The sequence below is a fragment of the Streptomyces sp. NPDC093260 genome (assembly GCF_040683715.1).
Classification (GTDB): Bacteria; Actinomycetota; Actinomycetes; order Streptomycetales; family Streptomycetaceae; genus Streptomyces; species Streptomyces sennicomposti.
Map to the genome: position 1 here is coordinate 75,146 of NZ_JBFBEK010000013.1, position 56,261 is coordinate 131,406.

The following is a 56,261-nucleotide window of genomic DNA, read 5'->3' on the forward strand; positions in this document are numbered from 1 at the left end:
GTGCAGCCGCATGGCGAGCTTGAGGCCGAACGCGTCGACCCGTGTGGTGTTGCCGTTGAACACGTTGCCGCCGACGGTGAACTCGATGAAGTCGTAGTAGGGGCCGTCGGGTGAGCCGAGGTGGAAGTACATCCGGCCGGCGGAGTTGGCCGGCATGTCGAGGTAGGGCTGTTCGGCGATGGAGTGGGTCTGGCCGTTGAAGGTCCAGTAGACCTGGCTGTCGGGGTACTTGCCGTTGGTGCGGTTGAGGATCTTCACCTCGACGGCGTTGTGCGCGGCGGGGATGTCGGAGGTGGAGCCCCAGAAGTCGTCCGGCGGCTGGGTGGCGCCGCCGGAGCCGTAGACCTCGAACTCCCACAGGGAGTAGCCGTACTGGGTGGCGCGGGCGGTGCCGTAGAGGCGCACGTAGCGGCCACTGCCGCCGATGGTCGGGTTCTCGGTGCCGCCGGTGGCGTTGGCGGTGGAGTAGGCGGTGGTCCAGTTCTGGGCGTCGGTGGAGGTCTCGATGCGGTAGGCCTTGGCGTAGGCGGCCTCCCAGCGCAGGGTGACGCGGCTGAGCTGCCGCACCGAGCCGAGGTCGATCTGGAGCCACTGGGGGTCGGCGAACGCCGATGACCAGCGGGTGCCCTGGTCGCCGTCGACGGCGGCGCCGGCCGGGAAGGCGGCGTTCTCCACCGAGGAGGCCGTCGCGGGCCGGCCGCGCGAGAGCAACTGGTCCTCGGCGTGGGCCCGGGCGGGGACGAGGGCGACGAGGCAGGCGGCGAGCAGGGCGACGACGAGGGCGGTGACGCGGGAGCGGGGGGCGGTGTCCGGTGGTCTGCGCCGGAGCGCGTGGGCGGAGATGGGCATGGGGGGCTCCGTTTCACCGTGAGCGTGTGGGGGGGTGGGGTGGGCCGGTGTGCCGGGAGGCCCGGCCGGAACACATCTGCGCACCGGCCGGGTCGTGGGGGGACGGGGTCAGCCGGTGTAGGCGGCGAACACCCGGGTGTAGTCCCAGTTCTGCTGGCTGACGCCGGAGCAGCTGTCGGCGGGACCGCCGGTGCAGGGCCGGTCGCGGTTGGCGGACCAGAAGGTGAGCCGGGCCAGGTGGTGCTGCTGGGCGTAGGCGAGGATGGTGCGGAAGTCGGCGACGGTGACGGTCTCGTTGTTGTCGGTCACGCCGTTCATCGAGGAGATGCCCATGTCGCGGTAGGCCTGGTCGTCGCTGTAGTGGTAGGCGTTCTTCAGCGCGGTCTTGAGGCCCTCGGCGGCGCGCTGGGTGAGGGTGCCCATGTTCTGTCCGGCGCCGCCGAAGTCGAACGGCATGATGGTCCAGGCGTCGACGGTGAGGCCGGCGGAGGCCGCGCGGTTGATCAGGGAGGTGTCGGGGCCGCTCTGGCCGGTGCCGATGGTGACGTACACCTTCAGCCCCGGGTTGCTGTTCTTTACGGTCTTCAGGGCGTCCACGGTGCGCTGCTGGACGGTGGGGTTGCTGTAGGCGTCGGCCTCGATGTCGATGTCGATGGCCTTGAGCCCGTAGGCGTTGATCACCTTCTGGTAGGCGGTGGCCAGTTCGCCGGCGCTGGAGCAGGAGCTCTCCAGCTTGTTGCCGCTGTAGCCGCCGAAGGACGGGATGACGTCGCCGCCGTTCGCGCGGACCGTGTTGACGGTCTGCTGGTCTACTCCGCCGGTGAGCGGGCGGCTGCCGTCCCACTGCGGGTTGCAGTAGCCGTTGCTGAGGACGAAGGCGAGGGTGAACCACTTCACGCCGGTGGCGCTGGTGATGGTGCCGGGGCTGGGCGGGCTGCCCCAGCCGTTGTAGAGGTAGGGGGCGACGGCCATCGGGGCGGCCGGGGTGCTGCCGCCGCCGTCCGCCGCGGGCGCGTTCCACTTCTGGTTGGCGGCGCCGGTGCAGCTCCAGATCTGGGCGCGCGAGCCGTTGGCCGGGTTGTTGTCGGTGACGTCCAGGCACTTGTCCGCCTGGGGGTTGACGATGTCGTGGGCGGCGGTGACGGTCCACTTCTGGTTGGCGCCGCCGGTGCAGGTCCACAGTTGGACCTTGGCGCCGTCGGCGGTGGAGTTGCCGGTGACGTCGAGACACTTGCCGAGGGCACGGATCGTGCCGTCCGCGCCGACGGTCCACTGCTGGGCGGCGGTGCCGTTGCAGTCGTAGATCTGGACGGCGGTGCCGTCGGCGGAGTTCGCCCCGGCCACGTCCAGGCACTTGCCGGCCAGACCGGTGACGGTTCCGGTGGCCGCGGCGGCCGGGGAGGCGGTGAGCAGACCGGCGGAGAGGGTGAGCGCGGCGACGGAGACGGTGGTGGCGACGGTGCGCGCGGAGCGTGTGGCAGGGCGGGATCTGGCCATGCGGAGGCCTTTCACGTGGGGGGTGGCCGACCTCCAGTGCCGCCCAACGCCGTTCAACCCACGGAACGTTATGCGACGCCATCGGTCTTTGATTAAGCCGTGAAGTTAAAGGTCCGGACCAGTGGGCGTCAAGAGGGTTGACAGCGAGCACCGTTGATCGCCCCCAACGGCCACACGGCTCCTACCGCCGCCCGTGCGCGCGCCCTTGACGCCCGGTAAGTCCGTACCTATGGTCACCGGCCAGCACTCCAGTTCAACACCCCACACAACGTTCACGTACAAGAACGGATGGCCGCATGACTGCCTCTCCCCCACACCTCCGCAGCGGAACCCGGGCCGTACTCCTGCTCGCCCTGGTCGCCGCCCTCACCGGCGCCCTGCTGCTGCCCCGCGCCACCCGCGCCGAGGCCGCGTCGGCCACCTTCGCCCACCCCGGAGTCACCGTCTCCCGGGCCCAACTGGACTTCACCCGCGACAAGGTGCTGGCCGGCGCGCAGCCGTGGAAGGGCGCCTACGACCAGATGATGGCGAGCGGCTACGCCAGTCTCAGCCGCACGCCCAGGCCGCGGGCGACGGTGGAGTGCGGTTCGTACTCGAACCCGGACTACGGCTGCACCGACGAGCGTCAGGACGCCATCGCCGCCTACAGCGACGCCCTCGCCTGGTACATCACCCGCGACACGCGCTACGCGCAGAAGGCCATCGAGATCATGGACGCCTGGTCGGCCGTGATCCGCAGCCACACCAACAGCAACGCCCCGCTGCAGACGGGCTGGGCCGGGTCCTCGTGGCCCAAGGCCGCCGAGATCATCAAGTACACGTACACCGGCTCCTGGCCGAACGCCGGCCGGTTCGCCGGCATGCTGCGCGACGTCTACCTGCCGGTGGTGATCAAGGGCTCCAACTCCAACGGCAACTGGGAACTGTCGATGATGGAGGCCGCCGTCGGCATCTCCGTCTTCCTGGAGGACAAGGCCTCCTACGACACCGCCATGGCCAAGTTCCGCACCCGCACGGCCGCCTACGTGTATCTGGAGTCCGACGGCGCCCTGCCGAAGACCGTGCCGAGCCAGAACCTGAACACCCGCGACAAGATCGTCTCGTACTGGCAGGGGCAGTCCACCTTCGTCACCGGCCTCACCCAGGAGACCTGCCGCGACTTCACGCACACCGGGTACGGCATCTCCGCCATCTCGCACATCGCCGAGACAAGCCGCATCCAGGGCCAGGACCTGTACGGCACCGATGTCGGGGAACGGCTGCGCCAGGCCCTCGGCTTCCAGGCCAAGTACGAGCTGGGGACGGCCGTGCCGAGCTGGCTGTGCGGCGGCACGGTCAACCGGGGCCTCGGCCCGGTCACCGAGGTCGGCTACAACGCGCTGCACAACCGGCTGGGCATCGCCATGACCAACACCCAGGCGCTGACCCAGCAGAACCGCCCGGCCGGCACCAACGCCCTGTTCGTCGCCTGGGAGACCCTGACCCACGGGGACAACCCGGCGTGACGCACACCGTGTGACACACCCGCGTCACGCACAGCGTGCCGGACGCGGGCCTCCGGACGCGCGGCGGGTCCCGGCCCCCGGGGCGGGCCGGGCTCCGTGACCCGACGATGCCCGAGGACGGACCTCGGACGAGCAGGTCGACATGGCCCAGCGAGGCCGGCCTCACCGGGCTGCGCAACCGCGACGCCGTGGACGGCCGCCCCCGCGGTCATCTGCGTGCCTCCGGCCTGTCCCGGTTCCGGTTCCGCGAGATGGCCCGCGCGGGCGAGCCGCCCGGGGTGACCGAGAGCAGTTGGTGAGGGGTGTCGCCGGGAGGCGGCTGGTGAGGGACGTCGCCGACAGGGGGCTGGTTGGTGCACGTGGCGGCGGGTTCGCCGCCACGTTCGTCATCCGGTCCGGTGCCGTGGAGGCCGCCGCCGGCGCCACGCCTCGACTGCCCCGCGATCCGGTGACCCGGCACGTCGCCGCCCGGCTCCTTGGGCCGGCGGGTTCGTGGCGGGGCGGTTCGTGACCTGGCGGTTCGTGGCCCGGCGGGCTCGTGGCATGGCGCGTCGCCGTCCGGCTCCGTGGGCCGGCGGATTCGACACCTGGCGGTTCGTGGCCCGGCGGGTTCGCAGCCCGCCACCGTCGGGCTCCGCGCCTGGCACTCCGGTACTCTGCCCGCGGTCCGGACGCGCCGTAGGCCGGCCTGCGGCGTGCGGCGGGCCACTTCGCTTGCCTTGTCGGAACTTCGGTCCCTTCGATCCCTTGAGTCCCTTGTCCGTCCGCCCTCTTGATATCCCCGAGCGACCCGCCGGGGAGCCCGATCGTCGCCGACCTGGACGGCGTCCCGTACCGGTGCTGCGGCGGTCGGCAGCGGCCGGAGGCCGTCGCGCTCACGCGCCCGGGCGGAAACCCGCGCGGAAATCGGGTGCACCGCCCCCGGGCACCTCGTAGCATCGGCGCCGCACCCCCGTCGAGCATAAGGATTCTGTGAACCCCTCCGATCTCCCGGCCAGGGCCGCCGCGCTGGCGGCCGGTATGGCCGCCGCCGCGCACAGCCCCGGCGTCCAGCTGACCCAGACCCGTCACCGTGCCGTGCTCGTGGCGGGCTGGGGCATCGCCCGCGGCTCGACCGTGCTCGAACTCGGCTGCGGACAGGGCGACATGACCGCCGTGCTCGCCGAAGCGGTCGGACCGCGGGGGCGGGTGACGGCCGTGGACGTGGCCGATCCCTCCTACGGGGCGCCGGTCACCCTCGGCGAGTCGACCGCGCGGCTCACGGCGGGCCCCCTCGGGCCGCGCATCGACTTCCGCCTCGGCACGGACGTGCTCGATCCGTCCATCGACTTCCCCGAGGGCGCCTTCGACCATGTGGTGCTCGCGCACTGCTCCTGGTACTTCGCCTCGCTCGAACAGGTGCGCGAAACCCTCGCCCGGGTGCGGCCCTGGGCGCGGCGACTGTGGTTCACCGAGTGGGACCTGACGCCCGTCTCCGGTGACCAACTGGCGCACCTGCTGGCCGTGTTGGTCCAGGGTCAGTTCGAGGCGGCCGGCTCGCGCGGCGACGGCAACGTGCGTACGCCCTTCTCCCGCGCGCGGTTGCTGCGGCTGCTGGCCGAGGCCGGCTGGACGGTGGACGGCGGCGGACCGGTGGACACCGAGGGGCTCCAGGACGGCGACTGGGAGGTGGCGGCCTGTCTGCGTCTGGCCGCCACGCCCGACCGTCTGGCCGCCCTGCCCGAGCCGGTACGCGAGCTCGTCCTGAGTCAGACGGACACCCTCCGTTCGATCGCCGCGCCGCGCGGCAACCGGGCGCTGCCCGCTTACTCGGTCACCGCGCACTGACCGTCCGCCGCCCGGCTTCCGCCGGGCGCCCGGGCCGGGTCCGCCGTCGCCCGACGCCGCCGCCGGCCACCGTGACCGTCCCACCGGGTACCCGGGCGGGGTCCGGGCTCGGCCGCACGGCCCGGCGGACGGCACAGGTCTCACCTGCGGGAACCGGGGTATGCGCGGGGTGAACGCACTGTCGCCGAGGAGTGGGAGTCGCTGTGCCGGCAACTGACGTCGTCGAACTCATCCTGAAGGACCACCGGAAGATGGAGGACCTCTTCCGCACCCTGCGCAATGTCGAGGCCGACCGCGGCGCGGCCCTGCAGGACTTCGCGCACCTTCTGATCGCGCACGCCTCGGCCGAGGAGGACGAGGTCTACCCGGCGCTGCGCCGCTACAAGAACGTGGACGACGGCGACGTGGACCACGGCGTGCACGAGCACCATGAGGCCAACGAGGCGCTGCTCGCCCTGCTGGAGGTCGGGGACACCGGCTCCGAGGAGTGGGACGAGAAGCTGGAGGAGCTGGTCACGGCCGTCAACCATCACGCGGACGAGGAGGAGCGGACCCTGCTCAACGACGCCCGGGAGAACGTGGCCGAGGACCGCCGTTCCCAGCTGGGCGAGGCGTTCCGCGAGGCCCGTGCGAAGTATCTGGCCGAGGGCTGCGGGAGCATCGAGAACGTGCGCAAGCTGGTCGCCGCCGCGGACGAGTGACCTGGGGCCCGGCTCCCACACCGACGGCCAGGGACGGTGCCCCCGGAGGTCAGGGGTGACACGGAGGCCAGGGCGAGGTCAGGGGCCGGGCGGCAGGTCGTCGAAGAGGGCGATCGTGGCGGTGAGGCACTTGCCGGTCGGCTCGCGCCGCGCCTCGAAGGCCAGCGCGACGGCCTTGACGATCTCCAGTCCGTGCTGGCCGACCCGCTGGGCGTCGGCGTCCCTGGCGACGGGGAGGACGGGATCGGTGTCCCGCACCGCCACGACCACCGCGTTCCGCGCGAGCCGCAGCTCCAGGGAGACGGGGCCGGGGGCGTACTTGCGGGCGTTGGTGACCAGCTCGCTGACCACCAGCTGGGCGTCGCCGAGGGCGCGCACCGAGACGGGTATCCCCAGCTCGGTGCGTATCCGGCCACCGAGGAAGTCGGCGACGAGATCGCGGGCCTCGGCGATGCACAGGTCCTCGCCGCCCAGCGTGGCCGTGACCTCGGTGGGACGCAGAGGAGCAAGGCGGCCGTCGCCGCCGGTGACCGACTCCATAGACCCTCGTCCTCCACTAGCGCTGCGCCCGTCGCGTGACACGGGGAAGACAGGCCGCCCCCGATCCGCCTGCTCAGCGTAAGGCAGAGTTCACGCCGACAGCCCTCGACGGCGAAGGCCGAGGGAACTGTGGCAGCCGCGGGCGGGCCGTGACCGCGCTCGACGATGTCGACGTCCGCCCCACAGATCCCCGCGAGTCGTCCCTCCACCAGCAGCGCACCCTGCCCGCTCCGCGGGCTCGGGGACCTCCTCGACCCGTACGCGGGCCGGGTCCGCCGGGCACGACCGTGATCGCCTTCGTCCGCACCGCCTCCTGCGCAGTCGGCCTCCGGGTACACGTCCGCCGCGGGGTACGGGTCCACTCCCCGCGGGGACGGGCCCGTGCCTGGTGCCCGGGTCCGGGGACAGACCGGGCTCTCCGCTGCGGAATCGGCCCGCAACCGGACGGACGGCAGTCCGGACCGCCGAGCCGATGACCGGACGGTCCGGCAGGCCGAACACCGGACGGTCGGACGGGCCGGCAGGCCGAGGACAGGACAGGAGGGCCGGCAGGCCGGAGACCGGCGGGCAGGCAGGCAGGGGAACCGGAGGGGCCGCCGGGCCGGAAAAACCAGAGGCCGACGGCGCCGCGCGTCACTAGCATCGACCGCATGACCACGGCCCACCCCGCAGTAGTCGACGTCCTCGCCCACTACGCACCCGCGACCCCGGCGGAACGCGCCGACGCGGACCGGGCGAGGGCTCTGCTCGCGGCGGCGGGCGACCCGTGGGACCGGTCCCGCCCGCTGCACATCACAGCGACGGCGGTCATCGTGCATCCGGACAGCGGCCGGGTCCTGCTGCGCCGGCATCCCCGGCACCGCTCGTGGCTGCTGGTCGGCGGGCACGGCGACCCCGGCGAGGACGCTCCGCTGGCCGTGGCCCTCCGGGAAGCGCGCGAGGAGACCGGGCTGCCCGACCTGACCCCTTGGCCGGACGCCGACGTGCGGCACCTGGTGATCGTGCCGGTCCCGGCAGGCCGCCACGAGCCTGCCCACGAGCACGCCGACCTGCGCTACGTCCTGGCCACCGACGTCCCGGAGGCGGTACGGCCGGAGAACCCGGACGCCCCGCTGCGCTGGCTGACACCGCAGGCGGCACGGGAGACGGTCACCGAGCCCAACATCCTGGCCACGCTGGCGCGGGTGGCGCCCCTGCTGGAGCGGTGACACGCCTCTCCGGGCCGCCCCGCGGGACGCGATGATGGGGCCATGCGCGCCGCCCGTCTGATCCGTATGGCCCTCCTCCTCCAGTCGACCCCCGGACTGACCGCCGCCGCCCTCGCCCGTGAGCTGGACGTCTCCGAGCGCACCGTGATCCGTGACGTGCAGGCGCTCCAGGAGGCGGGCGTGCCCGTGCGGTCCGAGCGTGGCCGGGCAGGCGGTTACCGGCTGGCGTCGGGCTACCGGACCCGGCTCACCACGCTCCGCCCCACCGAGGCGGAGACGCTGTACCTCTCGGGCCTGCCCACCGCCCTGCGCGACCTCGGGCTGTCGGACGCGGCGGACACCGCCCGGCTGAAGCTGGCGGCCACTCTGCTGCCGTCGCTGCGCACGGCGGCCGAGTCGTCGGCGCGCCGTTTCCACCTCGACGCACCGGCCTGGTTCCGCGAGCCGTCGTCGCCCGAGCTGCTGCCGGAACTGGCCCGTGCCGTCTGGTCCGACCGCACCGTCGAACTGAAGTACGCCCGTCCGGGCCGAGACGGCGCCCCGCCGCGCCCGGTCACCCGCCGGCTCGAACCGTACGGCCTCGTCCTGAAGGCGGGGATCTGGTACGTCGTGGGCCGCGTCCCGGAGGATCGGGACGAGGGGGCGGGCGGACGCGGGGGCGGTACCGATACCGGTAGCGGTGGTGTCTGGCGTACCTATCGCGTCGACCGCGTCACGGGGCTCTCCCCCGCCCCCGGCGCCGACGCGCCCTTCCGCCGTGACCTGTCCTTCGACCTGGCCGAGCACTGGCGGGCGCACTCCGAGGCGTTCGCCCGGGGGATGCTGCGCACCACCGTCACACTGCGGCTCACCGAGGACGGGCTGCGCCGCCTGCCCGCCGTGCTCGACCCGGCCGCGGCGGGAGCGTTGCCGGTCTCCGCCCCGCCGTCGGACGCCGCCGGGCGGATCACGCTCGACGTGCCGGTGGAGTCGGAGGATGTGGCCTTCGAGCAGCTCACCGCACTGGGCGCGGACGCGGAGGTACTGGCCCCGGCGAGCCTGCGCGTCCGCTTCCGCGCGTACGCCCGCTCCCTCGCCGCACGCTACGACGCGGAGCCGGACACGCCCGCGCCGCACGACCGGGACCTGCACGCCCCGGCGGCGGCCGACACCGCGCCGAACGGTCCCGAGCCGACCCCCGCGGGGCCGGAGTGCGCGGGACCGGAGTGCGCGGGACCGGAAGCCCCTGAGCCTGACGGCCCGCGGCCGCGGTCTCAGCGGTAGTCGTCCGCCGAGCCCGGCTTCCCTCCGAAGACGACGTCCTCGAAGTACGCCATGGCGTCCGGCCGGCTGCCGTCCACGTCCGTCACGCCGTAGACCTTGGCGAGTTCACCGCTGGAGGTGGACCTGCCGTTCCAGCGGGCGGCCCGGTCCGGGTCAGCGGCGAGCGCGGCCACCGCGCGGCCCAGGTAGGACGGCGACTCCGCGACGGCGAAGTGCGGATCGCGGGCGATCGCGTCGCGCCAGGTCTCCTCGGTGACGCCGAAGTGGCCGAGCATCTGCTCCGACCGGAGGTAGCCCGGTGTGACGGCGACCGCCGTGCCCCCGTACTCCGCGAGCTCCTCGCCCAGCCCGAACGCGATCCGGATCGGGGCGCTCTTGGCGAGGTCGTAGTACAGGTTCTCGCGGTAGCGGCGGTTGAAGACGGCCGTGCCGTCGGTGACCTCCACCAGCAGCGGGGCCCGGCCGCGGACCAGCAGCGGGAGGGCGAGCGCCGCGGTGATCACATGGGACCGCACGCCGAGTTCCAGGATGCGCAGCCCGTCGGCGAGCGGCGTCTCCCAGCTCTTCTTGCCGAAGACGGAACCGGCGAGGAGGTGTTCGCCGCCCCACAGGTCGTTGACCAGGATGTCGAGCCGTCCCTGCTCCCGGTCGACGCGCTCGACGAGGGCGCGTACCCGGTCCTGGTCGAGGTGGTCGGTGGGGACGGCGACGCCGGTGCCGCCGGCCGCGGTGACCAGCTCGGCGGTCTGCTCGATGGTCTCCGTGGTCCGGCCGACCTCGCTGGTGTGCTCGCGGGTGGTGCGGCCGGTGACGTAGACGGTGGCGCCGGCCCGGCCGAGTTCGACGGCGAGGGCGCGGCCGGCACCACGGGTGGCTCCGGCGACGAGCGCGATCCGGCCGGTGAGGGGACCGCCGCGCCGGTCCGCGCCCGCGTCCTTCTCCCTCTTCGCGGGGCCGGGGCCCGCTGCCCCGGCCTCTGCGGGCTTCTTCTCCATCCGGTCCACAGGGTCCTTGCCGTGCATCCGGTCCTTGCTGTCCTTGCTGTTCTCGCGGTCCTTGCTGTTCTCGCGGTCCTCGCGCTCCTCGCGGCTCCGGCTGCTCCGGCTGTTCTCGGGGTCCTTCTTCGCGGCGTTCTTCTGCATGGGTCCACCGTGCCCGCCAAAGGTGACAAAGTACGTCACCTTTTCCGGGAGCAGGTGCGCCGCGCCGTGCCCGCGGCCCCGTTTCGCCGGTCGCGGGGCGGGAAGTCGGTTCGCCGCACCCGCCGCACCTCGCCTCTCGCACCCCGGAGGTTCCCCATGTCGCAGTCGGTCAGGGTCGGGCCCAGGCCTACCGGAGGACGGCCGGTCCGGTGAGCGGCCACGATGTGCGCCTGTACCCGCTGCGGCTGACCGTCACGGCCAAGCCGCTGGTCTTCGGCGGTCACGCCCTCGCCCGCCGCCTCGGCAAGACCGGCATCCCGGACTGGAGCGTCGCGGAGACCTGGGAGTGCAGCGACGTGGCCGGACTGAGCGGCGTGCTGACCGAGGGCCCGCTGGCCGGCCGGTCCCTGCGCCAGGTGGTCGCCGACCACCCCCGGGAGCTGATGGGCGCCGGCTGGTCCGGACGGTGCTTCCCGGTGCTGACGAAGTTCATCGACGCCACCGGCTCCCTGCCCGTCCATCTGCACGCGGACGACGAGGCCGCCCGGCGGCTCGAGGGACAGCGCAACGGCAAGACGGAGGCCTGGCACATCCTCGACGCCGCGCCCGGCGCGACCGCCCTGTGCGGCGTCAGGGAAGGGGTGACGCCGGGCCGGCTGCGCGCCGCGCTCCAGGCGCAGGACTTCGACGCCGTACTGCGCCGCCTGCCGGTGCGTGCGGGCGAGACGATCTACGTCCCCGGCGGCACCCCGCACAGTTTCGGCCCCGACACCCTGGTCTACGAGATCGAGCAGACCTCCGACATCCAGCAGCACGCGATGCGCTGGCGGATGGAGGACGGCTCTCCCGTGAGCGACGCGGAGTTCGACGCCAACCTCGACATGCTGATGCGGCAGGTGCGCCCGGAGAGCCGGCCGGACTTCACCCCCGGACTGCGGATCGCCCTCGGTGACGGGGCCGAGCGGGTCTTCCTGTGCGCGAGCCCCTACTTCGCCCTGGAGCGCTGGACCTCCGCCGAGCCGTTGCGGCGGTCCTTCGCCACCGCGCAGATCCTGTCCAACGTCGGCGCCCCGGTGCGGGTGCGGTCCGGCGGCTGGGAGGGGGGACTCGGCCGGGCGCAGACGCTTCTGCTGCCCGCGTCCTGCGGGGAGGTCGGGATCACGGGGCCGGCCGACGTCCTGTTCGGCTGTCTGCCGGACCTGGACCGCGACGTGCGCGCTCCGCTGCTGGAGGCCGGTTACTCGCGGCGGCATATCGCCGCCCTGGGCGCGGAGATCTGACCCGCGTCCCCGCCGCCCGTCTACTGCGGCCCCCCTGCCAGAATCGCCGCATGGCTGAGCACGACGCGGACACAGGAGCAGGGGCGGGGGCGGACCCAGAGGTGACGGCGCGGGCCGAACGCGGATACCTGCTGGACAACCGGCAGTCCGAGGCGGGCACCCGGTTCGAGGCCCTGGGCGAGCTGTTCGACCCGGTGACCTTCCGGCACATCGACCAGTTCGGGCTCCGTGCCGGTATGCGCTGCTGGGAGGTCGGCGCCGGCGGCCCGTCGGTGCCGCTCGGGCTGGCCGAGCGGGTCGGCCCCACCGGCGCGGTGCTCGCCACGGACATCGACACCTCCTGGCTCGCGGACCTCACCGATCTCGGCGGCGGCGTGATCGGGACGCGCCGCCACGACGTGGCCGCCGACCCGCCGCCGGCCGGCGGTTTCGACCTGGTGCACGCCCGGCTGGTGCTGGTGCACGTCACCGACCGGGCCGAGGCGCTGCGTCGCATGATCCAGGCGCTGCGGCCGGGCGGTGTGCTGTTCCTGGAGGACGCCGACCCGGCGTTGCAGCCGCTGCTGTGCCCGGACGAGTCGGGACCCGAGCAGCGGCTCGCCAACCGGCTCCGGTCCGGCTTCCGCGCGTTGATGGCGGAGCGCGGCGCGGACCTCGCCTACGGGCGGACCCTGCCCCGGCTGCTGCGCGAGGCCGGCCTCACCGATGTGCGGGCGGACGCCTGCTTCCCGATCACCTCACCCGCGTGCGCCGTTCTGGAGGCCGCGACCGTGCGGCAGATCCGCGGCCGGCTGGTGGCCAAGGGGCTCGCCACCGACGAGGAGATCGAGCGGCATCTGGCGAACGTCGCCACCGGACGCCTGGATCTCGCCACCGCCCCGATGGTGTCCGCCTGGGGCCGCCGCCCGTAGCCGCCGGCCCCGCCGGGATTCCCGCCCTGCATGCGCCCCACGCGGTTCGACGCGTCCGCGCGGTTCGACGAGAACACACCTGTCCGGACGTCACTGGGAGTTCGTTGTCACTGGGAAGGCGACCGCACACTCGACGGCCGCAGTCCGAAGCGCGGACCGCGGCCTCAGGCGCCGGGCCTCGGCCTCAGTGGCACTCCCGCTCCGCGTCACCACCTTGACGGGTGACGCGAGCGGTGCGACGCTCGGTGCATGGGAACGGGCCCGGAGCGATTCGCCCCGGCCAGACGGAGGTTGGACCGTGGAAAGCAACAGCACTCCGGACGTCGCCGCACAGCTCCGCCACGCGCGGTTCGGAAAACTGCCCGAGCGCATCGCCTACGCCGACATGGTCGAGGAGAAGCCGTCCGACCCGAAGGACCCGTCCGGCGGCCACCACCCGGAGGGCTCCTGGAAGCACTTCTCCTGCCTCGCCCTGGACCTGGGGCTGTAGCCGACCGCCGCGAGAGCACGGAGTGCTCCCCCGCACGGTGGGTTTCCCTGGCGCGGCGCACCGCCGATCGGGCAGGTGGGTGCCATGCTGGTGCGCCGTGGGCGCGACGCTGCCGCCGGCAGTCGCCGTGCCCTCACGCACTCCACCCGACGGTGAACAGGGGACCGGCTTCTCATGGCAAAGCGAGGACGTACTTCTCCACGGCAGCGCGCGGCCCGGGAGGCGGCTCGGCGAGCTGCCGCCGCCGTACGTCTCGCCGCGGCGGTGCCGCCCCGTCCACGCCGGCACGAGCAACAGCACGAGCAAGGGGGCGCGCGGCAGCACGACAGGACGGCCGAGGCGCCCGCGGTGCCCGCACCCGCCCGCGCGGCCGACGACATCGCCGCGACCGGCGACGACGCGGTGACCGCACCCGCTTCCGTCGCCGTCGCTGCCGCCGACACCACCGACACCGCCCCTCCCCCGGCGCCGCCCTGTGCCGGCGGGTGTGAGGTCTGCGCCGGGGCCGCCGACGAGTTCGGCGCCCTGCGCGCCGAGTCGCTCGCGCAGCGGAACCGCTTCACGGCGTCCGGACACACTCCGTACGCCGTCGAGAAGCAGACACTGCACCGCGGCGACTGCAAGAAGGTCGAGCAGTCGGTCGGCCGCGTGACGGGCCACGACGTGGCGGTACGCGCGGAGGCATTGAGCCGCTTCGCGCACGACGGCCGCCTCAGCCCCGAGTGGGCCACACACATGCGCCTGTTGGAGAGCGGTGAGGCCGCCCAGTGGGTCAAGGAACGGATCGGCCCGCGCGGCGGCGCCCGCTACCGCCTGTGCCGCACCTGCACACCCGAACTCCCCTGACACCCACCCGCCGCACCGCCGCGGTGACGCGCCTTCCGGGACCTGTACGCTTTCTGTACGTCCCGCGCGCACCGCGGCGGCCGTACGGCACCGCGCACCGCCCGTCCACTCGGCCCTTCGCGGTTCAGCCCGTGCGCAGTTCCTCGAACCCCAGCAGCATCGCGTCGGCGGCGAAGGCGAAACGCTCCCCGTCGTCCACGCCCACCCGGTCGCGCGCCGCGCGGATGATGAGCGGATACCGCTCGCCGTCCAGCCCGGCCAGCCACCCGGTCCCGCCCGACTCCTCCGCGCCGACGACGAGTCCGGCCGCCAGGACGGCGTGCCCGATCGCGAACACCGACACCGCGTTGAGGGCGTGCAGCGCGCGGCCGAGCGTGAGACCGTGCTCCGACGGCAGGCGCAGGCACGCCTCGATGGCGTCCGGTGTCGCCTGGGTGACCGCCGGGCGGCACGCGGCGAGCGGGGGCGGCCGGATGCCGCGGCAGCCCCTCGCGCAGCGCCTTCGCCTACGCACGCCTCCCCACGGTCGGCGGAGCCGTCCATCGCCGGCGCCGCCGCCGGGAACACCTGCTCCACCAGCCCGTCGACCAACGCGTCCTTGCCGGCAGACGATGACGAAACGTCACCGCCCCGACGGCGAGCCGTTCGCCGGGCGAGCGCATCGTCAGGGCCCTGAGCCCCAGGCCGGTCGACCAGGTCCAGCGCCGCGTCGAGGGCCCGTTGCCGGGTCAGCCCCACGCGCTCACCGCGACCGCGCCGCACAGCCGGCCTGTCGGCCGTCATGGCCCACCAGCCCCCTCCGCCCGGCGACTGACCTTCTTACAAGCTGAGGTAAGAGGGCCCGCGCCCAACCAACGGCTCATGCACGCGAACTGACGGGGCATCCGCAATGCGACAGCGGATTCCCGTCGCATCCCGAGGAGGCATGTGCCGTGCACGCACTCAGACGCCGGCTGGAAAGAAGCCTGGCCGCGCAGGCCGCCCTGGTCTTCCCCCTGGCCGTGGGGATCGCGGCCTTCTTCCACCGGCACAGCCACCCTCTCGTATGGGTGATCCACGGAGCGCTCTACACCGCCGCCGGCATGGGGTCGGTGGCCGTGCAGCGGCGCCGGTACAGCCGCAGGACCGGTGTCGACCCGCGCCGCATCACCGAACTCAGCCGGAAGATCCGCCGTCGTGAGGTGCCGCAGGACGCCGAAGAGCGTGCGGTCATGCGGAAGTTGGTCGACACCCAGCGGGCGCAGTTGCGGCGCACGAAGCGGTGGCTGCCGTACTGGACGGGCTGCATGGGCCTGCTGGCGGTCGGCCTGCTCGTCCTCGGTGTGGCCTCCGGCTCGCTCATGTCCGCGCTGGTCGTCGCGGTGACGATGATCGCGCTGTGCTCCTGGATCATCTGGATACGCCGCCGCTCGACGAGCCGCCTCGACCACATGCACGCGGCCCTCGGCGGCCGGGACGAAGAGGCCTCGTCAACGTCCCGCGTGTGACACCGCCGTCCGCGGCGGACGGGCGACGGGGGCGGCACCCTAGTGGCGGGCCGCCCCCGCGGGGTCACACGGTGGTGCAGGCGGTGCCGTTCAGGGCGAAGCCGGACGGCTTGGCGAAGGTACCGCTGTAGGTGCCCTGGAAGCCGAACGACACGGTGCCGCCGGGGGCGATGGTCGCGTTGTACGACTGGCCGGCCGCCGTGACGGCGCCCGACTGGCCGGAGAGCGTGGCGTTCCAGCCGCTGGTAATCCGCTGCCCGGAGGGCAGGGTGAAGGCGAGCTGCCAGGGGGCGACGGCGGCCGGGCCGGTGTTGGTGACGGTGACGTCGGCGGTGAACCCGCCCTGCCAGGCGTTCGTCCCGTACGCCACCTTGCAGGCGCCCGGGGTGCCCGGGTCGCCGCCGCTGGCACCGGTGTTGACGGTCGAGGAGAAGGACGTCACGGCGAGTCCCGCACCGTTCTGCCAGGGCTCGAAGCCGGCCTGCACACTGGTCAGGTACCAGTTGTTCTGGGCCAGCCCGCGGGAGACCGCCACACGGGCGAAGTCCATGACGTCGAAGCTCCAGCTGCCGATCGCCGACGGGGCGACGAAGGACAGCACGTCGTTGCCGCCGTTGTTGCCGGACCACACCTGCCACTGGCGGCCGGCCACGGTGGCGGTGCCGACCTGCGAGCCCACCGGCTGGACCGCGCCCACGTGGTTGAACCACACCATGATCTCGGTCTTGTTGACGCCGTCGGTGCGCGGCGTGGGGTCGAGCCAGATGTCGTAGGCGGCGTCATAGACCGCGCCGCTGACATAGCTGTACGAAATGCCGGTCGGTGCGCTGGAGATGGTGCTCAGCTGGGCCGGAAGTGTCGTTCCCGGCGAACAGTTGGTGTAGTGGCAGCCGTTGTAGATCGAGGGGTACGACTTCGGGGCGCCGTTGGTGGGCACCGAGCCGTCGGCCTGGGTGACCCGGAAGCCGGAGTCCGTGGCGGTGATGCACTGGGTCTGGTCGGTGCCCCAGCGGTTGTTCTGGACGACGTACCGGCCCTGGACCGTGGTCGAGCCGAAGGCGTCGCAGACCTGGGTGTCCGCGCGGGCGGCCGAGGTCGTGGTCATGAGCGCCGCGAGCGCGGCGAGAACGGTCAGCAGCGCGCCGAGCAGGACGTGCGTGCGGTGCGCATGGTGCGGTGAGGGGGACATGCGGGTCCTCTCCGGACGGGGGACTGTGCGGTGCCGTGCGGAAGTCCGGGGAGCGCGCCCGCCGTCCTCCGTATCATTTTTGGGAGCGCTCCCAGCGTCGACTCGGAGGGGACTGTAGAGATGCAGGCATGCCCCTGACAAGATGGCGGACGGCAGAAGCGTCGCCCAGTTTCGGACATCCGACTCAGGGCCGGACGGTCAGCCGTCCGCGCCTGCCCCGGCACGGTAGCGCGGGGGCAGTACCGCCCCCGCGCCCTCGCGCAGACCGAGTTCCGCCGCGGCCAGCCGCTCCACGGCCTCCGCGTCCTCCAGACCGGGCACGCACACCACCTCGCCGGCCGCCAGGGCGGCCAGCGAGGCGCTCACCACGTCGGCGACGGGCATCCCGCCCTCCTCGTGGACCCGCTGCCCGCACAACCAGGCCGTGCCGGGCGGGGCGGGCGCACCGTCCGGGCCGCCGTCGGCCGCGCTGTACCCGGAGCCGGCGATGACGCAGTTCCCGGCGAGCGTGGACAGCCGGTTCCCGTCGACGTAGGCGATGTTGCAGCAGCCCATCAGGGCGGCCGCGCCGGCGGGGACGTGGAGGGTGCCCATGCCGCCGTAGTTCTCGGCGAGGCGGCCCTCCAGCGCGGCCACGCCCGCCTCGGCGGGGACGAACGTCATCGAGCCGACGCCGAGCGACGGGATCTTGAAAAAGCGCAGGCCGCCGCGGGCGAGTTGGATCTCGGGGGCGTCCCACAGCATCTCGGGGCACGCGATGTCGGTCAGTGTGTGGACGGTCTCCGACGGCGCGCACCAGCCGCCCGAGGCGACCATGTTGTTCTGCGGCAGCCGGGTCTGGTCGGCGGCGAGGATGACCGCGCGGGTGCCTTCCGTGCCCGACGACGAGTCGTCCATGACCGCGGCGAGCAGCCGCTCATGGACGTCCGTGCGGCCGCAGAAGCGGGGGGAGTGGGCGAGACCGGACCGGCGTCCAGGTCACGCGGTCGGCCGGGGCGATCCGGGTGCCGCGCCCGGTGGACGTTCCACACGCTCACTCATTCAGCCGACGGGTGGAGTCACCGCAAATCGATTTCCGGCACATATTCTGCGAAAAATCCCGTCGGTGCCCACTCCATCGGAGATCAGAAATGCATGACCAGCAGAATGCGAAGGAAGTCCCCCGGCGTCAATTCGTCGCGCTGTCCGGTGCCCTCGGTGCCGCGACGGTCCTGACGGGCGCGGCCGCGACGGTCGGCGGTTCCGCTGCGGCGGCGAGCGGTCTCGACGCTGGTCCGACCCCCGACTCGTGCCCCACCACGCCTCCCCCGGGCGGCATCAGCCCGTGCCCGCCCACTAGCCTCCAGGGCATCTGCGGCCGACCCACGGACAACGACCCGCTGTGGCACGACGTCCAGTACTGCACCAGCGGAATCGTCCCCCCGCCGCCGCAGCCCAAGCCCGACTGCCTGAAGGTGACCTCGAATTACGTCGTGCTGCACGGAAAGCCGGAGACGACGCACAACTATCTCCTGTCGCCGACGTGCCGGGTCACGGGCATCGAGTGCCCGTTCCTCGTGACCAGCGGGCCGCCCAACTACTGGAACGAGGCGTGGCAGAACGCGCGCAGCGGCGGAGACGTCCCCGTGCAGTACCCGAACATCGGCCTGGGCATCAACTCACAGACCGCCCGCAGCTTCAACCAGCTCCACATCCACATGGCCGGCGTCCGGGCGAGCACGCAGCGGCGCCTCCAGGAACTCGAGTCGCAGGGCCGCATGGCCACGTCCCCCTCCCAGTGGGCGAACCCGGCCAACCAGGCCGCCGTCACGGGCTCGGCGGGCGACCGCGTGTACCGCATCCTCCGGCTCCCCAACCTCCAGGACAACCTCTTCGGCCTGCTCTACACGAACGTCGTCCGCCCCAACTCGCTGAACATGGCCGACCAGACGATCATCGTGATCCCGAAGATGACCCCCGCCGGGTTCGCGGGTGTCTTCTACGTCCTCAACAGCGACACGTCGATCCACGACGGCACGAGCACATGCGACTACCTCCTCGTGTACAGCTGACGCACCTGTGCCGGGCGACCACTAGGGCTTTTCGGTTGGATCAGGCCGGATCAGGGAGCGGGGTCTGGTGCCGTGCGTCGCAAGGCGGAGGGGGGCGACATGGCGGAGCCACGGCAACCGACGACAACGCCGCGAGGCCCGGTGCCAGGGTCCGCGAGCCCGGCAAGAACCAAACGAGGCCCTAGCTGGGCTGCTGAGGCTTCTACACGGACTCGTGGACGATGCGGCCGCTGTCGCTCAGCCGGCCGTTGTCCAGGTGTGCCACTTTTCCTTGTACCAGCAGTTCTGCCAGTAGTGGTAGCTCGCCTTGTTCACGTAGACGGCGATGCAGCGCCGGTACGGATTGCCCGTCTCGGGAGGCCCCACCACCCTGTCGGCACGGCCGTTGCCCGGCATTCGCTTCCAGCCCCCGGCGTTGGCCCAGGTGTGCCAGATCGTACGGTCGCGCGCGACGACGAGACCTGCGCCCCGGCGCGGAGACGTCGAGTCGGGACACCTCGGTGAGGTGCACGGGTGTGTCGGGCGTGCCCGTGCTCCGGGACTGCTGACACCCAGATGTGTCGGCATCCCGGTGCGCGGGGGCGCAGGTGTGCCGGTGAACCGGTGCACAGGTGTGCCGGTGTGCCGGTGTGCCCGCGAATACGCGAGTAGGTGTGTGGGGGTGGGAGGCCCTGGGTATGCGGCCCGACCTGGGACCGCGGCGGTGATGCCGTCCGTGGCTCCGGGAACACACGCTGTGCAAGGAGGAAGACCATGAACAAGCTCACCCGGCGTGCCACGACCGCGGGCGTCTCCGCCGCCTTCGTCGCGGGCGCCGTCCTCTCCACCGGCGGCTCCGCGGCGGCCGCCACGTCCCAGCCGTCCACCCGCCCCGCGGCCCGGACCGCGGCGACCACCGCCGCCCACCACCCCCGTCACCACCAGCTCGCCGACCCGCGCACGGATCCCTGGGTCGCGGACCAGCTGGCGTGGTTCGGCCTGACGAGCGACAAGCGTTCGGCCGTCTACGACCCCTGGGTCAAGGACCAGATCGCCCTGTTCGGCCCGTCCGGCCGCTAGGGCCTCTCGTGTGGACCACTCCGGGACGCTCCCTGATCCGGCCTGATCCGAACGAAAGACCCTGGCCCGGCACGGCTCCCCGGTAGGCGCGGTGCCGGTGACGCCAGCTCCCCACCGGCCCCCGGCCCCACCGCGCCCGCGCGCCGCCTCCCGACTGGCCGAAACACTACGGCCGGTAGCGAAGTAGCGCGTCACCTGTTTGACGGGTGACGCACCCCGTGTCACAGTCGGCACGCACCTCGAACGGCAGTGACCCCAGGCACCCACCGGTTCCGCGCCCCGTGCGCGACCGCGTCCGACGGAGGGTTTCGCATGATCGGCAGGCGCACGTTCGGCAAGGCCGTCAGTCTCGGCACGGGCACGGCGGCGGTCTCGCCGGCCGGCCTCCAGGGCGCGTCGGCCGCCCCGGCCGCGCCGCGGCCTGAGGGCACGGCTCGGTCCGCGCCCGGCACAGGTTCCGGCACGCACACGTCCTTCAGCACACTGAAGCAGGTCAGGGCCGGCCTGCTGGACGTCGGGTACGCCGAGGAGGGGCCCCAGCACGGACCGGTCGTCATCTGTCTGCACGGCTGGCCGTACGACATCCACAGCTACGTCGACGTCGCGCCGCTGCTGGCTGCCCAGGGCTACCGCGTGATCGTCCCGTACCTGCGCGGTCACGGCACGACGCGCTTCCTGTCCCCGCACACCGCCCGCAACGCCCAGCAGTCGGCGGTCGCCCTCGACATCGTCGCCCTGATGGATGCCTTGAAGATCGAGAAGGCGGTGCTCGCCGGGTTCGACTGGGGTGCGCGCACCGCCGACATCGTCGCGGCGCTGTGGCCCGAGCGGGTCAGGGCGCTCGTGTCGGTGAGCGGGTACCTCGTCACCGACGTCGAGATGCAGAAGCAGCCGCTGCCCCCGCGGGCGGAGTACGCCTGGTGGTACCAGTACTACTTCGCCACCGAGCGCGGCCGCCTCGCCATGGAGGATCCGGACGACCGCCGCGCACTGTGCCGACTGGTGTGGGACATCGTCTCCCCCACGTGGCACTTCGACGACGCCACCTTCGCGCGTACCGCAGCGGCCTTCGAGAACCCGGACTACGCGGCGATCGTAATCCACAACTACCGCTGGCGGCTCGGCCTCGCCGACGGCGAGCCGCGCTACGACCGGTACGAGCAGCGGCTCGTCCCACGGCCGGTCATCGCTGCGCCCACCGTCGTCCTCGACGCCGAGCGGGACCCGTTCACCGGGCCGGACGACAGCGCCTACCGGGACCGGTTCACGGGCGCGTACCGGTACCACCGGCTCGACGGCATCGGTCACAACCTGCCGCAGGAGGCCCCGGCGGCCTTCGCCCGGGCCGTCGTAGAAGCGGATCGCCTCTGAACGCCCACCGTCCGCCGGATCGAGGGCGGCGGTACGGGGTTCTCCGGTGCGCCAGGCGATGGCGGGGGGCGCGGGTGGGAGGCGCGGGCGGAGGCACGGCCGGGCACGTCGGCAGGCGTCCCGGCGTGCGCCCCCCGTGAGCGCCGCCACGCCCGACAGGCCGCTGTTAGACTTGCCGAGACGTTGATCGTTTGCGGAGGAGACCGGACATGGTGGTGGACGACGACATCTCCGGGTGATACCCGGTCCCGACAGGCCACCGGCCGGTGCGCACAGGCGCCCGCCGTCGTGGCCTCGCCGTCGTTCCCGCCTTCTCCTGTCTGTCACCGGGGCAGAGGTGTCTTTCCTGCCCCCTTCCTCTCCGCGAGGTCGTCTTCATGTCCGACGCGTCCGTCGTCTGCTCGAACCTGTCCTTCTCCTGGCCCGACGACACCCCTGTCTTCCAGGACCTGTCCTTCACCGTCGGCGCGGGCCGCACCGGCCTCGTCGCGCCCAACGGCTCCGGCAAGACCACGCTGCTCAGGCTGATCGCCGGCGAACTACGGCCCACCGCGGGGTCGGTGACCGTGTCCGGCCCGCTCGGCCACCTGCCCCAGAACCTCCCGCTGACCGGCGACCTCACCGTGGCCGAGGTGCTCGGCGTCGCCGAGGTGATCCGCGCCCTGGACGCCGTGGAGTCCGGGGACGTGAGCGAGGAGCACTTCACCGCCATCGGCGACGACTGGGACATCGAGGAGCGCACCCGGGCCCAGCTGGACCGCCTCGGTCTGACCGGACTCGCCCTGGACCGCACCCTGGACACCCTCAGCGGCGGTCAGATCGTCTCCCTGGGGCTGGCCGCCCGGCTGCTGAAGCGGCCCGACGTCCTGCTGCTCGACGAGCCCACCAACAACCTCGACCTGGCGGCCCGCCGCCGGCTCTACTCCGCGCTGGACGACTTCACCGGCTGTCTGCTCCTGGTCAGCCACGACCGGGCCCTGCTCGACCGCATGGACCGCATCGCCGAACTAGACCGCGGCGAACTGCGTTTCTTCGGCGGTGACTTCACGGCGTATGAGGAGGCGGTGCGGGCCGAGCGGGAGGTGGCCGAGAAGAACGTCCGTACCGCCGAACAGGAGCTGAAGAGGGAGAAGCGGGAGATGCAGCAGGCCCGCGAACGCGCCGAGCGGCGGGCGGGCAACGCCGCCCGCAATCTGAAGAGCGCGGGCCTGCCCCGTATCTTCGCCGGCACCATGAAGCGGGGGGCGCAGGAGTCCGCCGGGCGGGCGGGCCAGACGCACGCGAACCGGGTCGGCGAGGCCAGGGCCCGGCTGGACGAGGCCGGGCGTGCGCTGCGCGACGAGCAGCGCATCGTCCTGGACCTGCCGGACACCGACGTGCCCGCCGGCCGCGACCTGTTCCTCGGCGAGCGGCTGCGCGTCCGGCTCGGCGGGAAGGAGGTGTTCGCGGGCGAGGGCATCGACCTGTCGGTCCGGGGTCCGGAACGCATCGCGCTGACCGGACCCAACGGCAGTGGGAAGAGCACTCTGTTGCGCCTGCTGAACGGTGAACTCGTCCCGCACGGAGGCCGGATCAGGCGGGCCGAAGGGCGGATCGCCCACCTGTCCCAGCGGCTCGACCTGCTGGACGCGCACCGTACGGTCGCGGAGAACTTCGCCGCGTACGCGCCGGGGCGGCCGGAGGCCGAGCGGATGACCCTGCTCGCCCGTTTCCTCTTCCGGGGTGACCGCGCCCATCTGCCCGTCGGGGTGCTGTCCGGAGGCGAGCGACTGCGGGCCACGCTGGCCTGCGTCCTGTGCGCCGAGCCGGCCCCGCACCTGCTGCTCCTGGACGAGCCGACGAACAACCTGGACCTGGTGAGCGTGGGTCAGTTGGAGAGCGCCCTGAACTCCTACCGGGGTGCGTTCGTCGTGGTCAGCCATGACGAGCGGTTCCTGCGGGAGATCGGTGCGGACCGGTGGCTGCGGCTGGCCGACGGCGAGCTGACGGAGACGGCAGCCCCCGAGATGTGAGCCACCGGCGCACCCGCCGGGCCCGCGCCCGAGACAACCGCCCGGCGGGCCGCCCCGGCCCGCACCCCTGACTGTTCTTGTCGGCGGAGTTCGTCACCTGTCAGGATGGTGACATGAACCTTGAGCATGTCTTCGTGTGCGGAAACCCGGTGCTGGACTTCGCCGCGACGCTGCGTGCCCGCCGCACGCTGCGGTTCGAGATGTTCGTGGCGCCCGACCGGCTGGACGCCTGGTTCCTGGAGTCCGGGGTGGTGGACACGGTCACCCCGAGCGACGAGGCGGACGTCGAGCGGGCGAAGGCGCTGCGCGAGGCCGTCTACCGGCTGGTCACCGCGCGGCGGCTCGGCGAGGTGTACGACACCGGGGCGCTGGACCTGTTGAACGGCACGGCGCGGATGCCGTCCGCCGTGCCGCAGCTCACCTTGGAGGGACGGTGCACCGAGGCGACGCCGCAGGAGGCCCTGGCCGCCCTCGCCCGGCAGGCGGTGGAGCTGCTGAGCGGTCCGGACGTGCCGCTCCTCAAGGAGTGCGGCAACCCGGAGTGCACCCGCGTCTACATCGACCGCTCGCGCGGGAAGCGGCGGCAGTGGTGTGGCATGGAGTCCTGCGGCAACAGGATCAAGGCCGCCGCCTACCGCGCCCGCAAGAGGAGCACGCCCACCCTCGGCACGGGCTGAGGAACCTCTCGTACACGGGCACGTAGCTGAAGGGCTTCGCGCGTGTGGACCGCCCAGGTCTGCGCGAGAAAGACGAACACACGGCGTCGCCCGGCGGCGGTCCGGTGCGCTCACCAACCCCACCGTCGTCGGCCGCGCCGTCGGTAGTCCACATGCCGTCCCTCGATCTCCCATCCGGAGATCATCCAGAAGGCGAGGAAGGCGGCGAAGACGACCATCATCACCCACTCCAGGACACTCGCCCCGAACAGCGCGCCGTGCACCAGCCCGGCCACCGGCAGGGACAGTCCCAGCCAGCCGAGGTTGGGGAACGCGATCAGCCCCGACGGCCGGCCGCTCACCACGGCCCACAGCACCACGCCGAAGGCCAGCCAGGTGGCGGCCAGCCGCCAGACCAGGGAGTTGTCGGCCGGCGAGAGGTAGGTCTCGGTGTGCCCGCGCACCTCCAGGCGCACCACCGCGCCGTGCCAGGTGCGCAGCCGCGCCGGATCGCCGCGGTGCGTGTCCTCGTAGGTGCCGTGGCCGACGTCGCGCCACGCAGTCCGGTCGCCGTAGCGCACCCGGAGCCGGTAGTACGGCGTGCAGGACCGGGAGCCGTTGGAGTCCGTGGTGCAGGACTCGCCGGACGTCATGCCGACCACCGTCCCAGCCACCCGCGCCACGCAGTCCGGGCCGGGCGCGCCCGTGCACAGGGGTGCGCGCCGGTAGGCCACGGCGCCGTCGTACGCCTCGGCCGCCCACCGCGCACAGCCGATCAGTCCGGTCACCGCGGCCGCGAGCACCAGGACCCGCAGCCAGGCCGGCAGTCGCCCGTGCCATGCGCCCATCGCGCCCTCTCCCCCCGAGTCCGCCCCGGCGCGGCGCACACATCGGCTCGCGCCGTCATGAGTGGGTGTGCCCGGTGACGCCCGGGTGGGAAACGCCGGGGCCGCACCCCGTACGGCCCGCGAGGCCGCCTCGGCCCGTGCGGTCGTACAACCGCGCGTACGGTCGCATGGCTCGTCGCGCCCCACGGTCGTCCAGCCGTCACGCCCCACGGTCGTACGGCTTTCGCGCCGCGCCGTGCGTCCCGACCGGCCCGCCCGCTAGTCTCGTGCGGACGTACGACGACGCTGAGGAGGCGGTGGCGTGCCGCAGGACCTGCCGGCCGGCGAAGGCGCGATCACGGCGGCTCTGACGCAGGAGCACCGGCTCCGCCGGGACCTGGGTTTCTGGGCGCTGACGGCGATCGCGTTCTCCAACATCGTGGGTTCGGGATGGCTGTTCGCCGCGATGTACGCGGCGCAGACGGCGGGCCCGGCGTCGCTGCTGTCGTGGGTGGCGGCGGGGCTGCTGTGCGTCCTGGTGGCACTGGTGATGATCGAGCTGGGCGCGTCCCGGCCCGAGGGCGGCGGCACGGTGCGCTGGCCGCTGTACGCCTCCGGGCGGCTGGTGGGCACGCTGGTGGGCTGGTCGGTGCTGTTGTCGGTGGGCGGCACCGCGGCGGAGATCAGCGCGATCATGCAGTACGCGGGGCACTACCTGCCCGGCATCTACCGCGGCGGTTCGCTCACCGTCACCGGGCTGGGTGTGGCGACGGCGCTGAGTGTGCTGCTGACGGCGCTGAACTGGTTCGCGGTGCGGCTGTTCGCGCGGCTGAACAACCTCCTGTCCGTGTTCAAGATCGCGGTGCCGGTCGTCACGGTGGTGGCGCTGCTGGCGTCCGGCTGGCACTCCGGACGCCTCACCGACCACGGCGGGTTCGCGCCGTACGGGTACGCCGCCTGTCTGTCGGCGCTCGCCGGCGGGGGCATCGTGTACTCGGTGAACGGCTTCCAGGCGCCGCTGGACTTCTCCGGCGAGACCCGCGATCCGCGGCGCACCGTCCCGGCGTCGGTGCTGGCCGGCATCGGTCTGGCGGTGCTGATGTATCTGGCCCTCCAGGCCGCGTTCCTGTTCACGGTGCCGGAGAGCCTGCTCGGGCACGGCTGGCAGGGCGTCAACTTCGACTCGCCGTTCGGGCAGCTGGCGTTGCTGCTCAACCTGCACTGGCTCTCGGCGCTGCTGTACGCGGACGCGGTCGTCTCGCCCGGCGGTTCGGCGTACGTCGGGGTGGCGCTGGACGCCCGGCACACCTACGCACTGGCGAAGAACGGCACCCTGCCCCGCTGGTTCATGGCGGTCGAGGCGCGCTCGGGCATCCCGCGCCGGGCGCTGGTGCTGAACCTGCTGGTGATCGTGGTGTTCCTGCTGCCGTTCGGCGGCTGGCAGGACATCGTGAGCGTGATGGGTGACATGTATCTGCTGATCTACGCTGCCTCGGCCGTGGCGGCCGCCGTGTTCCTGGCCGATCCGGACAGCGGTACGGCGGGCTGGGTGCCGGGGCTGCGCTGGATCGCGCCGGTGAGCTTCGTGGTGGCCGCGGAGTTCGTGTACTGGTCGGGCTGGCATGATCTGCGGCTGGCACTGCCGCTGGTGCTGGTCGGGCTGCTGGTGTTCCTCGGGATGCACCGCACCGCCATGGCCGGCCGGCCGCTCGCCGCCGAACTGCGCACGGGGGCGTGGCTGGTGGTGTTCCTGGTCCTGCTCACCGTGCTGTCCTGGCTGGGTTCGTTCGGCGGCTCCGGGCGGCTGCGGGCGCCGTGGGACTCGCTGGCGGTGGCGGCGTCGGGGTTGGCGATGTTCTTCTGGGCGGTGCGGGCGGGCACGACGTGGCTGCGGGAGTCCCGGCGGCCGGGCGGCGGGTTGCCGGGTGCGGGTCTGCCGGGTCCGGGTCCAGGTTCGGGTTCAGACGCGGGTCCGGCTTCAGGTGCGGGTTCGGGGGTTTAGGGCCTCTCGGCTCGATCATGCCGGGCTCTTGGGGCCTGGTGCCGCTCCCTGATCCGGCCTGCCGGCCTGACCGAGCGAAAGGCCCTGGGGCGCGTGACGCCGGGGCGGTCGCCGCGATGAACGCCCTGTCCGGCGCGGCCGGGGGTGTGAGCGCCTTCGTGTCGGCCTTCGTGGTGGCGTCGACCTTCGCGTTCGCCGTGGCTCAACGACGCCGTGAGTTCGTGTTGTCGCGCACCGCCGGGGCGACTCCCGGGCAGCTCCGCCGGCTGGTGGTCGTCGAGGAGCTGACGGTGGTCGCGGTGGGCGGGGTACTCGGACCGGCGCCCGCCTGGCTGAATCTGGCGGGTGTGTGTGGGCGCTGCGGCTGCTGTCGGTACGGAGTGCGATCGAGGTGCCGCGGTCGGCGGGGCCGTCGCCGCCTGCGCGGTGCTCGCGGTGGTCTCCTCGGCCGTCCCCGCCGCACTCGTCCTGCGCTGCCGGGCGGTGGACCTGGCGGGCGTACGGGAGTGACACCAGGCGTCACTTGTGCTCGCCGACCGATCTCCCGTCGACACTCTCCGGTCAACTCGGGTCAGTGCCGAAGACCGTCACTCCAACGCCGGTCTGACAAGCCTACGGTGCGGTCACCGGTGGGGACGGCGTCGGCCGTCCCCGGGGACGGGGCGGCAGCGCCCGTCCCGTCCGGCGACCGGTCGACGATCAAGGGGAGGCACCATGGCGAGTGTGGAAGTGTCGCTGAAGGAGATGATGACCGCGGTCGAGGGGGCGCTGGGCGCGGCGGTCGTCGACTACACCAGCGGAATGGCGCTGGGCACCCTGGGCGGGGACAAGGAATTGGACCTGACCATCGCCGCGGCGGGGAACACGGACGTGATCCGCGCCAAGGTGCGCACCATGGAGCAGCTCGGCCTGCAGAGCCAGATCGAGGACGTGCTGATCACACTCGGTACGCAGTACCACCTGATCCGCCTGGTGACCGGGCGCAACGGCAACGGCCTGTTCCTCTACCTCGTCCTCGACAAGTCGCGCTCCAACCTCGCGATGGCCCGCCACCAGCTCAAGCGGGTCGAGGAACAGCTGGAGATCTAGCGCCCTTCCGGGTCCCGGCCGACGCGCGCCCACGATGTGAAGACTTCTTCAAGTCACCACATCAGCATGATCCCAACTCGTGGACGCGTCCGGCCGGGGCCGGGAAGGATGGGCTGTGCGGGGCGCTTTCCGCGGCGGCGCGCCCGCCGCGGCGCCGCCCCTGATCCGGACCGTCGCGACGCGGCAGGGAGCGAGCACTCATGCAGGTCCCCCTCTACCAGGCCAAGGCCGAGTTCTTCCGCATGCTCGGACACCCCGTGCGCATCCGGGTCCTGGAACTGCTCCAGCACGGCCCGGTGCCGGTACGGGATCTGCTGGCCGACATCGAGATCGAACCGTCCAGCCTGTCCCAGCAGTTGGCCGTGTTGCGGCGCTCCGGCATCGTCGTGTCCACCCGGGAGGGGTCCACGGTCCGCTACGAGCTGGCCGGCGGCGACGTCGCCGAACTGCTGCGCGCGGCGCGCCGCATCCTCACCGAGCTGCTGGTGGGCCGCACCGAACTCCTCGCCGAACTCCGCCAGACGGACGACGCCTCGCCGGACGCCTTGCGTTCCGTGACATGAGTCACAGCGGTTCCGCGATCTATGCCCTCGGAGTAGTAGTGGCCGCACTGCCGACATAGGGGACTTGTCCTGCTTGATCCGGACGTGCGCCAAGCATGCGACCGGGACTTTCCGCGCCCCCGGCGATGTCGTCGCTTCTGCGAACCGTGGCGGCTTCCTGACGGGCAGCCAGGGCGGTGCGCGAGGGGCGGGAATCGTGGCAGCACGGGCCGCTCGCCTCCGCAAGGGCCGCAGCGGTCTACGAGGGGCGGTAGTAGCGGGGACCTTTGCGCTGTGTGTGAAGGCGTCTTAAGAATGACGACCCACAAGGCATCGCCGCAGTTCACCAGCCATTGCATACGAGCGAGCCGTATGCGGGGCGTGCGGCGACCACCGAGTGAGGTCACGATGGGCAAGCACCGTAAGAAGCAGTACTACCGGCGGATAGCCATCGCCGTCGCCGCGGTCGGCGCCGTCGGCATCCCGTCCGTCGCCCTGGCCTGCGGCGACTGGCCGGGCGGCACGTCGGACCAGGCGGGGTCCCAGCTCACCGACCGGGACAGCGGGGCGGCTTGGTGGGCCCAGGCCGCGCTGAGTCGCCAGAGCAACGTGAGCGCGAGCACAGTGCCCACCGCGATGAGCTCGGCCACCGTGCCGGTTCCTCCCGCCGTGCCGGCGCCGCCGGGCGCACCGGTGCTCACCGTCCCGGCCGCGCCGCAGACGCCGAGCGCCGCCGCGAGCGCGCCGCACGCCGCCGTACCGCACGCCACCGCGCCCAAGGCCAAGGCGGCCGCACCGGCGCACAAGCGGCACACGTCGGCGTCCCACCCCGAGGCCAAGCCCCGGCCCAGCGTCTCCCCCAGCGCGCCGAAGCCCGCCGCGACGGCCACCGCCGCGCCCGCTCCGGCCGCGCCCGCCGCTTCGGCCACCAGCGCGGCCCCCTCCGCCACTCCCTCCGCGACCGCCGCCGCGCCGAGTTCGCCGACGGCGCAGGCCCCGGCGGCCGGTGACGTCGCGCAGGTCGTGCAGCTCGTCAACACCGAGCGGGCGAAGGTCGGTTGCTCACCCCTCACGGTGAACGCGTCGCTCACCGAGGCGGCGCAGGCCCACAGCGAGGACATGGCCGCCCACCAGAACATGTCGCACGCCGGTTCCGACGGCTCCGCCCCGGGCGACCGGATCACCGCCGCGGGCTACGTCTGGAGCAGCTACGGCGAGAACGTCGCCTACGGCTACGCCACTCCGGAGCAGGTCATGGCGGGCTGGATGGCCAGCCCCGGCCACAAGGCGAACATCCTCAACTGCTCCTTCAAGGAGATCGGCATCGGCCTGGCGCAGCCCGGCTCCTACTGGACGCAGGACTTCGGCACCGCACGCTGAGGCCGGCCCGCTGCCGCGCGGCTTCGGAGGCACGTCTTCGCCAACGGCACCTGCCGTGCGCCCTGCAGGCCGGGCTGCTGTGCGCGCAGACTTTCCGCCGGCTCCCCCCAGGACGCCGAACTCCGGTCGGCAGCCGAGCCTTCGGCTCTCCTCGCCTACGGCGTCAACCTGCGCTCCCGCTCGGGGGCCGGCCACCAGGCGCTGTACCGGACGGCCGCCGCGCCCCTGGCGTCCCTCGGCACCATCCCCGGGGCCACCTGACGCCCCCGGGACCTCGACCGACCGGCGGCCCCGGGCAGGCCAGCCGGCCCCCGCACACCGGGGGCCGCCGGCCATGACGACACCGACGGCGAACCGCCGCCGCGCTCAGCAGCTCTGTGGTGTCGAGCCGAGCGCCACGTCGTCGTACCAGAGGGTGTCGTCGCCCGTGCCGTAGCTCTCCCACCCCAGCCGGAAGGTGGTGGGCCGGGGGGCAGTGGTGCGGCTGAGCCACTGCGCGTCGATGTCCTGTGTGGGCGTGCCGTCCACGTGCAGTCCGGCGACCTGCTGGTCGTCCAGCCAGGTGTCCATGGCCTGCCGGGTGGTGTCGACGGCGAACCGCAGGCACACCCAGCGCCCGGTCGGCAGTCCCGTGCTCAGCGCCACGCCCGCCGGACTCTGCGCGGGCAGCGTCGCGTCGTCGGACTGGCGGTTCCACTGGAGGGCGCCGTTCTGGCCGCCCATCCTCAGGTCGCGTCCGCCGTCGCGCGCGTCGGCCAGGGTGATCATCGCGATGTGCGCGGCGGGCAGCGGCGTGCTGTGCCGCACCCACACCCGGCCGTACACCACGGGACCCACCGTGGAGACGTCCTTCGTGGTGGCCACGAAGACGTGGTTGCAGTAACCGGCGGCGCCGTCCACCCGTACCGAGCGGCTTCCGGTGTGGGCGACCGAGGTGTCCACCGTCGCCCTGCCGGAACCGTTGCAGTCGGGCGACACGACCGTCCAGGCGCCCGACGGCGCGCTCCCGGTCTGGTCCTCGAAGCCGGAGCACACCGCCGCGTCGCCGCACCCCGGAGCAGGGCTGCCCGAGGGCGGCGGCGCAGGACTCCCGGACGGTCCGGACGGCGTCGGTGACGGGCTCCCCGACGGCCCCGACGGCGTCGGACTCGCCCCCGGACCCCCGCCGCACGAAGCGCCGTTGAACGTGAAGTCACCGGGTACGGCATTGCCGCCCGACCAGGTGCCCTGGAAGCCGAAGCCGGCGGTGGCGCCGGTCGCCAGCGACCCGTTGTAGCCGAGGTCGGCGGCGGTGACGGCCGTACCGCTCTGGCTCACCCGGGCGTTCCACGCTGAGGTCACCCGCTGACCGGCGTCGAACGTCCACCGCAGTTCCCAACTGCCGACCGCAGGGCCGAGATTGGTGACGGACACCTGCGCGGTGAAACCGCCCGCCCACTGGTCGGCCGTCCACGACACCCGGCACGCGGCACCGCCGTCCGCCGCCCGAGCTGTGCCGCGTGAGCCGTAGCCGGCGAGGCCCGCCAGCAGCGCGCCCACCACGGCCAGCAGCGCCGCCACCCGTAACTCCCGCCTGCCCGGCGGCCGAACCGTCCTCGTCACCGTCCGTTCTCCTCCCGCACCGAGCCGAATGATCAGGGCATGACAAATGCAAAACGCCTTATGGGAGCGCTCCCATAGACACCACGGTAGCGAGCCCGTAGACCGATGTAAACGCGGTACGCCCCGGTAGCAACCGCCGAGCGCGCCACCCCCGGCTGTGACAGCCCTGTGACGACCGGCATGACCCAGGTCACAGCCGAAGCGGCCCCCACCTGATCGACTGCATCCATGCGCCGCGCCCCTCTTCCCCTGGCCCTGCCCGCCACCGTCGCCCTCGCGGGCGCACTGCTCCTCACCGCGTGCGGTGCGCAGCGGACGGGCGCGCAGGGCCCCGGCCCGGCATCGCCGTACGCGTCCGGATCCCCGGACGGCTCCTGCGACGCCTCCGCCGCATCGGGCGGTCAGACGGCGGCCGAGGAAGCCGGCCCCGGAGCCTCGACACCCGGGGAAGCGGCGACGGACGGATCTTCCGGCGGCGCGGTGACGGCGAAGGACGGCGTCGAGCTCGTCGGCCCGGCCGGCTGCCCGGTCTTGGAGATCACCAACCACACGGCCGGGACGACCACGTACACGGTCACCTACTTCCTGCTGGCGGACACCGGTACCGCGTTGACGAGTGCGCGGACGACGGTGGCGTCCGTCGAACCCGGCCGGACCGTACGGCGCGCGGTCGCGCTGGCGGACGTCGGCGCGCTGCCCGGGGACGCGGGGAAGGCGACGAAGGTGCGGATCACCCAGGTCAGGAGCGTCCCCTCGAACGAGGCGCCCAGCGAGACGGGGCCCTGCCCGCCCTCGGGGGTGCGTGTGTACGCCGACCGGGGCGACGCCGCGATGGGGCTGCGCGTCGTCGGACTGCATCTGGTGAACTGCGGCACGCGCACGTATCACCTCGACGGCTATCCGCGGCTCCAGTTGTTCGACGAGGAGCACAAGCCGGTCGAGGGCGTACGGATCCTGCACGGGGGCGGGACCATCGCCCTCGGCGTCGGGGCCGACGGCCCACCCCGGCCCCTGGCACTGCGGCCCGGGGAGGGGGCGCGCGCCGGGCTGGTGTGGCGCAACACCACGGAGACGGGCGAGCCCGTCAACGCGCCCTACGTGCGGGTGGTGGCGAAGCCGGGCGCCGCCGCGGTGACGGTGACGCCGGAGCTGGACCTGGGCACGACGGGAAAGTTGGGCATCGGCGCCTGGCAGCGGGACGGCGCCTCCCGCTGAGGCAGCTTGGCCGCCGACGCCTCGCCCGGCCCCGCCGCAGGCGCCTCACCTGATCCCGCTCACCCGTCACCGCGCGAAGCGGCCCGTCAAGCCGGTAGCCGTATGCCCCTCACTTGACGGGCCGCCAGTCACACATGCCCGGCCTCAGAAGCCTCCACCGGAGAACCCGCCGGACGTCCCGCCGGCGTCCGCCTCTCCCGGCTTGATCCGGCCGCGCCAGGCGCCGGACTCGCCGCCACGCTTCTCGATGTACTCCTTGAAGCGCTTCATGTCACCCTTGATCTGCCGGTCCGTGATCCCCAGCAGATCGCCGGCCTTCTCCGCCATGCCGCTGGGCTCGATGTCCATCACGAGCTCGACGCGGGTGTGCCCGTCGTCCACGCGCTCGAAGCGGACCGTGCCCTTCTGCTGGGTGTCGCCGCTGGTCGTGCGCCAGGTGATCCGCTCGTCGGGGAGCTGGTCGACGATCTCGGTGTCGAACTCCCGCTTGACACCGGAGACCTTCGTCACCCAGTGGTTGTGCCGGTCGTCCAGCTGCCTGATCTCCTCGACCCCCTCCATGAAGTTCGGGAAGGACTCGAACTGCGTCCACTGGTTGTACGCGATGCGGACGGGGACGTCGACTTCGACCGTTTCCTTGACCGTGCTCATGAACAGGTGCCTCCAGTTTCGTCGATCGGCCGCGGCGGACCGAAGGCCCGCCGATCGGCTCTCGGCAGTGCCGCGAGTACCCGGCAGGCGCGGCTTTACCACTCCGTGTCCGAAACCCGGGCCGGCCCCCGGCCCGGCTGGCCTGCCGTGGGGCGTGCGGGGTGGTCACCGGGATCGCTATGCGGACGCTCATGTCCGGTTTCCGCTCTTGACCGGGGCCGGTGGCCCCGCCACGATCCCAGACACCCCACACAGATCGTGGACATGTCATGCACCAGGGTCCCGGCACTCCCCGTCGGTCCCGCATGCCGCATGCCTCCACCCCGAACACGGAGCCCCACATGACACACTCCGTTCGCCTCCGCAGGCCCGCCTGCGCCGTCGCCGCGGCGGCCGCCGTACTGCTCGTCGGCGGCGCCACGACCGGGGCGGCGGCCCCGGCGCCTCGGGCGGCGGTCGGCGCGCCCGACATCGCCGTGGCCGACGTCAAGGCCGACCTGGCGCAACTCCAGTCCATCGCGACCGCCAACGGCGGCAACCGCGCCCACGGGCGCGCCGGCTACCAGGCCTCCCTCACCTATGTGCAGAACAAGCTGAAGGCGGCCGGATTCACCACCTCCGTCCAGCAGTTCACCGCCTCGGGCCGCACCGGCTACAACCTCGTCGCCGACTGGCCCGGCGGCGACGCCAACCGGGTCATCATGGCGGGCGCCCACCTCGACAGCGTCACCGCGGGGCCCGGGATCAACGACAACGGCTCAGGCTCGGCGGCGCTCCTGGAAGTCGCGCTGGCCGTGTCCCGCACCGGCTACCAGCCCGCCAAACACCTCAGGTTCGCCTGGTGGGGCGCGGAGGAACTGGGCATGGTCGGCTCGCGCAACTACGTCAGCGGCCTGTCCACCACGAACCGCGCCAAGATCAAGGGCTACCTCAACTTCGACATGATCGGCTCGCCCAACCCCGGCTACTTCGTCTACGACGACGACCCCACGATCGAGAAGACGCTCAAGGACTACTACACCGGGCTCGGCATCGCGACCGAGCCGGAGACCGAGGGCGACGGCCGCTCCGACCACGCGCCCTTCAAGAACGCGGGCATCCCGGTGGGCGGCGTCTTCAGCGGCGCGGACTACATCAAGACCTCGGCGCAGGCCGCGAAGTGGGGCGGTACGGCCGGTGTGGCCTTCGACCGCTGCTACCACTCGTCCTGCGACACCTCGGCCAACATCGACGACACGGCACTGAACCGCAACGCGGACGCGATGGCGTACGCGGTGTGGACACTGTCCGCGTAGCCGACCGGCTTCCCCGGCTCGGTTGTGGCCCGGCCCCGGTACGGGAGCCGGGCCAAGACCCAGCGGTCGCGGTCGCCCCGTCCCCCTCCGGGCCGGGGCGACCGCCGCACGACGACACGCGTGCAGATTATCCGGTTCCCCTCCTCTCGGAGTCGATTGCTCCGGTCGTCCGCCCGGGTAACCATCCGCTGGGACGCGTCCCCGCCCCCTCCCGTCGCGGCCCGGTACGCAGTCGCCCGCCGAAGGAGACCGCACTCGTGACCGAGCAGCCACCGCCGTACGAGCCGTCACCCCAGCCGCCGTACCAGTTGCCGTACGTCCTCGATCCCACCGGCTCCGACCACCACGCCGAGCATCGGGCCCTGCGCGCCCGCGGTCCGGCCACCCGCGTGGACATCCTCGGCGTGACCGCCTGGGCCGTCACCGAACCCTCGCTCCTCAAAAACCTGTTGACCAGTCCGGAGGTCTCCAAGGACGCCGCCGCGCACTGGCCGGGCTACGCCGGGGCCGTCGCCACCTGGCCGCTGGCCCTCTGGGTGACGGCCAGGAACATGTTCACGGCCTACGGCCCCGACCACCGCAGGCTGCGCCGGATGATCGCGCCGGCCTTCAGCGCCCGCCGCATCGAGGCCCTGCGCCCCGTGGTCGAGGCGGCCGTGACCCCGCTCCTCGATCGGCTGGCCGCCCTGCCCGCCACCGCACCGGTCGACCTGCGCGAACACCTCGCCCGCCCGCTTCCGATCGCCGTGATCGGCGGACTCATGGGCGTACCGCACGACCAACGCCAGGACTTCCGCGCGCTGGTCGACGGGGTTTTCACCACCACGCTCACCGCCGCGCAGGCCGAGGCCAACACCGCCGCCCTCTACACGGCGCTGGACCGGCTCATCGCCGCCAAGCGGCACGCCCCCGGCGACGACATGACGAGCCTCCTCCTCGCCACCCGCGACGAGGAGGGCGACGGCGGCGCCCTGTCCGCCGCCGAACTGCGCGACACCCTGCTGCTGATGATCAGCGCCGGCTACGAGACGACCGTCAACGTCATCGACCAGGCCGTCACCGCCCTGCTCACCGATCCCGCACACCTGGCCCACCTCCGGGCCGGCCGCGCGAGCTGGACGGATGTGGTCGAGGAGACGCTGCGGCACGAGCCGGCCGTCAAACACCTCCCGCTGCGCTACGCCCTCACCGACATCCCGCTGCCCGACGGGCAGGTCATCGCCCGCGGTGAGGCCATCCTGGCCTCCTACGCCGCCGCCAACCGGCACCCGGACTGGCACGGCCCGACCGCCGACGTCTTCGACACGACCAGGACGTCGAAGGACCACCTCGCCTTCGGCTACGGCGTCCACTTCTGCCTCGGCGCGCCCCTCGCCCGCATGGAGGTCACCACCGCCCTGCGGCTGCTCTTCGACCGCTTCCCGCACCTGGAGCTCGCCGTACCCGCCGACACGTTGCAGCCCTGTCCCTCACTCATCAGCAACGGCCACCAGACCCTCCCCGTACACCTGCGGCCCACCTCCCACTGATCCGGACCCGAACCCGGACCCGGACCCGGACCGGGACCCGGACCGGGACAGGCACCCGACGCGGACCCGGACGCGCACAGGGCGGCCCTGCCCGGTCAGTCGGCCGGAGTTCCGGCCCGCTTCGCGAGGTGGGCGGGGGCCGCGACGCCCTCGGGCAGCAGCGGGTCCGCCTCCAGCTCGCCCCACGTCGTACGCAACGGCAGGACGCCCGCCCACAGGCCCAGCCGGGCGTCCTCGCCGTCACCGTCCTCCGGGGCGCCGGTACGTATCTTGACGGACGCCTCGTCCAGCGGGAGGGCGAGCAGGGCCGTCGCGGCGAGTTCCCTGGCGTTGGGGCGGCGGGCGTAGTCCCACTGGCCGGGCGCGGCCTGCTCGGTCAGCCAGCGCAGGCCGGCGAGCTTCTCGCCGGGGTCCGTGACCGCGCGGGGGACGCCGAAGATCATGGCGCTGCGGTAGTTGACCCCGTGCTCGAAGACCGAGCGGGCCAGGACGAGGCCGTCGACGTGGGTGACCGTGACGCAGACCGTGGCGTGGGGTGAGGCGACCAGGCTGCGGCTGGCGACCGAGCCGTGGAAGTACAGGGTGGCGCCGTCGGAGCCGTACACGGTCGGCACCACGAGCTGGGCGCCGTCGACGGTGACGCCCAGGTGGCAGACGAAGCCGGCGGCGAGGATCGCGTCCAGCCGGTCGCGGTCCAGGCTGCCCTGCTGCCGCAGCCGGCGGTGCCGCGTCCGCTCGGTGACCGGCAGCCGCCGTTCCGGGGAACCGGAGTCCATGGGGGACACCTCTCTGGGACACGGCCGGTACGGCCGACGCAGCGAATACGACCGACGCGGCCGACCCGGCACGGCCGACGGGACCGACACGGCCTGGCCGGGCACCGCGCACGCGATGGGGCAGTGACGGGAACTCTACTGATTCCGTCGCATCACCGCCATGATTTCGCGCAAAACAGTCGCCATAGGCACCACCAGCGACGGATTCAGTCGCCGCGCTGAACACGCCGGGAGAATTCCCTCGGCGCAGCCCGCGCCCGCCCCGCCGCGTGGTCGAGGTCCCCCGGTGGTGGGACGCTGAGGTGTGGAGGATGTGCGTCGAGAGGCCACCGGGAGGCCCGATGGGACGGGACGTCCCGGCGCTGGTGTTCACCCGTGAGGACCGCCGCCGCTACCGGATCAAGATGCAGGAGTGCCTCGACGCCCTCGCGCAGATGCTGCGTGACGCCCGCTTCGAGTCCGAGCGGCCGCAGGTCGGGCTGGAGATCGAGCTGAACCTGGTGGACGACCGGGCGGAGCCGACGATGCGCAACAGCGACGTGCTCGAGGCGATCGCGGACCCCGCCTGGTCCACCGAGCTGGGGCGGTTCAACCTGGAGACCAACATCCCGCCGCGCCGCCTGACGGCCGGCGGCCCCGACGCCTGGGAGTCCGAGATCCGGTCCGCGCTCAACCACGCGGACCGCCGGGCCAGAACGGTCGGCGCCCATCTGATCATGATCGGCATCCTGCCCACACTGCGGCAGGAGGACGTCGGCCACTCCGCGCTCTCCGAGAACCCGCGCTACCGGCTGCTCAACGACCAGGTCTTCGCCGCCCGGGGTGAGGACCTGCACATCGAGGTGGACGGAGTGGACCGGCTGCGGACGTACGCGGACACGATCACGCCGGAGGCCGCCTGCACCAGCACCCAGTTCCATCTCCAGGTCTCCCCCGAGGAGTTCGCCGGCTACTGGAACGCGGCGCAGGCGGTCGCCGGCGTCCAGGTGGCGCTGGCGGCCAACTCGCCGTTCCTGTTCGGCAAGGAGCTGTGGCACGAAACACGTGTCCCCCTTTTCGAGCAGGCCACGGACACCCGTCCCGAGGAGATCAAGGTGCAGGGGGTGCGGCCCCGGGTGTGGTTCGGGGAACGGTGGATCAACAGCGTCTTCGACCTCTTCGAGGAGAACCTGCGATACTTCCCGGCCCTGCTCCCGCTCTGCGACGACGAGGACCCCGGGGAGACCCTGGACCGCGGCGACATTCCCGAACTCGGTGAGCTGACCCTGCACAACGGCACCATCTACCGCTGGAACCGGCCGGTCTACGCCATCGCCCAGGACAAACCGCACCTCAGGGTGGAGAACCGGGTGCTGCCCGCCGGCCCGACCGTCGCCGACACCCTCGCCAACGGCGCGTTCTACTACGGAATCACCCGCGCCCTGGTGGAGGAGGACCGGCCGGTGTGGTCCCGGATGTCCTTCTCGGCTGCCGAGGACAACCTGCACACGGCGGCACGGCACGGCATCGAGGGACGTCTGTACTGGCCGGGCATGGGCGAGGTGCCGGTCGCCGAACTCGTCCTGCGGCGCCTGCTGCCCATGGCGCACCGCGGCCTCGAGCTGTCCGGCATGGACGCGGCCTGGCGGGAACCGCTGCTCGGCGTGATCGAACAGCGCTGTGTCACCGGCCGCAACGGCGCGGTCTGGCAGAAGGAGATGTTCCACCGCCTGGAGGCCACCACCCGCTCCGGCCGCCACGAGTCGCTGCGCCTGATGACGGAGCAGTACATCGAGTACATGCACCTCAACGCCCCGGTGCACACGTGGCCGGTGGACTGACGTACGCCCCCGCGCTCCGGTCCCGACCACCGCCCCGTCCGCAGCAGGTGCCGCCGCGCACCCGCCGGTCGCGGGCGCTACCGGAAGGCCGGCAGATCGCGCGCCGCCCACCGCGCGAAGGGGCGGGCCGGGCGGCCCAGGACGTCGCGTACGTCCGGGCCGGCCCGCCGCTCGGCCGGGAGCGGGTCGCCGAGGATGTCCAGGATGCCGTCGGCGACCCTCGCCGTCGAGTTGGACAAACGGGCCGACGGCGATCTCGACATGGCGGCCGGGGCGGTGATCCGGCGGTTGCTGGACTGGGCCGCGAACCAGTTCCGCGCGCTGGCCCTGCCCGACCCGGACGGCCTCGCGCTCACCCTGGTCTCCGGCTACCAGGGCATGTCGCTGCTGGCCAGCGCCCTGCGCGACCCGGAGTTCACGAGCCGCGAGGGCGCCCGGCTCCTCGGATGGCTGAATTGCCTCGGTTCCGCCCGCCAGGTGCCGTGACGGACAGAGGGTGACCTGCGTTGTTCCGGTTACCTGGCACCTGTCCGCAGCGCACACCCTCCGGGAGCAGCATGCCCCCTTCGTCCCGCACTGCTGCCGTTCCGTCCGCCGTGCCCGGCGAGGCGAGCGCGGTCCACGGCACCGCCGTACTGATCGTCAACAGCCGGGGGCAGTACCTGCTGCACCTGCGTGACGCCCACAAGCCGATCTGCGAACGGCACTTGGTCGCTGGTCGGCGGCGGGTCCGAGGAGGGCGAGAGTCCGCACGAGGCAATCGTCCGCGAACTCCGCGAGGAGACCGGGCTCGTGCTGGACGTGGTCACGCCCTTCACCTGGGCGGAGACTCCCGGCCCGTGCGTGACCGAGAAGCGGATCCAGGTGTTCGTCGCCCCGAGATGGGCTGGTGAGCGCCATGGCGACGACCGATGAGCCGATGACGGCGCCCGGAGCGGCCGTCGAGTCACGTCCGCCCCGCGGCGGGCGGGTCTGGCTGCCGCCCGAGGAGTACGCGGAGACGGTGATGAAGGCGACCGGCTTCGCCGCGGTCCTCCTCACCGACGAGCAGGACCGGCCCGTCCAACTGCACTCCGTCTACAGCCCGACGCACCCGTGGCAGTTGGCGGGCGGGACCATGGACCCGGGCGAGCGTCCGTGGCAGACCGCGGTCCGGGAGTGCCGGGAGGAGACCGGCCTCACCGTGCCGGGACCGCCACGGCTCCTCGCGACGGTGTTCGGGCTGCCCGGGGCCGAGTGGCCGTACAGCACGATGGGCACGGTGTTCGACGGCGGCCGGCTCACCGGGGACCAGATCCGCGGCATCGTCCTGGACCCCGAGGAGCACGACGAGGTGCGGGTCCTGTCCTTGCGGGAGTGGCGGCCGTTGATGCCGCCGCGCGACTTCGAACGGCTGGAAGCGGTGCTGGAGGCCCGCCGGACGGGTGTGGCAGCCTACTTCGACACCTGGGACTGGGAGCAGGAATGACCGTCGTGCTGATGTCCGACCCGCGAGTGGCGGCGATACCGGTACGGGAATGCGGCGAGCGACTGGCCGACGTCCGCACCCAGGGCGACATCCGCGTCGACACACGCCGACACGACCCGGACGGCTCCTTCGCCCACCTGCGGCAGGGGTTGCTCGACCGGCTGCTCCACGCCCGAGCCCACCTTCCGGACGGCACCGCCCTGTTGTTCGTCGAGGGCTACCGCCCGCCCGGCCTCCAGCGGCGCTACTTCGAGGAGTACGCCGCGGAACTGGGCCGCAGCCACCCCGACTGGCCCCCGGAACGTGTCCTTCGCGCGGCCAGCCGCTATGTCTCGCCCCCGGAGATCGCCCCGCACAGCGCAGGAGCGGCCGTGGATCTGACCCTCGTGGACGAGCGGGGCCGCGAGCTGAACATGGGCACCCGGCTGAACGCCACTCCGGAGCAGAGCGACGGCGCCTGCTACACGGACGCCGCGAACATCGGCGCCGAGGCCCGGGCCAACCGCCGCCTCCTCGCCGGCGCCCTGTCCGCGGCCGGCCTGGTCAACTACGGCACGGAATGGTGGCATTGGAGCTGGGGGGACCGCTACTGGGCCCTCCAGACCGGCCACCCCACCGCCCCGTACGGCTCCGTCGAGCTGCCGTAGCCTGTCCGGCGCGCCGCCCCTTCACCGGCCCGGCCGCCCGTCCTCGTCCTCCGGGCCAGGGAGCGGGAAAGGGTCTCGCCCGCCGCCACGGCCACCGTGTGCAGGACCGCCGCCGTGGCGGGGTCTTCCGGCAGCGAGCCGTCGGCCGGCTCGGCGGGCAGCGGATAGAGCGTGACGACCCGTTTCCGGCCGCTCCAGGCGAAGAGCGGCCCCGTGCCGGTCCAGAGGGAGGGGGACCCGAAGGGGCAGCCCGGTGGGTGGTGCGGGTTCGGTCCCGGCCGGCGGGAAGATCGTCCCACTTCCGGGGGCCGGCGGTCCCGGAGTGCGGGGCCCACGCACCCGGTTCGCGAAGGGGCCGATCGGCCCTGACCATCGCGGTGGTGGCCGGGGACGATGGAGGGATGCTGAAGAACGACGGCTTTCGCTCTCTGGACCGACCGGAGTGCCTGCGTCTGCTGGCCGAGGCGCCGGTCGGACGGGTGGTGTACACCAGGCAGGCGCTGCCCGCCGTACTGCCGGTGAACTTCGCGCTCGGCCCGGACTCGTCCGTGCTGCTGCGCACCTCGGCCGGCTCCGACCTCGTCCGCGCGGTCGACGGCGTCGTGGTCGCCTTCGAGGCCGACGAGTTCGATCCGGCGAGCCGGTCGGGCTGGAGCGTGGTCGTCACCGGGCGGGCCACCGTCGTCACCGATCCGGCCGAGCACGACCGGCTGCTGCGGACGGGCCCGGTCTCCTGGATGCCCGTCCGGGACGACGTCTTCATCACGATCCAGTCCACGATGGTCACCGGACGCGCACTCGTGGACCTCCGGGCCGCGACGGGCTGAGGACGCCTCCGGCCACACCCCCCGGGCCGCCTCGGGCTGACCCGGCGGTGTGCCCTGTGCGGGTGCGCACGGCGGGGCGCGTGCGGCGGCGGGGCCCTCCGGGTCGCGGGTCGGCCGGTCGCCCGGGTCAGCCCGTTCGCCTGCCCGACGGTCACCCCGTCGTCTGCTCGCGAAGGCGCGCCGAGGCGGTCGCGCGGGGGGTGCGGCCGCCGTCCGGGCCGTAGCCGAAGCGGATCAGCAGGTGGGGGTGGCACCGTCGCCGGGTGCCGCTCATCGCCGCCCTCAGGTCCGGCCACTCCATCGCCTGGTGCAGCATCGAGGTGCGCACCCCGTGCCGGGTGGCCACCAGCAGCGTCCGTTCCAGGGCCTGCCCCGCCCGCAGCCAGTCCGCCGGTCGGTCGTGCGCCGTCCACAACAGGGCGACCTGTGCGTGCCGTTCGAAGCGCAGCGCGGGGAACGGCAGTCCCGGCAGCGGGCCGGTGAAGTCCCGCATCGGCATCCGGCGGCCGAGGTCCCTGGGTCCCAGCGTGGTGAGCGGAATCCCGTACAGGGCGGGCGTGTTCGGGGGTGTGATCCAGTGCCGGGCCTCGGCGGCGCGGGCCGGGTCGGCGGTGTTGCGCACCTCGCCGAGCGCGGTCAGCCGCAGCAGTCCGCGGGTGCCCACGACGCCGGGCACGTCGAGGTGCGCGCCCTCGGTGCGCGCCGCCGCGAGCATCTCGGCCACGATGTGCTCCGGTACCGGCCGTCCGGTGAACGGCATCCGGCTGGTGTGCCGCCGGGCCACGGCGTCGTACAGATCGCCGTACGACGGCAGCGCGCCTCCCGTCGCGACGGTGAGCCGAACGGTGGCCAGCAGATCGGGGTCGCCGGGGTGGGGCAGCAGCTGTACGTCCGGCTCCCAGCCCAGGTGCGCCGCCGCGACCCGGAGGTTGAAGACGGCCGCGCCCACCGACAGGTGTTGTGCGCGCAGGTGCGGATCGGAGAGGGGCAACCGCCGGCCGCGGTCCGCGCGGACGTGGATCGCGCCGGTGTCCGCCTCCATCCCGAACCGCCAGGGCTGGGTGTTGTGCATCGACGGCGCGGCCACGGCCGCGTGGAGCAGGCTCTCCACGGCCGTCGCGTCGACTTCCGGTGTCTGCATGCCGGCTCCTCCGCACACTCCACGAAACCGTCTCTTCCCTTCCACCCTGCGCCGTCGCACCGGCGCGGAGCGAGGGCTCAGCGGTCCTTTCGCAGGTCCGCAGGTCCCGGGTGCCTTTCGCAGGGCCGCAGGTGCCGACTACGGAGCACAGGGGCGTCGGACACACGGCCGCCGGACCACCAGGGGCACGGCGACACACCCGCCGCCTTCCCGCCGCCCTCACGCCGTCGGCAGTGCCGTGGCCGGCAGGACGACGCCTTGGGAGCCCATCGGCGAGGACGCGGGCGAGCGCGCGGGGCGGCCCGTGGCGTACGCCCACCCATGTGCCGCCGCGGCGAGCATCACCAGGGCAGACAGGCACAGCTCGGCGGCCGGGGTGCCGCCGTGGCCGGGCTCGGCGAGCGACGCCCAGGTCACTCCCCTGTGCCAGACGATGGTCCACCAGGTGACCGGCCGCACCGGCGGGAACAGCGCCCCGGTGAGCCGCCCGAACCGCCGGCCCACGCCGGCGGTGAAGCGGCCGCGCCGGCCGGTATGGCAAGCGACTTCGGCCGTGTGCGGAGCGGGGCTGTCCTCGGGTCCGGGGAGCGGCGGTTGTCAGTGGCCGTCCGGACAGAGGGGGTCGCCGGCCTCGTTCACGGCCACCGGCCGCCGGGTGTGCGTCCGGCCGGGCGGGAGTCAGGGCAGACGTGGCCGCCGGCGGCCGGACGGTGACCGAACCGGAGGACGACGCAGTCCGTACCCCGCGCCCGCCCCGGCCTGGGACGGGGGATGTGGCCGGGCCGGTAGGGGGGTGCGGTGGTCCATGCGCCGCCTCCGATTCGATCACCGTCAGCATGGAGCGCGCGGGCGGTCCTCCCCCAGCGCCGAGCGGCCCTGGCCGCAGGTCCGTTGGTCCCTGGCCCGCGGGTCCGGGCGGGGCCTTCGACCGGCGGGCGGGGGCCTTCGGTCCAGGTATCAGGCCGCTTCCAGCGGTACCCGCCACACCAGTGCGGTGCCGCCGCCGTCGGGTGTGGTCCACTCCAGGGCGCCGCCGAGCCGTCGGGCGCGCTCCGCCATGTTGGCCAGCCCGCTGCGGCGGCCCTCTGTGGGGATGCCCACGCCGTCGTCGGTCACCGCGAGGCGTACCGCCTTGCCGTCCGTCTCCAGCACCACCTCGACCCGGTCGGCGTGCGCGTGCCGGGCGACGTTGGTCAGCGCCTCCGAGGCGACCGCCACCACGTGTTCGGCGACCTCGTCGGGGACCTCGGTGTCGAGCAGGCCCTCCAGCCGCAGGCTGGGCGCGAAACCCAGGGCGGGGGCCACCTCGCCCGCCACACCCACGATCCGGGCGCGCAGGCCCGGGGCGCCGTCGTCGTCGCGGGAGCGCAGGCCGAAGATGGTGGACCGGATGATCCTGATGGTCTCGTCCAGGTCGTCCACGGCCCGCAGCACGCGTTCCTTGGCATTCGCGTGGTCGATGAACCGGCCGGCGCTCTGGAGGGTCATCCCGGTGGCGAACAGTCGCTGGATGGCCAGGTCGTGCAGGTCCCGGGCGATCCGGTCGCGGTCCTCCAGCAGCGCGATCTGCTCCGCGTCCTGGCGTCGTTCGGCCAGCTCCATCGCCAGCGCGGCCTGCGCGGCGAAGCTCTTGAGCGGTTCGGTCTCCTCCTCCGAGAACGGGCTGCGCCCGTCCTCCCGCACCAGCAGCACCACGCCGCGCACCCGCTCGCCCGCGCCGACGGGCACGGCGACCGCCGGTCCCAGCCCGGCGAACCGCAGCGGCCCGGCCGAGACCCGGTCGTCGCGCGAGATGTCCGGGCTGGTGACGGGTGCGGCGGTGGTGAAGGAGAGCCCGATCAGACTGTCGTCCAGGGGCAGCACCAGGCCGCGGTGCGCCTGGGCCTGCGGCCCGATGGCGAGTTCCACGGTGAGGGCGTCGGTGTCCGCCATCGGGACCGCGACCACGGCGAGGGCCGCACCGGTGATCTCCCGGGCGCGTTCGGCGATCAGCCCCAGCGCCTCACCGCGTGCGCTGCCCGACATCAGACCGTGGGTGATCTCCGCGTTGGCCTGCAGCCACCGCTCCCGCAGCCGCGACTCCTCGTACAACCGCGCGTTGTCGATCGCCACACCTGCGGCCACCGCCAGGGTCGACAGGACCGACTCGTCCTCCTCGTCGAACTCCGCCCCGCCCCGCTTCTCCGTCAGGTACAGATTCCCGAACACCTGGTCCCGCACCCGGATCGGCACACCCAGAAACGTGTTCATCGGCGGATGATGCGCCGGAAAACCGTACGACGCCGGATGCTCCGACAGCTTCGCCAGCCGCAACGGCTCCGGATGCCGGATCAACTCCCCCAGAATCCCGTGCCCTTCGGGGAACGGGCCGATCTTGGCGATCTGCCCGTCGCTGACCCCGATGGTGTGGAACGCGGACAGGCGCCTGCCGTCCGGACCGATCACGCCCAGCGCCGCGTACTCGGCGTCCACGAGCGTCGCCGCCGCTTCGACGATGCTGTGCAGGACCGGTTCGAGGTCCAGCTCGCGTCCGACGGAGAGCACCGCCTCCAGCAGACTGTGCACCCGGTCCCGGGTGCCGCGCGCCGCGTCCAGACGGGCCTGGAGCTCCTCCAGCAGCTCGTCGAGCCGCAGCTGCGGCAGGCGGACGCGGGCGGACTCGTCGGAGCTTCCCACCGCTGTTCCTCCATGCCCACGACGTGCCGAGAACGTACTGCTCTCGGGTCACAGTATCGGGTGCCGCCGCAGGAGGGGACGGTGATGGGACACCGCGCGGAAGGAGGCCGGCGCCGTGCGCGGCGCCGGTCGGGAGGGGCCCCGACGGACCGGGACCCGGTGGTCGTGGGGTGATGCGTCAGCGGTTGTCGCCGCGCCGCCGGTCCCGGGCCTGGGTGGCGATGACGGCGGCCTGGATCCGGCGCTCCACGCCGAGCTTGGCGAGGAGACGGGAGATGTGGTTCTTGACCGTCTTCTCGGCGAGGTAGAGGCGCTGGCCGATCTGCCGGTTGGTGAGGCCCTCGCCGATCAGGGCCAGGATCTCCCGCTCCCGCTCGGTCAGGCCGGGCAGCGCGTCCGGCTGCTCCTCCTGCCGCTGTCCGCCGCGCAGCCGGGCCATCAGTTTGGTGGTGGCGCTCGGGTCGAGCAGCGACTGGCCGCGGGCGACGGTGCGTACCGCCGAGACCAGGTCCGAGCCCTGGATCTGCTTCAGCACATAGCCGGAGGCGCCCGCCATGATCGAGTCCAGCAGGGCTTCCTCGTCGTCGAAGGAGGTCAGCATCAGGCAGGCCAGTTCCGGCAGGCGGGAGCGCAGCTCGCGGCAGACGGTCACCCCGTCGCCGTCCGGCAGCCGCACGTCGAGCACCGCCACGTCCGGGCGCAGGGCGGGGACGCGTACGAGGGCCTGCTCCGCGGTGCCGGCCTCGCCGACGACCTCGATGTCCGACTCGTCGTTCAGCAGGTCGTGCACCCCACGGCGGACCACTTCATGGTCGTCGAGGAGGAAGACCCGGATCGGGGTGTCGGGGCCTGCCTGCTCGCGCTCCGCCATCGGTCACTCCTTGTGATGAGTTCTGCCTACCCTGGCATCCTTCCCCGGACCGGGGTCGAAAGGCCAGGGCCGATCGGCCCTGTTCCGGGAGAGGGCCGTTTCCGAAGAGAGCCGTTCCCGACCCGCCTGTTCTCCTCGGCCGGCCCGCATCCCGCCCGCCTGGTCGGCGCCGACGGGCGGACGGCAGGCGGTGACGGCGGGCGGACGGCGGGCTGCTCACAGCGGTCCCGCCACCCCGGCTGCAGGCCCTCACTGGGAGGCCGACGCCTCGGACGAAACGGAGGCCCGACCAGACGAGTTGGGTCCGACCGAGCCGTACTGCCGCCCCCACCCCGGGGCAGCGGGTCGCACACCCCCTCCCTCCGGCCGAGCTCCCGCAGCCCCGCCCTCCGCCTCTCGTGTGAGATCGTCACCCGTCTGCGCGGCACCGCGCGCCAACCGCTCGCAGGTGTGCGCACCTTGGTCATGACCGCAGGACGGGAAACACCTCCCGTCCGGGTGGAAGGGACTGAGATGACCGGGCACGTCGACACGGCAGGCGACCTCGAGCGCCTCCTTGGCGAAGCACTCCGCGCCACCGCGACCGTCGCGCGCTGGCGGAACGTCGCCGACGAGACGTGGTGCCACGTCACTCCGGTCACCGGCACGACGCCCGAACAGGGCTGGAAGCTCCACCTGTCGGCGACGGTCGCCTCCGCCCCGGCGATCCTCACCCAGGCGCTGGGTGTGCTCCTCGCGGAGGACTCCGCGTTCAAGTTCGCCCGGTCGCGGGAGAAGGTGAGCGTGCTCAACTCCCGCAGCACGCCCCGGGGCAGCTCGGGGAAGTTCCTCACCGTCTACCCGAACGACGACGCCGCCGCGGTCCGTATCGCGGAGGAACTCCACCGGGTCACGGCCGGACTCGCCGGACCGCAGATCCTCTCCGACCGGGCGTACGCGCCGGGCAGCGTCGTGCACTACCGCTACGGGGCGTTCGTCGCCCGGCGGCGGTTGTCGGACGAGGGCCTGCTGGTGACGTACATCAAGGACCCCGACGGCAATCCGGTGGAGGACCGCCGGACCGGCCGGTACCTGCCCCCTTCCTGGGCGGTCTGCCCCTTCCCCACCGCGCCCGCCGCACCGGCCGCCGACCGGCAGCCCGCCTCTCCCACCCGGGACGAGCAGGCCCCCACCACGGCCACCGCGGCCCCCGGCACGACCGCCCGCCCCGCGGGGCCCCTGACCCTCGGCGGCCGCTTCACCGTGCGGGAGGCCATCCGGCACACCAACAAGGGCGGCGTCTACCGGGGCACCGACCTCCGTACGGGCGACCCGGTGGTCATCAAGGAGGCCCGGCCGCATGTGGAGGAGGACGCCGCCGGCCGCGACGTACAGGACTGGCTGCGCGACGAGGCCCGCGCGCTGGAGCGGCTGGACGGGCTCGGACTGGCCCCCGCACCGCTGGCCCTGTTCGAACACGGCCGGCACCTGTTCCTCGCCGAGGAGGAGGTGCCCGGGGTCACGCTGCGCACCTGGGTGTCGGAGCAGTTCCGCCGTCTCGGCGCGGACCGCTACCGGGCCGACGCACTCGCCCTGGTCGAGCAGTTGGTGGATCTGGTGGCGGCGGCCCACGCCCAGGGCTGCGTACTGCGGGACCTCACGCCGGGCAACGTCATGGTCCGCCCGGACGGCAGTCTGCGCCTGATCGACCTCGAACTCACCGTCCTGGACGAGGAGTCCGCCCCGCCGACCCGACTCGGCACCCCTGGCTTCAGCGCGCCCGAGCGTCTGGTCGACGCGCCCGTGTCCCGGACCGCCGACTACTACAGCGTCGGCGCCACCGCCTGCTTCGTCCTGGTGGGCCGGGTGCCGATCCTGCTGGACGACGAGCCCGCCACCAAGCCCGTGGAACAGCGGCTCGCCTCCTGGCTGACCGCCTGCGCGGCCCGGCTCGGGCTGGCCGACGGCCTGGTGGCGATGCTCCTCGGGCTGATGCGAGACGAGCCCGCCGCCCGCTGGGACCTGCCCCGGGCGCGGACAGCCCTGCGCACCGTCGCCGCGGCGCCCGCACGCCCGCACACCCCGGCCGGTGCCCGCGCCGCCCGGCCGCCCGCGCCGGACGGCGAGCAGGACCCGGTGGACGGGATCGTGGAACACCTCATCTCCACCATGACACCGGGCGAGAACGGACGGCTGTGGCCCGTCTCCACCACCGCCGGGGAGACCGCCCCCTGTACCGTGCAGCAGGGCGCGGCGGGTGTACTGGCCGTCCTCACCCGGTACTTCGAGCTGACCGGCGATCCGCGTCTGCCCGAGGTGATCTCCACCGCGGGCCACTGGATCACCCGGCACACCGACGTCCGGCGAGCGCGCCCCGGGCTGCACTTCGGCGACCGCGGCACCGCGTGGGCGCTGTACGACGCCGGTCGTGCCGTGGACGACCCACGGCTCACCGACCACGCCCTCGCGCTGGCCCTCGCGCCGCTGGAGAACTCACCCAGCCACGACATCACGCACGGCAGCGCGGGCAGCGGTCTGGCCGCCCTGCACCTGTGGAACCGCACCGGCGACGACCGTCTCCTGGAGCTGACCGTCGCCGCCGCCGAGGAACTGGCTGCGGCGGCGGAGCCCGAGCCGACCGGGGTGAGCTGGGCGGCGCCCGCCGAGGCCGTCTCCCGGCTGGCCGGCAAGCGTTACCTCGGCTTCGCGCACGGCGTCGCGGGCATCGGCAGTTTCCTCCTGTCGACCGCGCTGGCCACCCGGCGGTCCGACCTGCTGGACCTGGCCGTGGACGCGGGCGAGCACCTGACGGCCAACGCCGTCCTCATCGGCGAGGCCGCGCACTGGCCGGCGCAGGCCGCGAACGAGCCCACGACCCCGTACTGGTGCCACGGCTCCGCCGGGATCGGCGCCTTCCTGGTCCGGCTGTACCAGGCCACCGGCGACGACCGCTTCGGCGACTACGCGCACCGCGCCACCCGTGCCGTGGCGGAGTACGCCTCGCGCGCCCCGCTCACCCAGTGCCACGGGCTCGCGGGCAACGGAGACTTCCTGCTGGACATGGCCGACGCCACCAGGGACGACACCCACCGGGTGCTGGCCGAGGAGCTGGCCCACCTGCTCCTGACCCAGCGCGCCCACCGGCACGGCCACCTCGTCTTCCCCAACGAGTACGGGGACGTCTCGACCAGCTGGAGCGACGGGTCCGCCGGGATCCTCGCCTTCCTGCTGCGGCTGCGGCACGCCTCTCCCCGGCTCTGGACGGTCCCGCCGCCGGTCCGGGCCGACCGCTGCCCCACAGACCCCCGGGTGGTGCGTGCACCGCTCCATCCGGTCGCCACACCCTGAGCAGCGTCCCTTCGCCGCTCAACCTTCCCCCACAGAAAGGAACACCCATGGAAAACCTGGACCTTGAACTGCTGGCCGAGCTGCACGCCCTCCCCGAGACGGAGCCCGTCGAGATGGACGGCGCCTCGTACGGCGGCACGTGTGCCTGCGTCGGTCTGCTGACGGCGCTCAACACCATCTGCATCGGCATAACCTGCGCCTGATCGCTTGTTATCGCGAGCCCCGGCGGGCCGGCGTCCATGACGGCGGCCGGCCGGACCGCTCCTGAGGGGTTCGGACCCGCTGATGGGGTCCGAACCCCTCGGCCGTACCTACGCGCCGCCGCCCCGGTCCATTCGGGGCGGCGGCGCGCGCCGGCCGTGGGCGGCTCCGGGTGTCAGCCGCGCCAGGTGTCGTTCAGCGTGACCAGGCCGCCGGAGCCGACGGTGGCGGTGCGGTTGGCGCCGCTCTCCCAGGTGACGTTGCCGCTCGCGTCCTTGCGCAGGTACTTGTACGCGAAGGACGTGCCGGCGGGCAGGGGCACCGACAGCTTCCAGACCGGGTAGCTCGCCGGGTCCAGCTTGAGGGCGCTCGCGGTGTTCCAGTTGCCGAGGGCGGCGTTGTTCCCGGTGACGTAGATGTTCTCGCCCCACTGGGTGGTGGCGTTGACGTTGAACGACGCGCCGGTGGCCGTGCTCCCCCCGCCGTCTCCGCCGCTCGTGCCGCCGCAGGTCTTCGCGCCCACGTGCAGGGCGACGGCGGTGTCGGCGCCGAGGGTGGCGGTGAACTGGCCGGCGGAGTTCACCGTGACGCCCTTGCCGCTCTGCACGTCGCAGTAGTCACCGGCGGGCAGCGAGGTCTGGAAGGTGCGGGTCAGCGAGGAGCCCTCGTGGTTGATGGCCACGTATGCCTTGTCCCCGCGCCCGAAGGCGATCTGGTTGCCGCCGTTGTCCCACCAGTTCGTGACCGCGGTCCCGGCGGCGGTGTTGCGGAACGCGACCATGCTCGCGATCTCGCGCCAGGCGTGCTGGCACTTCCAGCCGTCGGTGTAGCAGGCGCCCACCTGGCCGTTGTCCGGTCCGGCGGCGTCGTTGTCGGTGAACTCGTAGCCGGAGTGCACGTCGGGGGAGCCGTAGGGCCAGGCCAGCATGAAGACATGGGCGAGGGTGTAGGCGGCGCCGTTCTTGTAGGTGAGGGTGGTGCCGTTGCGTTCGGTGTCGTGGTTGGTGACGAACACCGACGCCTTGCCGCTGGGCACATAGCCCCAGGCCTCGCCGAAGTTCTTCAGCTCGGCGAGCTTCTCGCCGGTGAAGACCCGCTTGAGGTCGTAGGCGTAATGGAACTCCTGGACGTCTCCGGTGTTGTAGTACTCGGACGGCTGGACGGCCTCCCCGGCGGCGCCGATGGTCTCCTGCTTCCAGTAGACGCCGGGGTTGGTCAGCCGGGACTTGATGTTCGCGAGGTCGTCCTCGGCGATGTGCTTGGCGGCGTCGACGCGGAAGCCGTCGACACCGAGGGAGAGCAGGTCGTTGAGGTACCCCGCGATGGTCTTGCGGACGTATTCCTCGTTGGTGTCGAGGTCGGGCAGGCCCACCAGTTCGCAGTGCTGCACGTTCCAGCGGTCCGCGTAGTTGGTGATGGTGGAGGTGCAGTCGTCCATGTCGGCCGCCGAGTAGAGGCCGGGGTAGTCGTACTTGGAGAACGACGAGCCCGCGGTGCCCGTGCCGGAGGCGTTCGCCATGTGGTTGATCACGGCGTCGGCGACCACCTTGACGCCCGCCGCGTGGCAGGTGTCGACCATGTTCTTGAAGGCGGCGCGGTCGCCGAGCTTGGTGCCTATCTTGTAGCTGACCGGCTGGTACGCGGTCCACCAGGTGCTGCCCTGGATGTGCTCGTTGGGCGGGGAGACCTGGACGTAGCCGTAGCCGTCGGGGCCGAGTTCGTCGGTGCAGGCCTTGGCGACGGAGGCGAAGTTCCACTCGAACATCACCGCGGTGACGTCCTTGCCGCCGGGCGGGCTCGCCTGCGCCGGCGTGGGTGCCGTGACGGCCGCAGCGGCTCCCGCCAGTACGGCGAGTGCAGCGGCCACGGTCTTTCTGGCCATGGTTTCTCCAGTGGTGAAGTGGGGTGTACCGGAGCAGCAGCCTCGAAGGCAACGCGCCGTGCCGGAGAAGGCCGTGTGCCGTCCCTTGCCGCGGACTGGTTCTTGCTGCAAGAGATTGCGGCCGAGACCGTACGGCGCGGTGCACCGCCGGTCAACCCCTCGCGCGAAAAAGGCAGTTCAGCAGGCAGCTACCAGGTCGGCCTGGTGCAAGCCCTTTCGCAAAGGTTTCAACGATGCTACGTTCATCGAACTCCGGCCCTCGGCCGCGGGGTTGGCCGATGAACACCCCCAGCCCCTACGCGCCCGGCCGGCGGGCCGGAGCCTCAAGGCGCGCACCCCGTCCCGTCAAAACGCGGACGCCACTCGATACGGCGGTTTTCCGGCGGCGCTCCCACCGCCCCGAACCGGCTCAGCACACCTCGTCGGCCCATGTGGCCGGGGGTGTCGCGGGTCCGCGCCGCGCACCGCGTTTGGTCCCCGACCCTCGGCACGGCCCGTACACCCCAGTAGCATGCGCAGCGTCATCCACACAAAGGGAGTGAAAGGCTGTGCCCACCAAATCAGCCACCGCCACGGTCCGGTCGCGGTATGCCGAGCAAGCGGCTTCGGATCTCGCCGAGAACCGCCGTCAGCAGCAAGAGCTGACACGTCAGTTGGAGACCCTCCAGCAGGAGGAGACCCTGCTGCTGGACATCCTGAGCCTCGCGGGACACCCCGCCGCCGACGCGGCACACGTGCCGCAGCAGGCACGCAACGAGCCGGAGCCCGCCCCCCGGCAGGCGCCGTCCGCCCCGGAACCGGCCTCGGCCGCGCCGGACGCCACCGCCGAGGACGCCCCGGCCGAGCAGCCCGCGCCCGCGGGGGACGAGGAGACCACGAAGGCCGCCACCAAGAGCCCCGCGAAGAAGCGGGCCGCGAAGAACACCGCCAAGCCCGCCACGAGGAGCACGGTGAAGAGCGCCCCGAAGGGCGCCGCGAAGACCGCCGCCAAGGGCACCGGCAAGGCCGCCGCGAAGAAGGACGAGTCCCAGGTCCTCCTGCGCGACCTGCTGCTGGACCTGCTCGGCGGGCACAGCGAGCCGCGGCTGGCGGCCGAGCTGCGCGAGGAGCTGCTGGCCAAGCACCCGGACCGCGAGCCCACCCCCCAGGTCGTCCGCAACACCCTGGAGGCCCTGGTCGCCAAGGGGCGCATCCAGCGGCACAAGCAGGGCCGTTCGGTCATGTACACCGTGGTGGGACAGGAGAAGGACGGGGCGCAGGCCGGCGCCGCCTGATCCGGCGGCGCCGGCACATGTGGCCCCGGCCGCCGACGGCCGCACCCCTCGACGTCCGCCGTCGCAGGCCACACCCGACCCGTGCACACACCTTCGTGCACACACGTGGGGCCGGGCGGGGGCCGTCCGCAGCACGCACGGCCTCCGCCCCGGCGCACCCGTCGGCACACCCTCGGTACGCTGGTCCCGCGTTCAGGAACTGGTGAGCACGACGAGTTCACGGGTCGCCCGCGTCATCGCGACATAGCGGTCGACCGCTCCCTCGACACCTTCGCCGAACTCCTCCGGATCGACCAGGACGACCAGGTCGAACTCCAGTCCCTTCGCCAAGCGCGGTGTCAGCGACCTGACTCGGGACGTTTCCCGGAACGCGGGCGCACCGATGACGCAGGCGGTCCCGTCCGCGTTCCCGGCGAGCCACGCTTCGAGCACCGACTCCAGCTCCGTGACCGACCCGCGGCGGACGGGGATGCCGGTGGCGCGCACGGACGTCGGCACGTTGGCGTCCGGCAGGGCGGCCCGGACGACCGGCTCGGCCTCGGCCATGACCTCCTTCGGTGTGCGGTAGTTGACGCTCAGCGAGGCGAGGTCGATCCGGTCGAACCCGACCCGCTCCAGCCGTTCCCGCCACGACTCGGTGAAGCCGTGCCGGGCCTGGGCGCGGTCACCGACGACGGTGAAGCTCCGGGACGGGCAGCGCAGCAGCAGCATCTGCCACTCCGCGTCGGTCAGTTCCTGTGCTTCGTCCACGACGACGTGTGCGAACGGCCCGGCGAGCAGGTCGGGTTCGGCCACGGGCAGCGCACCCTCGTCGACCAGGCTGTTCCGCAGGTCCGTCCCGTGCAGCATCGTCACCGCGCCCTCACCGTCGTCGTCGGCGGCGAGCACGTTGTCGATGACGGCGGCCATCCGCTCGCGTTCGGCGGCGAGGGTGGCCTTGCGCCGGCGGGCGCGGCGGGCCGCCGCCGGGTCGCCGAGCCGTTGCCGGGCCGCGTCGAGCAGCGGCAGGTCGGACACCGTCCACGCCTTGGCGTCGGCGCGTTGCAGGGTGCGCACCTCCTCGCGGCTGAGCCAGGGTGCGCACATCCGCAGATACGCGGGCACCGACCACAGGTCCGACACCAGGTCGGCCGCTTCGAGCAGCGGCCACGCGCGGGAGAGGGCCCCGGTCAGTTCCTCGTCGTGCGCCAGCGCCCGGCGCAGCAGTGGGGGCGACACCTCGCCGTCGTGCTTGTCCGCCAGGATGGTGATCAGGGCCTCCCAGACATGCTCGCGGGCCTCGTTGTGCGGTGTGCCGGGCTCGGCCGCCCCGAAGGCCTCGGCCCAGTCGTCGGCGGTGAGCCGGACCTCGGACCAGGGGGTGGTGACCGTCATCGGCTCGGTGGGCGGCTCCTCGTAGAACCCGACGGCCTTCTCGATCGCCCTCACCAGGTCCGCCGACGACTTCAGGCGGGCCACCTCCGGGTCCGTCTCCTCCACCGCCGTGGCCCCCTCGGCGACCAGGTCCCGCAGGACGCAGGTCTGCACACCCTCCTCGCCGAGACTCGGCAGCACATCGGCGACGTAGGCCAGGTAGGGGCGGTGGGGGCCGACGAACAGCACACCGCCGCGGCGGTGGCCGAGGCGCGGGTCGGAATGGAGGAGGTAGGCGGAGCGGTGCAGGGCGACCACCGTCTTTCCGGTGCCCGGGCCGCCGTCCACGACGAGCGCGCCGCGCGATCCGGCGCGGATGACCGCGTCCTGGTCGGCCTGGATGGTGCCGAGCACGTCGCGCATCCTCTCCGACCTGGTGCTCCCCAGGCTGGCGATGAACGCGGACTGGTCGTCGAGCGCGGCCCGCTGCCGGAGCCCGTCGGCGGTGAACACCTCGTCCCAGTAGTCGGTGATCCGGCCGCGGGTCCAGCGGTAGCGGCGGCGGCTCGCCAGGCCCATGGGGTGGGCGTGGGTGGCGCCGAAGAAGGGTTCGGCCGCGGGGGAGCGCCAGTCGACCAGCAGCCGGCGGCCGGTGCTGTCGGTGAGGCCGAGACGTCCGACGTACACCGGTTCGGCGTCGTCGGCGCCGACCATGTGCCCGAGGCACAGGTCCACGCCGAAGCGGCGCAGGGTGCGCAGCCGGGCGGTGAGCCGGTGCACCTCCGCGTCCCGGTCCATCGCCTGCCGGCCCACACCGCCCGGCGCCCGTCGCTCGGCGTCGAGTGCTTCGGTCAGTTCGGCGATGGTCTGTTCGAGGGTGGTCGCGATGGCCGCGAAGTGCCGCTCGTCGCGGCCGATCAGCCCGGGGTCCGCCTTCGCGGCGAGGCGGTCGGGCAGGTCGAACACGCTGGTGGTCAAGGAGGTCATGTCTGCTGCTCCGCTCAGAGTTCCGCCCGCAGGGTCCGCGCTGCCCGGTGATGACAGGGAGTGCACTCGGTGAGTCCCTCGTTTCCGCAGGTCGGTGGGCCAGACGAGCGATTGTGCGGCATGACCGGGGCCTTGCCGCAAGGCCCCCGGTGCGCTATACGTTGAGAGTGGCGAGGAGTGGCTGCTCCTTCTCGGGCGCCTGCGCCACCTTCCGGCGGAGCCCGACGCGCCGCGATCACAGCGGACACAGACGGGGAACAGTACGTCTCGCTCCCCGCGCGCCGTTCCCTCTTCGAGTCTCCGTACGAACCCGAACCGTCCCGCCGAGCCTCGCCGACACCGCGTCGAGGGTCGTCCGGCGCCGCACCCGGAGTCGGTCCGCGCCCGCTCCCGCGCAGCGGCCGACACGCTGTCCGAGGTCAGCGGCGTTCGCCTCCCCCGGCTCCTCCCGAGGCGCCTGATGTCCGTTCAGGGGCGGCCTGTTGATGGGGCAATGGGGACAAATGAGGAGTAACTCATCGTCTCTTTTTGCTTTCTAACGTGTCGCTGCGGCGAATGATCAAGCACGTTAGTAAGGTGTCCCCCATGAGTTCGCCAGCCACCTCCAGCGACCGCGAGAAGGTCGTCTCCAAACTGCCGGGATGGCTCCGGCAGAACCTCAAGGTAAGGGCCGCCCAGCACGGCGTCGAGATCCAGACGGCCGTGGAACAGGGCATCGACGCATGGCTCGCCCTCGCCTCCACGCCCGCCACGGTCGACACCGCCGGGGCCGACTCCTTCTCCACCTTCCTGCCCGAGGGCCAGTGGGAGAGGTTCCGCGACGTGGCCGCCGACCGGCGGGTCTCGCTCATCCAGGGTCTGGCTCAGTCGGTGCAGTTGTGGCTCGACACCACCCCGGCGCCGGACATCGAGCGGCCGGCCGTCACCCGCCGCATCATCGTCTGCAACCAGAAGGGCGGCGTCGGCAAGACCGCCATCGCGGCCGGTGTCGGCGA

50 protein-coding genes and 4 pseudogenes (2 of these 54 running past the window's edge) are annotated in these 56,261 nt (G+C 72.8%); 35 read left to right on the top strand and 19 right to left on the bottom strand.

What is annotated here, in order from left to right; translation table 11 throughout:
* On the bottom strand, positions 1 to 849 hold the 5' portion of the coding sequence (locus AB0N63_RS18415) for a beta-1,3-glucanase family protein (RefSeq protein ID WP_365530035.1). 507 nt of this gene lie to the left of the window's left edge; the window shows 849 of its 1,356 coding nt (coding positions 1–849); its start codon is at positions 847 to 849; its stop codon lies beyond the left edge, outside the window.
* A 108-nt stretch (positions 850 to 957) separates the two neighbouring features.
* Positions 958 to 2,346 carry a lectin gene (locus tag AB0N63_RS18420; protein ID WP_365530036.1) on the bottom strand — a complete coding sequence of 463 codons (1,389 nt, stop codon included), beginning with the start codon at positions 2,344 to 2,346 and terminating at the stop codon, positions 958 to 960.
* Positions 2,347 to 2,642: 296 nt separating this feature from the next.
* On the opposite strand from AB0N63_RS18420, the gene AB0N63_RS18425 reads away from it, so the two are divergent.
* The 4 genes and pseudogenes from AB0N63_RS18425 to AB0N63_RS18440 all read left to right on the top strand — a co-directional run bounded on the left by AB0N63_RS18425 (position 2,643) and on the right by AB0N63_RS18440 (position 6,379).
* Positions 2,643 to 3,851, top strand: a complete 1,209-nt coding sequence (locus AB0N63_RS18425; RefSeq protein WP_365530037.1) for an alginate lyase family protein — start codon at positions 2,643 to 2,645, stop codon at positions 3,849 to 3,851.
* Between the two features lie 146 nt (positions 3,852 to 3,997).
* Positions 3,998 to 4,150, top strand: a pseudogene (locus AB0N63_RS18430) (30S ribosomal protein S14); the annotation flags it as partial.
* Positions 4,151 to 4,823: 673 nt separating this feature from the next.
* Positions 4,824 to 5,678 carry a class I SAM-dependent methyltransferase gene (locus AB0N63_RS18435; RefSeq protein WP_365530038.1) on the top strand — a complete coding sequence of 285 codons (855 nt, stop codon included), beginning with the start codon at positions 4,824 to 4,826 and terminating at the stop codon, positions 5,676 to 5,678.
* A 203-nt stretch (positions 5,679 to 5,881) separates the two neighbouring features.
* Positions 5,882 to 6,379, top strand: coding sequence for a hemerythrin domain-containing protein (locus AB0N63_RS18440; RefSeq protein ID WP_365530039.1), 498 nt, complete (start codon positions 5,882 to 5,884; stop codon positions 6,377 to 6,379).
* Positions 6,380 to 6,457: 78 nt separating this feature from the next.
* On the opposite strand, the gene AB0N63_RS18445 is transcribed toward AB0N63_RS18440, so the two are convergent.
* On the bottom strand, positions 6,458 to 6,919 hold the full coding sequence (locus AB0N63_RS18445) for an ATP-binding protein (RefSeq protein WP_365530040.1): 462 nt from the start codon (positions 6,917 to 6,919) through the stop codon (positions 6,458 to 6,460).
* Between the two features lie 650 nt (positions 6,920 to 7,569).
* Between AB0N63_RS18445 and AB0N63_RS18450 the strand changes: the two genes are divergently transcribed.
* Positions 7,570 to 8,127: an NUDIX domain-containing protein gene (locus AB0N63_RS18450; RefSeq protein WP_365530041.1), complete on the top strand. Its 558-nt coding sequence runs from the start codon at positions 7,570 to 7,572 to the stop codon at positions 8,125 to 8,127.
* A 42-nt stretch (positions 8,128 to 8,169) separates the two neighbouring features.
* Positions 8,170 to 9,390 (top strand): WYL domain-containing protein, encoded by a 1,221-nt coding sequence (locus AB0N63_RS18455; protein WP_365530042.1) that lies wholly within the window; start codon positions 8,170 to 8,172, stop codon positions 9,388 to 9,390.
* On the opposite strand, the gene AB0N63_RS18460 is transcribed toward AB0N63_RS18455, so the two are convergent.
* Positions 9,381 to 10,532 (bottom strand): SDR family oxidoreductase, encoded by a 1,152-nt coding sequence (locus AB0N63_RS18460; protein WP_365530043.1) that lies wholly within the window; start codon positions 10,530 to 10,532, stop codon positions 9,381 to 9,383. The two genes, AB0N63_RS18455 and AB0N63_RS18460, sit on opposite strands and share 10 nt — an antisense overlap.
* A gap of 209 nt (positions 10,533 to 10,741) precedes the next feature.
* On the opposite strand from AB0N63_RS18460, the gene AB0N63_RS18465 reads away from it, so the two are divergent.
* From AB0N63_RS18465 to AB0N63_RS18480, 4 genes are all read left to right on the top strand, one after another.
* Positions 10,742 to 11,812: a mannose-6-phosphate isomerase gene (locus AB0N63_RS18465; protein ID WP_365530044.1), complete on the top strand. Its 1,071-nt coding sequence runs from the start codon at positions 10,742 to 10,744 to the stop codon at positions 11,810 to 11,812.
* 50 nt (positions 11,813 to 11,862) lie between these two features.
* The gene (locus AB0N63_RS18470) at positions 11,863 to 12,723 is read left to right on the top strand and encodes a methyltransferase domain-containing protein (protein ID WP_365530045.1); all 861 of its coding nucleotides are present in this window, start codon (positions 11,863 to 11,865) and stop codon (positions 12,721 to 12,723) included.
* 298 nt (positions 12,724 to 13,021) lie between these two features.
* Positions 13,022 to 13,213 (top strand): hypothetical protein, encoded by a 192-nt coding sequence (locus AB0N63_RS18475; RefSeq protein ID WP_365530046.1) that lies wholly within the window; start codon positions 13,022 to 13,024, stop codon positions 13,211 to 13,213.
* Between the two features lie 348 nt (positions 13,214 to 13,561).
* Positions 13,562 to 14,059, top strand: coding sequence for a hypothetical protein (locus AB0N63_RS18480; RefSeq protein WP_365530047.1), 498 nt, complete (start codon positions 13,562 to 13,564; stop codon positions 14,057 to 14,059).
* Between the two features lie 124 nt (positions 14,060 to 14,183).
* Here the strand turns inward: AB0N63_RS18480 and AB0N63_RS18485 are convergent, their stop codons facing one another.
* Positions 14,184 to 14,573 carry a TetR/AcrR family transcriptional regulator C-terminal domain-containing protein gene (locus tag AB0N63_RS18485; protein ID WP_365530048.1) on the bottom strand — a complete coding sequence of 130 codons (390 nt, stop codon included), beginning with the start codon at positions 14,571 to 14,573 and terminating at the stop codon, positions 14,184 to 14,186.
* 418 nt (positions 14,574 to 14,991) lie between these two features.
* Between AB0N63_RS18485 and AB0N63_RS18490 the strand changes: the two genes are divergently transcribed.
* A complete protein-coding gene (locus AB0N63_RS18490) occupies positions 14,992 to 15,546 on the top strand; it encodes a hypothetical protein (protein ID WP_365530049.1) in 555 nt (184 codons plus the stop codon).
* Positions 15,547 to 15,610: 64 nt separating this feature from the next.
* On the opposite strand, the gene AB0N63_RS18495 is transcribed toward AB0N63_RS18490, so the two are convergent.
* Together AB0N63_RS18495 and AB0N63_RS18500 are read right to left on the bottom strand one after the other, a co-directional pair.
* Positions 15,611 to 16,735 carry a cellulose binding domain-containing protein gene (locus tag AB0N63_RS18495; protein ID WP_365530050.1) on the bottom strand — a complete coding sequence of 375 codons (1,125 nt, stop codon included), beginning with the start codon at positions 16,733 to 16,735 and terminating at the stop codon, positions 15,611 to 15,613.
* Between the two features lie 198 nt (positions 16,736 to 16,933).
* Complete coding sequence (locus tag AB0N63_RS18500; RefSeq protein ID WP_365530051.1) at positions 16,934 to 17,632, bottom strand: major capsid protein; 699 nt, start codon at positions 17,630 to 17,632, stop codon at positions 16,934 to 16,936.
* 233 nt (positions 17,633 to 17,865) lie between these two features.
* Here AB0N63_RS18500 and AB0N63_RS18505 point away from each other — a divergent pair, with 233 nt between their 5' ends.
* Complete coding sequence (locus AB0N63_RS18505) at positions 17,866 to 18,786, top strand: CDP-diacylglycerol diphosphatase (RefSeq protein WP_365530052.1); 921 nt, start codon at positions 17,866 to 17,868, stop codon at positions 18,784 to 18,786.
* A 237-nt stretch (positions 18,787 to 19,023) separates the two neighbouring features.
* On the opposite strand, the gene AB0N63_RS18510 is transcribed toward AB0N63_RS18505, so the two are convergent.
* Positions 19,024 to 19,155, bottom strand: coding sequence for a hypothetical protein (locus AB0N63_RS18510; RefSeq protein ID WP_365530053.1), 132 nt, complete (start codon positions 19,153 to 19,155; stop codon positions 19,024 to 19,026).
* 384 nt (positions 19,156 to 19,539) lie between these two features.
* Here AB0N63_RS18510 and AB0N63_RS18515 point away from each other — a divergent pair, with 384 nt between their 5' ends.
* The 4 genes from AB0N63_RS18515 to AB0N63_RS18530 all read left to right on the top strand — a co-directional run bounded on the left by AB0N63_RS18515 (position 19,540) and on the right by AB0N63_RS18530 (position 23,905).
* A complete protein-coding gene (locus tag AB0N63_RS18515; protein WP_365530054.1) occupies positions 19,540 to 19,845 on the top strand; it encodes a hypothetical protein in 306 nt (101 codons plus the stop codon).
* A 312-nt stretch (positions 19,846 to 20,157) separates the two neighbouring features.
* Positions 20,158 to 21,216 (top strand): alpha/beta hydrolase, encoded by a 1,059-nt coding sequence (locus AB0N63_RS18520; protein WP_365530055.1) that lies wholly within the window; start codon positions 20,158 to 20,160, stop codon positions 21,214 to 21,216.
* Positions 21,217 to 21,593: 377 nt separating this feature from the next.
* Positions 21,594 to 23,228: a ribosomal protection-like ABC-F family protein gene (abc-f, locus tag AB0N63_RS18525; protein WP_365530056.1), complete on the top strand. Its 1,635-nt coding sequence runs from the start codon at positions 21,594 to 21,596 to the stop codon at positions 23,226 to 23,228.
* 113 nt (positions 23,229 to 23,341) lie between these two features.
* Entirely contained in the window at positions 23,342 to 23,905 is a 564-nt protein-coding gene (locus AB0N63_RS18530; protein ID WP_365530057.1) for an ABATE domain-containing protein, read from the top strand.
* Positions 23,906 to 24,015: 110 nt separating this feature from the next.
* Here AB0N63_RS18530 and AB0N63_RS18535 read toward each other — a convergent pair whose 3' ends face one another.
* Positions 24,016 to 24,732, bottom strand: coding sequence for a hypothetical protein (locus AB0N63_RS18535; protein ID WP_365530058.1), 717 nt, complete (start codon positions 24,730 to 24,732; stop codon positions 24,016 to 24,018).
* A 301-nt stretch (positions 24,733 to 25,033) separates the two neighbouring features.
* Between AB0N63_RS18535 and AB0N63_RS18540 the strand changes: the two genes are divergently transcribed.
* The 6 genes and pseudogenes from AB0N63_RS18540 to AB0N63_RS18565 all read left to right on the top strand — a co-directional run bounded on the left by AB0N63_RS18540 (position 25,034) and on the right by AB0N63_RS18565 (position 29,724).
* Positions 25,034 to 26,713, top strand: coding sequence for an APC family permease (locus AB0N63_RS18540; protein WP_365530059.1), 1,680 nt, complete (start codon positions 25,034 to 25,036; stop codon positions 26,711 to 26,713).
* Between the two features lie 35 nt (positions 26,714 to 26,748).
* Positions 26,749 to 27,018, top strand: a pseudogene (locus AB0N63_RS18545) (FtsX-like permease family protein); the annotation flags it as partial.
* Positions 27,019 to 27,064: 46 nt separating this feature from the next.
* A complete protein-coding gene (locus AB0N63_RS18550; protein ID WP_365530060.1) occupies positions 27,065 to 27,223 on the top strand; it encodes a hypothetical protein in 159 nt (52 codons plus the stop codon).
* Positions 27,224 to 27,427: 204 nt separating this feature from the next.
* Positions 27,428 to 27,802, top strand: a complete 375-nt coding sequence (locus tag AB0N63_RS18555) for a hypothetical protein (protein WP_365530061.1) — start codon at positions 27,428 to 27,430, stop codon at positions 27,800 to 27,802.
* A 200-nt stretch (positions 27,803 to 28,002) separates the two neighbouring features.
* Complete coding sequence (locus AB0N63_RS18560) at positions 28,003 to 28,365, top strand: metalloregulator ArsR/SmtB family transcription factor (RefSeq protein WP_365530062.1); 363 nt, start codon at positions 28,003 to 28,005, stop codon at positions 28,363 to 28,365.
* A gap of 387 nt (positions 28,366 to 28,752) precedes the next feature.
* Complete coding sequence (locus tag AB0N63_RS18565; protein WP_365530063.1) at positions 28,753 to 29,724, top strand: CAP domain-containing protein; 972 nt, start codon at positions 28,753 to 28,755, stop codon at positions 29,722 to 29,724.
* A gap of 366 nt (positions 29,725 to 30,090) precedes the next feature.
* Here AB0N63_RS18565 and AB0N63_RS18570 read toward each other — a convergent pair whose 3' ends face one another.
* Positions 30,091 to 31,326 (bottom strand): cellulose-binding domain-containing protein, encoded by a 1,236-nt coding sequence (locus AB0N63_RS18570; protein WP_365530064.1) that lies wholly within the window; start codon positions 31,324 to 31,326, stop codon positions 30,091 to 30,093.
* 228 nt (positions 31,327 to 31,554) lie between these two features.
* Here AB0N63_RS18570 and AB0N63_RS18575 point away from each other — a divergent pair, with 228 nt between their 5' ends.
* Entirely contained in the window at positions 31,555 to 32,541 is a 987-nt protein-coding gene (locus AB0N63_RS18575) for a DUF4232 domain-containing protein (protein ID WP_365530065.1), read from the top strand.
* A gap of 144 nt (positions 32,542 to 32,685) precedes the next feature.
* Here the strand turns inward: AB0N63_RS18575 and AB0N63_RS18580 are convergent, their stop codons facing one another.
* Positions 32,686 to 33,192: an SRPBCC family protein gene (locus AB0N63_RS18580; protein ID WP_365530066.1), complete on the bottom strand. Its 507-nt coding sequence runs from the start codon at positions 33,190 to 33,192 to the stop codon at positions 32,686 to 32,688.
* 341 nt (positions 33,193 to 33,533) lie between these two features.
* Between AB0N63_RS18580 and AB0N63_RS18585 the strand changes: the two genes are divergently transcribed.
* On the top strand, positions 33,534 to 34,487 hold the full coding sequence (locus tag AB0N63_RS18585; protein ID WP_365530067.1) for a M28 family metallopeptidase: 954 nt from the start codon (positions 33,534 to 33,536) through the stop codon (positions 34,485 to 34,487).
* Positions 34,488 to 34,744: 257 nt separating this feature from the next.
* Positions 34,745 to 36,016, top strand: coding sequence for a cytochrome P450 (locus AB0N63_RS18590; RefSeq protein WP_365530068.1), 1,272 nt, complete (start codon positions 34,745 to 34,747; stop codon positions 36,014 to 36,016).
* Between the two features lie 95 nt (positions 36,017 to 36,111).
* On the opposite strand, the gene AB0N63_RS18595 is transcribed toward AB0N63_RS18590, so the two are convergent.
* Complete coding sequence (locus AB0N63_RS18595; RefSeq protein ID WP_365530069.1) at positions 36,112 to 36,792, bottom strand: pyridoxamine 5'-phosphate oxidase family protein; 681 nt, start codon at positions 36,790 to 36,792, stop codon at positions 36,112 to 36,114.
* A 341-nt stretch (positions 36,793 to 37,133) separates the two neighbouring features.
* Here AB0N63_RS18595 and AB0N63_RS18600 point away from each other — a divergent pair, with 341 nt between their 5' ends.
* Positions 37,134 to 38,612, top strand: coding sequence for a glutamate-cysteine ligase family protein (locus tag AB0N63_RS18600; RefSeq protein ID WP_365530070.1), 1,479 nt, complete (start codon positions 37,134 to 37,136; stop codon positions 38,610 to 38,612).
* Positions 38,613 to 38,689: 77 nt separating this feature from the next.
* Here AB0N63_RS18600 and AB0N63_RS18605 read toward each other — a convergent pair.
* Positions 38,690 to 38,830: pseudogene (locus tag AB0N63_RS18605) on the bottom strand (NmrA family transcriptional regulator); the annotation flags it as partial.
* On the opposite strand from AB0N63_RS18605, the pseudogene AB0N63_RS18610 reads away from it, so the two are divergent.
* The 5 genes and pseudogenes from AB0N63_RS18610 to AB0N63_RS18630 form a co-directional block, all read left to right on the top strand.
* Positions 38,820 to 39,098, top strand: a pseudogene (locus AB0N63_RS18610) (TetR/AcrR family transcriptional regulator); the annotation flags it as partial. The pseudogenes AB0N63_RS18605 and AB0N63_RS18610 sit on opposite strands and share 11 nt — an antisense overlap.
* A 189-nt stretch (positions 39,099 to 39,287) precedes the next feature.
* Entirely contained in the window at positions 39,288 to 39,527 is a 240-nt protein-coding gene (locus AB0N63_RS18615; protein ID WP_365530071.1) for an NUDIX hydrolase, read from the top strand.
* Between the two features lie 4 nt (positions 39,528 to 39,531).
* Positions 39,532 to 40,080: an NUDIX hydrolase gene (locus AB0N63_RS18620; RefSeq protein WP_365530165.1), complete on the top strand. Its 549-nt coding sequence runs from the start codon at positions 39,532 to 39,534 to the stop codon at positions 40,078 to 40,080.
* A complete protein-coding gene (locus AB0N63_RS18625; protein ID WP_365530072.1) occupies positions 40,077 to 40,727 on the top strand; it encodes a M15 family metallopeptidase in 651 nt (216 codons plus the stop codon). The genes AB0N63_RS18620 and AB0N63_RS18625 overlap by 4 nt, the downstream gene beginning before the upstream one ends.
* Positions 40,728 to 41,128: 401 nt before the next feature.
* On the top strand, positions 41,129 to 41,554 hold the full coding sequence (locus AB0N63_RS18630; protein WP_365530073.1) for a pyridoxamine 5'-phosphate oxidase family protein: 426 nt from the start codon (positions 41,129 to 41,131) through the stop codon (positions 41,552 to 41,554).
* Between the two features lie 151 nt (positions 41,555 to 41,705).
* Here AB0N63_RS18630 and AB0N63_RS18635 read toward each other — a convergent pair whose 3' ends face one another.
* The 4 genes from AB0N63_RS18635 to AB0N63_RS18650 all read right to left on the bottom strand — a co-directional run bounded on the left by AB0N63_RS18635 (position 41,706) and on the right by AB0N63_RS18650 (position 46,242).
* Complete coding sequence (locus AB0N63_RS18635; protein WP_365530074.1) at positions 41,706 to 42,695, bottom strand: nitroreductase family protein; 990 nt, start codon at positions 42,693 to 42,695, stop codon at positions 41,706 to 41,708.
* A 219-nt stretch (positions 42,696 to 42,914) separates the two neighbouring features.
* Entirely contained in the window at positions 42,915 to 43,199 is a 285-nt protein-coding gene (locus AB0N63_RS18640; protein ID WP_365530075.1) for a hypothetical protein, read from the bottom strand.
* Positions 43,200 to 43,652: 453 nt separating this feature from the next.
* Positions 43,653 to 45,371: a GAF domain-containing sensor histidine kinase gene (locus tag AB0N63_RS18645; protein ID WP_365530076.1), complete on the bottom strand. Its 1,719-nt coding sequence runs from the start codon at positions 45,369 to 45,371 to the stop codon at positions 43,653 to 43,655.
* Positions 45,372 to 45,549: 178 nt separating this feature from the next.
* Entirely contained in the window at positions 45,550 to 46,242 is a 693-nt protein-coding gene (locus tag AB0N63_RS18650) for a response regulator transcription factor (RefSeq protein WP_365530077.1), read from the bottom strand.
* Between the two features lie 513 nt (positions 46,243 to 46,755).
* On the opposite strand from AB0N63_RS18650, the gene lanL reads away from it, so the two are divergent.
* The gene (gene lanL, locus AB0N63_RS18655) at positions 46,756 to 49,569 is read left to right on the top strand and encodes a class IV lanthionine synthetase LanL (RefSeq protein WP_365530078.1); all 2,814 of its coding nucleotides are present in this window, start codon (positions 46,756 to 46,758) and stop codon (positions 49,567 to 49,569) included.
* Between the two features lie 47 nt (positions 49,570 to 49,616).
* The gene (locus AB0N63_RS18660) at positions 49,617 to 49,772 is read left to right on the top strand and encodes a VenA family class IV lanthipeptide (protein ID WP_009192482.1); all 156 of its coding nucleotides are present in this window, start codon (positions 49,617 to 49,619) and stop codon (positions 49,770 to 49,772) included.
* A 173-nt stretch (positions 49,773 to 49,945) separates the two neighbouring features.
* Here the strand turns inward: AB0N63_RS18660 and AB0N63_RS18665 are convergent, their stop codons facing one another.
* Positions 49,946 to 51,652 carry a carbohydrate-binding module family 20 domain-containing protein gene (locus AB0N63_RS18665; RefSeq protein ID WP_365530079.1) on the bottom strand — a complete coding sequence of 569 codons (1,707 nt, stop codon included), beginning with the start codon at positions 51,650 to 51,652 and terminating at the stop codon, positions 49,946 to 49,948.
* Positions 51,653 to 52,200: 548 nt separating this feature from the next.
* Here AB0N63_RS18665 and AB0N63_RS18670 point away from each other — a divergent pair.
* On the top strand, positions 52,201 to 52,926 hold the full coding sequence (locus AB0N63_RS18670) for a hypothetical protein (protein WP_365530080.1): 726 nt from the start codon (positions 52,201 to 52,203) through the stop codon (positions 52,924 to 52,926).
* Between the two features lie 192 nt (positions 52,927 to 53,118).
* Here the strand turns inward: AB0N63_RS18670 and helR are convergent, their stop codons facing one another.
* On the bottom strand, positions 53,119 to 55,266 hold the full coding sequence (gene helR / locus AB0N63_RS18675; protein WP_365530081.1) for an RNA polymerase recycling motor ATPase HelR: 2,148 nt from the start codon (positions 55,264 to 55,266) through the stop codon (positions 53,119 to 53,121).
* A 585-nt stretch (positions 55,267 to 55,851) separates the two neighbouring features.
* On the opposite strand from helR, the gene AB0N63_RS18680 reads away from it, so the two are divergent.
* Positions 55,852 to 56,261 carry the beginning of an AAA family ATPase gene (locus AB0N63_RS18680; protein ID WP_365530082.1) on the top strand. It continues 850 nt past the right edge of the window, so 410 of the gene's 1,260 nt are visible here — the first part of the coding sequence; the start codon lies at positions 55,852 to 55,854; its stop codon lies off the right edge, out of view.

Bases quoted from the DNA above. Each gene is read 5' to 3' on its own strand.
- AB0N63_RS18620 (WP_365530165.1), top strand. From the start codon at position 39,532: ATGACGGCGCCCGGAGCGGCCGTCGAGTCACGTCCGCCCCGCGGCGGG.
- AB0N63_RS18420 (WP_365530036.1), bottom strand. From the start codon at position 2,346: ATGGCCAGATCCCGCCCTGCCACACGCTCCGCGCGCACCGTCGCCACC.
- AB0N63_RS18515 (WP_365530054.1), top strand. From the start codon at position 19,540: ATGAACAAGCTCACCCGGCGTGCCACGACCGCGGGCGTCTCCGCCGCC.
- AB0N63_RS18630 (WP_365530073.1), top strand. From the start codon at position 41,129: ATGCTGAAGAACGACGGCTTTCGCTCTCTGGACCGACCGGAGTGCCTG.
- AB0N63_RS18585 (WP_365530067.1), top strand. From the start codon at position 33,534: ATGACACACTCCGTTCGCCTCCGCAGGCCCGCCTGCGCCGTCGCCGCG.
- AB0N63_RS18530 (WP_365530057.1), top strand. From the start codon at position 23,342: ATGAACCTTGAGCATGTCTTCGTGTGCGGAAACCCGGTGCTGGACTTC.
- lanL (WP_365530078.1), top strand. From the start codon at position 46,756: ATGACCGGGCACGTCGACACGGCAGGCGACCTCGAGCGCCTCCTTGGC.
- AB0N63_RS18520 (WP_365530055.1), top strand. From the start codon at position 20,158: ATGATCGGCAGGCGCACGTTCGGCAAGGCCGTCAGTCTCGGCACGGGC.
- AB0N63_RS18650 (WP_365530077.1), bottom strand. From the start codon at position 46,242: ATGGCGGAGCGCGAGCAGGCAGGCCCCGACACCCCGATCCGGGTCTTC.
- AB0N63_RS18495 (WP_365530050.1), bottom strand. From the start codon at position 16,735: ATGTCCCCCTCACCGCACCATGCGCACCGCACGCACGTCCTGCTCGGC.
- helR (WP_365530081.1), bottom strand. From the start codon at position 55,266: ATGACCTCCTTGACCACCAGCGTGTTCGACCTGCCCGACCGCCTCGCC.
- AB0N63_RS18425 (WP_365530037.1), top strand. From the start codon at position 2,643: ATGACTGCCTCTCCCCCACACCTCCGCAGCGGAACCCGGGCCGTACTC.
- AB0N63_RS18580 (WP_365530066.1), bottom strand. From the start codon at position 33,192: ATGAGCACGGTCAAGGAAACGGTCGAAGTCGACGTCCCCGTCCGCATC.
- AB0N63_RS18470 (WP_365530045.1), top strand. From the start codon at position 11,863: ATGGCTGAGCACGACGCGGACACAGGAGCAGGGGCGGGGGCGGACCCA.
- AB0N63_RS18505 (WP_365530052.1), top strand. From the start codon at position 17,866: ATGCATGACCAGCAGAATGCGAAGGAAGTCCCCCGGCGTCAATTCGTC.
- AB0N63_RS18455 (WP_365530042.1), top strand. From the start codon at position 8,170: ATGCGCGCCGCCCGTCTGATCCGTATGGCCCTCCTCCTCCAGTCGACC.
- AB0N63_RS18555 (WP_365530061.1), top strand. From the start codon at position 27,428: ATGGCGAGTGTGGAAGTGTCGCTGAAGGAGATGATGACCGCGGTCGAG.
- abc-f (WP_365530056.1), top strand. From the start codon at position 21,594: ATGTCCGACGCGTCCGTCGTCTGCTCGAACCTGTCCTTCTCCTGGCCC.
- AB0N63_RS18460 (WP_365530043.1), bottom strand. From the start codon at position 10,532: ATGCAGAAGAACGCCGCGAAGAAGGACCCCGAGAACAGCCGGAGCAGC.
- AB0N63_RS18635 (WP_365530074.1), bottom strand. From the start codon at position 42,695: ATGCAGACACCGGAAGTCGACGCGACGGCCGTGGAGAGCCTGCTCCAC.
- AB0N63_RS18535 (WP_365530058.1), bottom strand. From the start codon at position 24,732: ATGGGCGCATGGCACGGGCGACTGCCGGCCTGGCTGCGGGTCCTGGTG.
- AB0N63_RS18565 (WP_365530063.1), top strand. From the start codon at position 28,753: ATGGGCAAGCACCGTAAGAAGCAGTACTACCGGCGGATAGCCATCGCC.
- AB0N63_RS18595 (WP_365530069.1), bottom strand. From the start codon at position 36,792: ATGGACTCCGGTTCCCCGGAACGGCGGCTGCCGGTCACCGAGCGGACG.
- AB0N63_RS18445 (WP_365530040.1), bottom strand. From the start codon at position 6,919: ATGGAGTCGGTCACCGGCGGCGACGGCCGCCTTGCTCCTCTGCGTCCC.
- AB0N63_RS18575 (WP_365530065.1), top strand. From the start codon at position 31,555: ATGCGCCGCGCCCCTCTTCCCCTGGCCCTGCCCGCCACCGTCGCCCTC.
- AB0N63_RS18600 (WP_365530070.1), top strand. From the start codon at position 37,134: ATGGGACGGGACGTCCCGGCGCTGGTGTTCACCCGTGAGGACCGCCGC.
- AB0N63_RS18560 (WP_365530062.1), top strand. From the start codon at position 28,003: ATGCAGGTCCCCCTCTACCAGGCCAAGGCCGAGTTCTTCCGCATGCTC.
- AB0N63_RS18665 (WP_365530079.1), bottom strand. From the start codon at position 51,652: ATGGCCAGAAAGACCGTGGCCGCTGCACTCGCCGTACTGGCGGGAGCC.
- AB0N63_RS18500 (WP_365530051.1), bottom strand. From the start codon at position 17,632: ATGGACGACTCGTCGTCGGGCACGGAAGGCACCCGCGCGGTCATCCTC.
- AB0N63_RS18625 (WP_365530072.1), top strand. From the start codon at position 40,077: ATGACCGTCGTGCTGATGTCCGACCCGCGAGTGGCGGCGATACCGGTA.
- AB0N63_RS18660 (WP_009192482.1), top strand. From the start codon at position 49,617: ATGGAAAACCTGGACCTTGAACTGCTGGCCGAGCTGCACGCCCTCCCC.
- AB0N63_RS18450 (WP_365530041.1), top strand. From the start codon at position 7,570: ATGACCACGGCCCACCCCGCAGTAGTCGACGTCCTCGCCCACTACGCA.